The sequence below is a fragment of the Serratia sp. CoH_134_PS_4 genome (assembly GCF_058190535.1).
This window is the reverse complement of sequence record NZ_JBXWKI010000002.1, coordinates 1-57,671: the sequence shown is the minus strand read 5'-3', so window position 1 is coordinate 57,671 and position 57,671 is coordinate 1. Positions and strand designations below refer to the sequence as shown.

Genomic DNA, 57,671 nt, shown 5'->3' with positions numbered 1-57,671 from the left:
CGGATTCACCCACCAGTGCCAGCGTTTCTGCTTTTTCTATCTGCAATGAAATGCCATTGACCACCGGATTCAGTTGACCTCCCTGGCGGAAAGCGACGCTGAGATCCTGAATTGAAAGCAAAGGAGAGCTAGCCATATCAATGCGCCTTGCTGGGGTCAAAGGCGTCGCGAACCGCTTCGCCGATAAAAATGAGAAGAGACAGCAGTACTGCCAGCACCAGGAATGCGGTGATGCCGAGCCAGGGTGCCTGAAGATTGTTCTTTCCTTGCAGCAACAGCTCACCCAATGAAGGTGAGCCGATTGGCAGACCGAAACCAAGAAAATCGAGAGAGGTCAGGGTGGTGATTGAGCCGCACAGGATAAAGGGTAAAAAGGTCAACATGGCCACCATCGCATTGGGCAACATATGGCGATACATAATGACCCTGTCTTTTACCCCCATGGCACGCGCGGCGCGGATATAATCGTAGTTGCGGGTGCGCAGGAATTCGGCGCGTACCACACCCACCAGGCTCATCCAGCCAAATAAAATGGTAATACCGAGCAACCACCAGAAATTGGGCTGTACGATGCTCGACAGCAGGATGATCAAAAACAGCGTCGGCATGCCTGACCACACCTCAATAAAGCGTTGGCCCCACAGATCAACGCGGCCGCCGTAATAGCCTTGCATCGCGCCCACACAGACACCAATCACGCTGGAGAATAGCGTTAGCGCGAGCCCAAACAGCATTGATATACGAAAGCCATACAGTACGCGGGCCAGCACGTCACTGCCGTTACTGTCGGTGCCCAACAGGTTATGGCGTGAAGGGGCCGAGGGGAAGGGCACGTCAGTAGCGAAGTTGATGGTGTCGTAACTGAAGCGAATTGGCGGCCAAACGGCCCATCCGTGGTGGTCTATCTGTTGCTTTACGAACGGATCCTGGTAATCGGTAGTGGTATGCAGTTCTCCGCCGAAGGTGGTCTCGCTGTAGTCAAAGATGAACGGCAAATACACATGGCCTTCGTAACGGACGAGCAAGGGTCTGTCGTTGGCAAGCAGGTTGGCACCTAAGCTGAGAGTAAACAGCACCAAAAAAATCCACAGTGACCAATAGCCACGACGATTACTGCGAAAACGCGCCCAGCGGGCCTGATTTATCGGGCTTAGACGGTTCATTGGCGTGCCTCGAAATCAATGCGCGGATCGACCAGGGTATAGGTGATGTCGCTGAGGATATTCAAGAGCAGGCCAATCAGGGTGAAGATATACAACGTGCCGAACATGACGGGATAATCCCGTTGCAGGGTGGCGTCGTAACCCAGTAACCCCAGCCCATTGAGCGAGAACATCACCTCGATCAACAATGAACCGGTGAAGAACATGCTGACAAAGGTCGCCGGGAAGCCTGCGATAACCAGCAGCATCGCGTTTCGGAACACGTGTCGGTAAAGGATTTTCTTCTCGTCGAGCCCTTTGGCGCGTGCAGTCACCACGTACTGTTTGCGGATTTCATCGAGAAACGAATTCTTGGTGAGCATCGTGAGCGTGGCGAAACCGCCAATCACCGTCGCCAGCACCGGCAGTGTGATATGCCACAGGTAGTCGGTTATTTTGCCGTACCACGGCAGGGTATCGAAGTTGCTGGAAACCAGACCGCGAAGTGGGAACCAATCGAGGTAGCTGCCGCCGGCGAACAGCACGATCATCAGAATGGCGAACAGGAAAGCAGGAATAGCATAACCGATGATAATCAGGGTGCTACTCCAGGTATCAAAGGCGCTGCCGTTATTGACGGCTTTGCGGATACCCAGCGGTATCGACACCAAATAGATAATCAGCGTGCTCCACAACCCCAGCGTAATAGAGACAGGCAGGCTATGGCCAATCAGCTGCATTACTGACGCACCGCGAAACAGGCTGTCACCAAAGTCAAAGCGCATGTAGTTCCACAGCATGGTGAAATAGCGCTCGTGCAAGGGTTTGTCGAAGCCATAACGTTTGGTGATCTCGGCGATAACCTCCGGATCCAGGCCGCGCGAGCCGCGGTACTGGCTATCCGTCGCGCTGCCGACACCGATGCGTGCATGGCCCAGTTTTTCACCGGCGCCACCGCCGCCGAAACCGCTGCTTTGGCCCATTTCAATGGCAGCAATGGCCTGATCGACCGGCCCGCCAGGGGCGATTTGCACGATGAAAAAGTTAATGGTGATGATCGCCCACAGCGTGGGGATAATCAGCAACAGTCTGCGAATCAGATAAGCTGCCATCGCAGACTCCTTATTGCTGTTGGGCCGGTAAACGGGCCGCCTTGTTAACGTCAAACCACCAGTTGTCGAAACCGATCACGTAGGCAGGGCGAATTGGCGGCGTAGAGAACTTGTCCCAATAAGCATAACGGTCGTGATTGGAATACCACATCGGCAACATATATCTATTCCAGGTCAGTACCCGATCCAGCGCCCGGCCAAGTGGCAGCAGGGCTTTTTCATCGCCCTGATGTGCGGCGATCTGCCTGACCAGGCTGTCGACCGCCGGATCGGTGACACCCGAAGTGTTCCAACTGGAATCAATATATTTGGAGTCCCAAAGTGTCAGGAGGCTGGTACTGGGGAACGGCATTGCCATATAGACCGTTGGCATCATATCGAAATCGCCGTCGCGCATGCGTTTGGTAAATTGAGATATGTCGATCTCACGGATCTGCATATCAATGCCCAACCGTTTCAGGTTGTGCTGAAGCGGTAATACGTACTGGAAGTTGCTACCGCTCAGCAGCATCAACTCAAAGGTGAACGGTTTGCCGGTTTTGCTGTTCACCAATTGTTGGTTTTTCACTTCCCAACCGGCCAGCTTTAACAACTGAGTGGCCTTAAGCAGGTTTTGGCGATCGTTGCCGCTGCCGTCAGAGGTCGGCGGCTGGTAAATACTGGTGAACACTTCAGCCGGTACTTTGCCCTTCAGCGGGGCCAACAGCGCCAGTTCAGCCGCGTCTGGGTAACCACTGGCCGCGTATGGTGTGTTTTGGAAATAGCTGTTAGTCCGTTGATAGGCGTTGTAATACAGCGCCTTATTCATCCAATCAAAGTCGAAAGCCAACGTGAGTGCTTCCCGTACCCGAGGATCGGCGAACAGCGGGCGTCTCATATTGAAGGCCAGCCAGCGCGTGTTTTGCGCCGCCTGGTTGGTTTCATCTTGTTTGATGATGTAGTTACGGGCGAAATTGCCGCCCTGATACTGCGTGGCCCAGCTTTTTGGCGAACCTTCAATACGGAAGTCATAGGCACCGGCCTTGAAGGCTTCCAGCGCGACTTTGTCGTCGAGGTAGTAGTCGTAACGAATGCTGTCGAAGTTAAAGCGGCCGCGGTTGACCGGCAGATTGGCGGCCCAGTAATCGCGCACGCGTTGGTAGGTAATGTATTGGCCAAGCCGATAGCTGGCGATCTTATAGGGGCCGCTGCTGAGTGGTGGCGTGTTCAGCGGTTCATTCAGCTTATGATCTTTCCAAAAACTTTGCGGCAAAATGGGGAGGCTGAACAGCCCGAGCAGTTTGTCTTTATCCGGCTGAGGGAATTCTATACGCACTGTCAGACGTGAGATCGCCTTCACCGTAATGCCTTTATACAGCACGCGAAATTGCGGTACGCCTTCGGTCATAAACTTATTAAACGTGAAAGCCACGTCGGCGGCGGTAATGGGGCTGCCGTCGTGGAAACGGGCGCGGGCATTAATATCCAGCTCTACCCAGCGCATATCCGCAGGGAAGCGAGCAGATTCGGCAATCAGCGGATAGTAACTGCCGATTTCATCGTCTGAGGTGGTGAACAGCGTGTCATACAGCGCGTCGGTCCGTTCGCCGGGAACGCCGCGTGGGGCATAGCGGTTAAAATTATCGTAGGTCCCGATGGCTGCCAGCCGCACATCGCCTCCCTTCGGTGCCGCCGGGTTGACGTAGTCATAATGGCTGAAGTCAGTGGCGTATTTCGGCTCACCGAGCTGGGCGAAAGCATAGCTTTCATTGAGGGGTTCAGCCTGCAGGCCAAGGCTCAGTGCCGAGAGCACCAGGGCAGCAAAAACGCGTATGGACATCTTAACGGTAAGCTCCTGCTGTAAAGTCAGTTAAACCTGCGGCCGGCAGGCCATTTTTTGCCACGCAGCAGGGTAAATACATGAGAGAACTCACGGCTTGAGTGCCTGATAGTCAAATACGGGATGGGCATTGCAATACGCCATGAAGTTATCGATGCTCAAGGGTTTGCTGTAATAATACCCCTGCATAAAGTTAACGTCGTGCTCCTGCAGGAAGTGCACTTGTTCGGCTGTTTCAACCCCTTCCGCCACGGTTTGCATCTTCAATTTTTTGGCCAGTGAAATGACCGCGTCCAGAACGGGTGCCGTGACGGTATCCCGACCGATCGAGTTAACGAAGCCGCGGTCGATTTTCAGGTAATCCATGCTAAATCGCTCCAGATAAATCAGTGCACTGTGGCCGGTCCCAAAATCATCAATAGCGATTTCAATCCCCTGCTGGTGCAGCCAGTCGAACTCTGTCAACGCACTGTCTTCTTCCACCATACCGCGTTCGGTAATTTCAAAGACCAGCGTAAAATAGTTGCACGGTAATTGGGCCAGCAGTTCATACACATCGTGATGGAAAGAGGGCGCACTGAGATGTGAAGGGGAGATGTTCAACCCGAGTTTTGCCCCCTGCGGCAAAGCCGTTGCCAGTTTAGGGGCGTCTTCGGCAATCAGGCGGAACAGGTGGCGTGTCAGTGGCACTATCAGCCCTTCGCTTTCGGCATAGGGGATAAATAAATCTGGCGGTATACGCCCTTCGATGGGGTGTTGCCAGCGGATCAACGCTTCCAGGCCACCAATGGCGCCGGTTTTGGTATGAAAGACCGGTTGATACTCGATAAAGAACTCGTTGTACTTGATGCCACGCATCAGGGCGCGTTCCGGGCTTTGGCGCAACAACAGCATGTAGTAGCACAGCACGCCGATCATCACCGACAGGATCAGGCTACCCAGAAGGGTTAGCCGGATATCGTTGGGCGTCAGCTTTTGGTTATAAAACAGAATGGTCATCGGCGTGCCGGCGATGGATATACGGTCGGCCTGCTCGTTGGGCAGTTGGTTAACCGGCATCAGGTTTGGGCTAAAACTGGTGAGGGCGCGATCGCCGAGAATAATGGCAATGCCTGCCGCCCGATCGGCGGTGGGGCTGAACATTTGTTGGGGCATTAGCCCAATATCCAGCGTAGCCAGTATACCGGTATCTTCCTTGCCCGGTTGGCGTAACCACACCGCGACGGCGGGTTTTCCCGGCACTAATGGCGTACCCTGCTGTAGTTTGAGGTCCAACGGCTGTTGTTGGTTTATTTCCGGATAGATGCTTTTCAGCGCCAGCGTCATGTTGCCGGTAGCGGAAGAACAGTAGGCAATGCCGTTTTTTACCAGCATAAAAGTACGTACGCCGGAATGGAAAGCCGCTTGGTAGGTAATATCCGGTTGGCTGGTTGCACAGGATTGTTCGGTTAACGGCAACAATTGCTGCATGATTTCCGTTAACTCATTAAAGATTTTGAGAGTGAATTCTTGGGTGCGTTGTTCCACCACACGTTGATATTGCGTACGCTGGTGGCTAATCAAAGAAAGCGTAATAGCCATAAACAGGATAAAAAACACCAGGGCTACAATGCCGCTTTTAGCCAGGCTACGTCTTCTGTGCGAGACATGGCGTGCAAATGCCCTTTTCAAGCCCATAAACCTGCCCCCTGAGCGCGGCGTATCAAACTGTTTTTGTTATAAAGTGACTGCGTAATATATCCCAATGCTGGTCTTGCAGTCATTATTCATCGCACATCTCGCGAATGACAATCGGCCGATATGGCCCACTAACGCATTATTGGCGTTATCTCCATTTGACGATAATAGGTGAGTTTTTCATCTGAGGTGCAGTTTCCCGAAAATAATATCGCGAAATAAATAAGGGGAGGGCAGCAGAAAGCCAATCGAATCGATCGCTGATAGCACAATGATGTCTGGAGGGTATGCGGGGCAAAAAAAACGCTGCCCGAGGGCAGCGTTCTATCGCTCGTTTGGTATTCAGGACAATCAGGTTGGTACCGTCAACTGCGGGTAAGCACTCGGCGGCCTTCACGATAACGTTTATCCCAGTAGTTATCGCTGAGTTTTGAAATCATCACGCCGTTACTGGTCGAGGCATGAACGAATTGATCGTTACCTAAATAGATGCCGACATGGCGTCCGGTAGAGCCGGCGCGGAACAGCACCAGATCGCCAGGACGCAGTTTGGTACGCAAGATCTTCTTGCCAACGTCTTCCTGTTCATAGGTTGAACGCGGTAAATCCATACCAAACTGTTCACGGAAGGTGCGTTGTACAAACGCTGAGCAATCGATGCCGCGCTTGGTTTCACCACCTAAACGGTAGCGAACGCCTTTCCAGTCTGCATACTGGTCCATAATTTTTGACTTAACGTCAACGTTACGGACCATTGCTTCGAATTCATCCTGAGAGGCTTGCAGTAAAAGACCATCTTTGTCATTAACTGCACGCATCTCAGTTTGTGCGTTATTCAAGTTCGAAGTGTGAGTCGTGCTACACGCGGAGAGCATTACCGCTGCGGCAATTGCAGGTACTACCCGCAAAAAATATCTCAGAAACGGTTGAGATTTGACCATTGTTGTTGTTTTCCCTTGAAGTCCTTAACGACGAAAGTCGCTACCTGAAAAATGCCAAACGGAACGAGACTAGTCTGCTGCTGTTTACTCGACAATCGCTTACCGTTCAAAACGTGCTGGAACGCACATTTTTAATCGATTTGACGCTGAGTTGAGTTAAACCAGGCACAAACGCATCCGAGATTACCGTAACGAATTGGGGATTGCGAGCCTTTTTCCGCCCTTTTTTATATGAATTTGTGATGTAACATAATGTAAATCTTCATATAAAAAACGCTAATCGTTCGTTGTGCTGGTTTTGCGTCAATTCAGGCGGCGAAAGCGTTAACGCGATGATGTGCAAATAAGCAGAAAACGGTGAGGGAATCATCAGGAGGCCGGTCGGCCTCCTGCGGGGTATCACGATTTGTTATGGCTGCGATGGGCGGTGCTTGCCAGGCAGCATATCGTTCAGGCGCTGAATCAATACATCACTGAACGGAGTCATCAGACACCAGCTGGCACCAACCAACACGACAGACAGTGAACCAACGGCGATATCCGTAAACCAGTGGGCGCCAATCATCACGCGTGGTAATGAAAATACCAGGGTGATCAACAGCGCGACGATAAATGCCCGGCAATTAAAGTAGCGCAGCATGAAGCATGAAAAAATCATCAGCATCATACCGTGATCGCCAGGGAAACTGTCACTGGAAGCGTCTTTGGTAGGAATGCCGGTCAGTTCACTGACGCGGTTGATATTCTCAAAGCTCAGCGACGGGCTAGGGTGCTTGACCGGCAGCAAATGCCCAAGCTGGTTCAACACCACGGCAGTCAACAGCATAACAACGCCGGTGATCAATAAACGGCGACGGCCTGCGGCATTTTGCTGCAGGTAAAAAAACAGATACAGCAACCCCATTGCGAGCAGTGACATTACGTCAAATGCACGGTTATTGGTAATGGCCACCAAATGCAAAAAGTTGGAGTCAGTGGCTAAATGACGATTGAAAAAGAAGAAAATGGAAGAGTCCACAGTAAACCAAACACCGTGGTTAGCCGGCAGGAACCAGGACAGAAACAGCGCAATGCCCAGTAAATTGAAAAAGATGATGAAGGGTAAATTGCGGCGAGTCATGGCATAACCTGTTGTAAGTCTATAAATAAAAAGGGTGCTAACGGTAAAGATCTCAACTTAAACGAATAGTAAACAGCTTGGCTTGTAATGTGTTCCAGTCGGCGTTCTCGTTGTGAATGAGTTCAATTCGGCTGTCCAGTGGTGCCACTGGGCGTGTTTCGATACTGAGATCTTGTCCCTGACGGTTGATCAATAATGTGCCTTCAGCAATGCGTACCACACCTTTGGCGCGTTCAACGGGGGCCAGGCGTATCCACTCCATAATGCCAACGGTATCGAATACGGTGTCGGCATCAAAGATCCAGCCGCAGCTGGTAAATCCCTGCCCCTGATTGAGTGCTCTGCGCCAGCGTGACGTTTCCGGCAACCGCTGTGCGGCCAGGCCTTGCGTTTTGGCATGGCTATGATGATGTTGTGCATCCGGTAATTCTGTGCGATTTGTGCGAGGCTGGTCGAGCAAGGCAACATCTGCCTGTCCCTGTGCGATCGGATAAAGCGGGCGTTGCCGGGGATCCTGCGCCGCCCATTGTTGCAAGGCCAGCAGATCCTCGGGGTGATAAGTATCGCTTTTGCTCGCCAGAATAATGTCTGCGGCTGCCAGTTGATCGCGGAAGTTTTCATTTTCGCGGTAGCGCGGTTCACTGAGCTGACGTGCGTCCAACAGACAGAGGGTGGCTTGCAGTTCAATCCAGCCGGCATAACTGTCTTGTGTCAGCAATGACAGAATCTGTTTTGGATGACCGAGGCCGGTCGGTTCGATCAGTAACCGATCAGGTTTGCTTTGTTGCAGGAGCATGTTGAGTCCAACCTGCATTGGCAGCCCGTTAACGCAACACATGCAGCCCCCCGGGATCTCCTTCAACACTGCGCCGCTGTCTGCCAGCAATGCGCCGTCGATACCGATTTCACCGAATTCATTTACCAGCACGGCCCAGCGTTCGTGTTCCGGTTTGTTTGCCAATAAATGACGTATGGTGGTGGTTTTACCACTGCCGAGGAAACCGGTGATCAGGTTAGTTTTGGTCATGTATTATTCCTGATGTTAATAATTTCGACTGATCAATAAATAAGCCACCTGTTTGGCTTGAGTACAAGAGGCTGCCCAGCTTGCTTCAGGTCACAAATTTAGCAGGTTAGAATGCGATATTTAACTGGCCAAATCGACGATAATTTGTCGGAAAATTCTTAGCAAAAACCATGTATTAGCCATGGATACTGATTGTTAGTAGCTTGTTTTTTCTTTGTTAATTGCCCGATTACCCGCCAAATAATTACCCTGACCTTGCGATTATTCTTAAGAAGATCCTCTATGTTTAAATTGGCTTAACAAAAAAATGAGGTTGCCATGAATGTCTTTCGGTTATTTTTGATCGTAGGAATATTGTTTTCATGGACGGCAGCAAGTCATGCAGGAACCACTGGCGGGGTTATTCGTTTTGTAGGTTCTATTGTGGAAAGCCCCTGCGCGGTGAATGTCACCGATTCAACGGCCAATACGCAATGTTACCGCAATGGGCAGTACTATCAAGGTCAACAGGCCCTGTCAAAATTTGATGATACACGCAAAGAGCTTCCACTGAATTTAGGCACAACCGAAATGCGGTGGGTGGATCAACAGAAAAAACTTGCAGTAATGACGGTAGTTTATCGTTAAGTCGTTCGGCCATGCCGGATGAACCGTCCGGCATGGCCATTTTCTCTGTACGTTAAAAAAACGATTCCCAACCTTTATTGCACCATTGCACCATTGCACCATTGCACCATTGCCGGCCAGCGATATTACGCCAGCTGCGTCGACACCCAGTTTTTTACCGTTTCCCGTGCGCCACGATCGCGCAGTGACAGATAAGCGCGAGTCACCGCCGCGACAAAATCCTCATTACCTGGCAATTGTTCACCAAAAATACTTTTTAGCCCCAACAAGGCGATCACGCGTTGTTCATCGTCCGGCGTTGCGGCGACGACCTGCTGGAGCGTTGCCGACAGCGGATCGCGGATATCTATCGGTTGGCCGGCATCATCGACACCACCGACATAGCGCATCCAGGCTGCCACGCCTAACGCCAGACCTGCGTAGCTGCTGCCATGCTGCAGATGCCAGCGCACAGAGTCCAACATACGTTGCGGCAGTTTTTGCGTACCGTCCATGGCGATTTGCCAGGTACGATGCTGCAAGGCGGGGTTGCTGTAACGTTCAATTAACTGTGTCGCGTAGGCTGCCAGATCGATACCGCTGACGCTGAGGGTTGGCGCCTGTTCTGCCAGCATCAGGTGATGTGCGGCATGGCGATAAGCCTCATCGCCCATGCAGTCGTTTATATATTGATAGCCTCCCAGATAACCGAGATAGGCCAAAAAGGAGTGGCTGCCATTGAGCATGCGCAGCTTCATTTGTTCGAACGGCAATACGTCGTTCACCAACTGTGCGCCAGCCAGTTCCCACGCGGGGCGTCCCGCGACAAAATTGTCTTCCACCACCCATTGAATAAAAGGTTCACAGGCGATGGCACATTCATCGCGTACCCCGCCGAGTGCATCAGCCACTTCATTCAGCGTCTCTGGCGTAGCGGCTGGAACAATGCGGTCGACCATGGTGCTGGGGAAGCTGGCGTGTTGGGTAATCCAGTCGGCCAGAGCGCCGTCGCGCACTTGTGCTAATCCGACTATTGCATTGCGTAGTACATGGCCGTTTTCTGGAATATTGTCGCAAGAAAGCAGGGTAAAGGCGGGCAGACCACGTTCACGACGCAGGCGTAGCGCCTCTACCAAAATGCCAGGAACCGTTGTGGGCTGCTCGGGATGGGCGAGATCGGCGAGGATCGCTTGATGCTGAAGATCCAACTGCCCAGTGCCTGGTTCAATGCAGTAGCCTTTCTCGGTAATCGTCATCGAGACAATCGCCACCTGAGGCTCCGCCAGTTTTTCCAGGACGGCGCCTATGCCTTCTAGCTTGCGGTGAACGCTTTCATGCACAGCGCCGATGACGATAGCCTGATCGCCAGCCGCACCTTTCTCCAGCACGCTATACAGATGATCTTGCTGACGCAGCGTCTGGAATAATGTATCGCCGCCAAACAGACTGATCTCGCAGATCCCCCAATCGCCCCCCTGACGATTCAATACCCGATCGGTCAGCAGTGCCTGATGGGCGCGGTGAAAGGCACCAAACCCAATATGCACCATGCGGCTTTGTAATGCGCTGCGTGCGTAGTGCGGTTGCTGGACGGCATCGGGAAGCGGTGAGTTGGCGATCGTCTTCATGCAAAACTCCAAAGCTGAGTAAAAGATGCTGGCAGGTAACTTCTTAAAAGTTATCAGACCAGTTTTTTTTGCGCTAAGGGGCGTTTTTTTCACCCTTCCGCACGCGGGTTATCTGACGCAGTGTAAGGCTGCCAGCGTATCAATAACATGTCTCAGTCGAGAATAAGCCAGATTCGTGAAGTGGATCAACCAATCGTCGTTTCGCTTTTGACAGACAGATGTGAAAGAGTAAGGTGAAAGATAACCGATATCTATTTCAATTTGGTATAACAAGATTGTCGACACTGTGCGATCTTTATCCCTTCTGCAAGATTGGGCGATTTTTTATAAGGATAAATAATGGAACAAACATGGCGTTGGTATGGGCCGAACGATCCTGTCTCTCTTGATGATGTCCGTCAGGCTGGCGCTACTGGCGTCGTCACTGCATTGCACCATATTCCGAATGGCGAGGTGTGGCCGATCGAGGAGATCAAGGCACGTCAGGCACTGCTGGCGGAAAAGGGGTTGGTGTGGTCTGTGGTGGAAAGCATTCCGGTGCATGAAGAGATCAAAACCCACAGCGGCAATTACCCGCAACATATCGCCCATTATCAGCAATCGCTGCGTAACCTAGCGGCCTGCGGCATCGATACCGTTTGCTACAACTTTATGCCGATCCTCGACTGGACACGCACAGATCTGGAATATGTGTTGCCTGACGGCTCGAAAGCGCTGCGTTTCGATCAAATCGCCTTCGCGGCTTTTGAACTGCACATCCTGCAACGCTCAGGCGCAGAGCAGGATTATACGGCGGAAGAGCAGGCGCAGGCCGCCGAGCGCTTTGCCGCCATGAGCGCTGCGGAGATTGCCACATTAACTGGCAATATCATCGCCGGGCTGCCGGGGGCAGAAGAGGGCTATACGCTCGATCAGTTCCGCGCTCGGCTGGCGGAGTACGATGGGATCGACAAAGCGCAACTGCGCGAAAATATGGCGGTGTTTCTGCGTGCAATCGTTCCGGTGGCGGAAGAGGTCGGGGTCCGGCTGGCGGTGCATCCAGACGATCCGCCGCGGCCAATCCTTGGTCTACCGCGCATTGTCTCGACCATTGACGATATGCAGTGGTTCAAGCAGACCGTCGACAGCCTTTATAACGGCTTTACTATGTGTACTGGTTCCTATGGTGTGCGTGCGGACAATGATTTGGTGCGGATGATTAAGACTTTCGGCGATCGTATCCACTTCACTCACCTGCGCGCCACTTGTCGTGAGGAAAACCCGAAAAGCTTCCATGAAGGCGCGCATCTGCAAGGCGATGTCGACATGGTGGCGGTGATTGAGGCGATTCTGAGCGAAGAACAGCGGCGTCATAAGGCCGGCGATCGGCGGCCAATCCCGATGCGTCCCGATCATGGGCATCAGATGCTGGATGATTTAAAGAAAAAAACCAACCCGGGTTACTCGGCGATTGGCCGTTTGAAGGGGCTGGCGGAACTGCGCGGTGTCGAACTGGCGCTCAAACGCCGCTTCTTCCCTGAGTTGCCGTAACGGGGAAACGCTGCGCCGAAACCCGGAATAAGCGTTATCGGCGCGGCCAATTTTCGCCCGAGCACTGCCCGGACGGAAAGTGGCAAGCAATAGCTTATTCAGCCCGGCTCATGTAGCGACGCTCAGCAATATGAATGCGGATTTTGTCACCGGCGCTGAGGTACTCTGGCACCTGAATGGTCAGACCGGTCGCCATGGTGGCCGGTTTGTTTCGGGCACTGGCGGATGCGCCTTTGATGCCTGGAGCTGTCTCCACAATTTCCATATCCACGGTTTGTGGCAATTCCAACGCTAACACTTGACCGTCCAACGTCAGTACCTGCATGCCTGGCAGACCGGCTTCAGGAATAAACAGCAGCTCGTCTTCGATCTGGTCTTTCTTGAAGATATACGGGGTGTAATCCTCGTCATCCATGAAGACGTACTCTTCGCCATCGATATAAGAGAAGTTCACCTTACGGCGGGACAGGCTAATGGTATCCAGGATATCGTCGCCCTTGAAACGTTCTTCAACCTTCAACCCGGTACGGACATCCGAGAAGCGCATTTTGTATAAAGTGCTGGCACCTCGTGCACTTGGGCTTTGGACATCAATGTCTCTCACCAGCAGCAGTTTGCCGTTGTAATTGATCGCCATGCCGCGCTTAATTTCGTTAGCCTTTGCCATATAAAATAACCTGCAATGAAGAGTTTTTGGGAAGTTGCGACACGTTACTCGCGCTGTTGATTTCAGGCAAGTAGATCGAGCAAAAACAGTGAGAGAAAGGGGGATGGCGGGCGCCATCCCCTGTGGAGTTACTTGAATACCGGCAGCAGACCCAGCAATGCCAATATGTGCGCGACAGCGTTGATCAGCCCGAACAAAATGATGAACAGGATCATGCCATGACCGCCGGGTGCGCGATATTGCGCATCAGCAAAGCGGCGGCGGCTGGCGCGCGCCATCATTGCTGGCACGATGACCGCCCAAACGGTGGCAGCCAGCCCGGCGAAACCGATGGCGTACAGGAAGCCATTCGGGAACAACAGCGCGGCAATGGTCGGCGGCGCAAAGGTGACGAGCGCGGTTTTAGTGCGTCCAGCGGTGTCGTCGCTGAATTTGAAAAAGTCCGCCAGATAGTCAAACAGGCCCAGTGACACCCCGAGGAACGAACTGGCCAGCGCCATATAAGAGAAGGCACTCAGTAGCTGGCCGACGGTCTGGCTGCTGGACACGTTGCCCATTTGTTTGAGCAGGCTGCCGATGTTGCCGCCTTCGGCAATCACCTGTCGGAAGGCGTCACGAGCGATATTGCCCTGAATCACATACTGCCACAGGATATAGATCGCCAGTGCCAACAGCGTGCCGTACACCAAGCTGCGCACCACGGCACCGCTGTCTTTATGATAATACTTCACCAATCCCGGCACATTGCCGTGATAGCCGAACGAGGTCAGCAGATAAGGCAGCGCCGCCAGGGCATATGGCAAATAGCTGGCCTGGTCATCTCCACGGTTGAACAGCACCGCCGGTTGTACATGAGTGAACATATCGCCGACCGACATCACAAAGGTGATCACCATACCGCCGATCAAAATGGTGCTCAGGCGATCTACCGCACGCGTGGAAAGCCAAACAATAAAGGCCACTATGATGGCAAACACCAGTCCTGCCGTGGTTTGCCCGACGCCAATGATACCTTCCAGCGTGTGAGCGATGATTGAACCGCCGGCAGAAATATAGGCGTAGGTCAGGATATACAGGACAAAGGCAATGGAAAGGCCGTTAATAGCGTTCCAGCTTTTGCCCAGCAGGTCTTTAACAATGGTATTGAAGCTGGCGCCGCTTGGGTAATGCAGGGCGGCCTCAAGGATCATCAGGCCGGAAATCAGCATACAGGCCCAGGTATAAATCAGCAGCGCGACAGAGCCGCTAAACCACACGCCAGAAGTCACAATAGGGATGGAGAACATGCCGGCGCCGACGGCGGTGCCTGCAATGATCATCGCGCCGCCAAGGACTGAAGGGCGGGAAAGCTTCTGGATGGTGTCCGCGGACATTATTGATTGCTCCTGAATGGCTGAGTTGGCCGTGAGTTCTTTTGTACTAGCTTAATGGTACATGTGTGGCTGACGCATGTAAAGCCGTGAATGTGCTTGTTTCATGCATTAATCTGCCTTAATGGGGCTGTTTAGGGCGTATTTGGGGCCTGGATGAGGACGGTCAATTAACGGCTAAAAGAGGGGGATGTAAAGATTGATGGGCAAACCCGGATTATGCTGGCGGGCAATGCGCGCTACTGATATTGTCGCGCTTCAATTCCGCCAGCCCACCGGGAGACTCGCTGATGGACTGCCGTGCCGACTGTGGCGCCTGTTGTATTGCGCCTTCAATATCCAGCCCGATCCCCGGCATGCCCAACGGCAAGCCCGCGAATACCCGCTGCATTCATCTGAGTGAGCAGCTACGTTGTGGTTTGTTTCACTCGCCATTGCGGCCAAAAGTCTGTGGCAGCCTGCAGGCAAGCCGTGAAATGTGTCATGACCACCGCGATCAGGCGCTCATCTATTTGGCTAAGCTGGAAGCGGATACGGCACCTTGAATCCGCGTTATGCGTCTTTGAGCTTCCACAAACACAGTACTGCACCGATCACCATCGCCAGCGCGGAGTAAAATACCGCGTGGTAACTCCAGATTTCTGCCACTACACCGGCAATTGAACCGGCAAAGATCCAGCCCACTCGGGTCGTGTTGGTAAATAAGGTGGTGGCCGCACCGGCCTGTCCGGGCATCAGATCCTGAAAATAGAGCATGCCAATCCCTGCCAGCACGCCGATAAAGGCAGCATTAAGCAGTTGCAGGGCGATCAGCTGCCAGGTACCGGTGATAAACAACAGGCCAAGGTAAAACAGCAGGCCTGCCGCCACAGCACAACGCATCAGGAAGCGCTTGCCGAAGCGTTTCGCCACCATACCGGCGACCAGCATGGTGGGTATCTCCAGCCCGGCTGCGGTGCCCATTAATATCCCCGCCAATCTTTCCGGCAGTTGCAGTTCATGCACCATATACAGCGGCATATTGATCAGATACATGCTGTTGGCGGTCCACATAAAGGTGCAGGCCATAAACAACAGCAGCGTATCACGACGGTTCTGGCGCGGAGCTTCCAGCGTGGTGCTGGCGGGCACCGGCGTTTTGCGCATCGATGGCAGCATTGTCCACACCAGCGCGCCACACAGAATAAATGCAGCCGCGGCAGCCAGATACATCACCTTAAAACCGAATCCCAATGCCAATGCGAAGGCGATAGGGGGACCGATGACCCAGGCCAGGGAAACCTGTGCACGCAGGATCGAGCTGAACATCACGGCTTCGCGACCGGTACGGTCGGCATGCTCGCGTGCCAGGGCAAACATCTGGGGGTTTGCGGTGGAACCGAAGCTGGTCAGCATCACGCCGACGGCCAGCAAAAGAGAGTAATTACGACTCCAGGCAAACAGCACACAGCCCAGTGCACCCAACATGCAGCACAGAAAAATCAGTGTTTTGCGATCGCCTTTTTGATCCGAGCGTCGGGCAAGAAATTGACTGACCAGAATGCCGATGACGGCGCTGCCGGTAAAGAATAACCCGACCATGGAAGGGCGCACTTTCACTTCTGTCGCCAGAAATAGACTCAGCGTCGGGGTCTGCAGCGCACCGGCAATCCCAGTGAGGAAGGCCACCACTAAAAATGCCAGTGAAGTGAGGTCGGGGGAGCGTCGTGTTACCGCAGTTGAACCAGGCATAGAGGTCAGCAAATAGCCATAATTGAGGGAGTCGCGCGCATAATACGCCCGTTTAAATTAATCAGAAACCGGTTTCATTCTGCTTAATGGTAAAAAATTCTTACCCGCATAAGGCGAGAAAAAGGGCGATGTCACCATCGCCCGGGTATTCGGATATACCGCGTTATGCGCCGATTGGCACGTCGTGCGCGGTGTTTTTCAGCACCTCACCCTGGTACTTCTCTATCTGCAACTGAGCCATCTGCCCGCAGTTACCCTGGGCCAGGCTGGAGGAGCCAATGTCAAAGGTCAGGCAGTTGACGTTGCCGTTCTTACACAGCGACCCCGGTTGTGACGGATCCGCCGGATCGAACCAGGCCCCTTCGCTGATACGCACCACGCCAGGGCGTACGTCCTCACTGACCACGGCACCAACCAGGATCTGGCCACGATCGTTAAAGGCACGTACCAAGTCACCGTTAGCGATACCGCGTGATTGGGCATCCTGTGGATGGATCACAATCGCTTCACGATCTGCGACCGCATACTTTTTACGCAGCGGCGTATTGTCGAGCTGTGAGTGCAGGCGGTTGATCGGGTGTGCGGTGTTCAGAGACAGCGGATATTTAACCGCTTCCGGTCCGCGATACCACTCATGCGGTGGCATCCAGGTTGGGATGCCGGGGCAATCCTGGTATTTCATTTTGGCAATGGCGTCGGAGTAAATCTCGATTTTACCGGACGGCGTACCCAATGGATTGAGCAACGGGTTTTCGCGATAGTCGGCGAAACGCACCCATTGCGTGTTGGCTTCAGGCACCGGGAAGCGCACATAGTTATTGGATGCCCAGAACATGTCGAACGGTGGCAGGGCCACCCGGGCGGCGCGCGCCTGCGTTTTCATGTCATCGTACATGCCTTTTAACCACTGGGTTTCATCTTTGCCTTCGGTAAAGGCATCTTGCACTCCCAGTTTGGCCGCCATGGCTGCGAAGATATCAAAGTCGCTGCGCGACTCATGCTGTGGTTGTACACACTGATGCATTGGGAATACATACAGCTGCGAGTAATCCCCCCCCATTTCCAGATCGTTGCGTTCATAGCTGGTGGTGGCTGGCAGTACGATATCGGCGTGTTTGGCCGTGGCGGTCCAATAGGGTTCGTTCACCACGATGGTGTCCGGCCGTTGCCACGCCTTGACCAGATTATTGGTGTCCTGATGCTGGTGGAAGGTATTCCCCCCGGCCACATACACCATTTTCACCTCAGGGTAGGTGACCTGCGCGCCGTTGAAGTTAATGGTTTTGCCTGGATTACTCAGGCATTCGGCGATGCGTGCCACCGGGATCGGGGCCGGCGAGTTCTTCGGCGCGTTACCGGCAGAAATACCGGAAATGATGCCGCCTTTCGCCGTCGGGCTCCCGCCGGAAGAGTAATGATAACTGAAGCCAAAACCACCGCCCGGCAAGCCTATTTGGCCGAGCATCGCCGCGACGGTGACCAAGAGCCAGTGTTGTTGTTCGCCATGATGCTGGCGTTGAATACCCCAACCGCCCATGATCATGGTGCGATTTTTTGCCATTTCGCGGGCCAGTTGGCGTAACACATCGGCATCGACACCGCACACATCGGCAGCCCATTCGGCGGTTTTTGGCGTGCCATCGGTTTCGCCCAGCAGATAGGCCTGGAACTTGTCGAAGCCGGCAGTATAGGTTTTCAGGAAGTCAGGGTTATGCAGGTTTTCGGTCAACAGCGTGTGAGCGATGCCGATCAGCATAGCGCCGTCCGTATAAGGGCGCGGGGCGATCCACTGCGCATCGACGAATTTGGCGCTGTCGTTGTGCACCGGATCGATACTGATCACTCGGGTGCCTTTCTTCTTCAGTGCCTCAAAGCCCGTCTGCCCGTAGTGGTCCGGCACGTTCCAACTGTTTTTCAACGTGATCATCGGGTTACAGCCCCATAGAACCACCAGTTGGCTGTTTTCGATCACGTTAGGCCAGGCGGTCTGCTGTTCGTAAACCTCCATAGAGCCCACCACGTGTGACATGATCACCTGGGCTGCACCGGTGGAGTAGTCGCCGGCATAACCGAGGAAACCGCCGGTCAGGTTCATCAGGCGTTGCAGCAGTGTGCGGCTGTTATGCAGCATGCCGACGCTCTTCCAGCCATAAGACCCGGCATAGATTGATTGTGGGCCGTGGTCTTTCTGTAGACGGGTAATCTCTCCGCACACCAGTTCAATGGCTTTGTCCCAACTGACGCGCACCCATTCGTCGCGACCGCGCAACTCGGTATGGCTACCGGGGCCCCCTTCCAGCCAGCTTTTACGCACCATCGGGTATTTGATGCGGTTTTCAGCATGGACTTGATAAGGTGCCATGGTGATCAGTTCGTTCGGATAAGGATCGTCTTTAACCGGCTGCACGCCGACCATTTTGCCGTCCTGTACTATGGCTTCAAAAGCGCCCCAGTGTGCGCCCGTCAGAATGCCTTTTTGTGCCTGACGCAGTACCACAAACTGTGGTAGCGCCTGGCTAATAGCCTGCGCCAATGCGGATTTGGGCCACAAGCCTGCCAGCAAAGGTGCTGCGGCCAGCGCAGTGGCACCGGTCAGGAAGCGGCGGCGGCTCATTTTTAACGCTTGTTGTTGATATTTGCTCATTTCGCTTCTCCCTTAAAGCTTAGCTGGTGCGGCGGGTTGCATGTCACTGGCATGTTTCTGCACGTATTGTGTCAGAACGCGCAGTTGTTCCTGCGTCAGCGAGGTGCGTGGAGCCATACCTTTAATTACGCCGATCCACTGGTTGGCGTTGAAGCGATCGAGTGCGGTCAGGCCGTGGCAACCGGTACAGTTGGCAGACATCATATCCGCCGTGTAGCGCCAGATTTTTTGCTGATCGTCGATCAGTTGTTTACGCGGCAACCATACCTGGAGAGAAACTTGATGCCACACCAGGCCCGTTTCACTGTCGGTCATGGTGCTCCCGGTTTTCAGCAGTTTGCGTGCGTCTTCACCCAGCAGCACGCTGAGAATACGCTTGCCCTGTGCCGCGTAGAACACTTCGCTGACACCGTCTTGCTGCCAGCCGGTGACGTTGGCCAGCACTTTGTCACCTTCCTGTTTCACCACCTGAACCTCGGTGGATGGCATCAAGTTACCGGCGTTGTGGCTGTCGTCAGGCTTCAGGAAGAAGGGCTCAGTGGCAATGGTGTACAGCGTGGTCGCGGTGGGTGAGGTTTCAGCGGCCGCTTTTGCCAGTTCGGCGGCACCGGCCTGAGTTGCGCCACTCATATCCGGCAGGATATGTGCCACACCTTTGTGACAATCGATACAGGTTTCGCCCTGCTTGATGGCCACTGGATGCTGAATGCGTGCTTCAGGTCGCTGAGCAGTGATGTCCATAGCATCAAAGCTGTGGCACGAGCGGCAAGTGGCGGAGTCGTTTTCTTTCAGCGTTTTCCATACCGACTGAGCCATGGCCAGCTTATGCGCCTCATATTTTTCTGGTGTATTAATGGTACCCACCATCTCGCCATAAATATCTTTTACCGCGCGGATTTTGGTCCACAGATAATCGAGCGGCTCATGCGGAACGTGGCAGTCGGCACATTCGGCACGGATGCCTTTGGTATTCTGGAAGTGGACGCTGCCCTGATATTCAGCCAGCGGCTGTTGCATGGTGTGACAGGAAACGCAGAAGGCCGTGTCGCTGGTTTTGTGGAATACCGTCGCGGTGCCCGCTAATAATGCTGCCCCGAGGATAATTCCGAGGAGCAAAATCCACAGCCATCCCCAACGGTGCTTTTTTATCAAGCCAGTGAGTTTATTGGTCATATTGAACCCGCTTATAATTATGAAATACCAAGGAAAACCTTGCCAAAAAAGTGTCGGCCGAACGCCGACATGCTTGGGGAAGTATAGGTATTATTAGCAAAGACATCTAATACTATAGGGTTATTTTTAGAGGAAAAACGGCCATTCGAGGGATTTTACAGCGTTATATTCTAATTTATATAACGCATTTTTTATGTGGTTTTATCATGCCATGAGAAAGATCACGGACAGAGAGGAAAAACTCTGAATGAAAACGGCTATTCTGTTGGCAGATAAGCATGGCCCGTCAGCCACAGGTGAATGGCATTGCGGCTGGCTTCAAAATGCGGCTCCGGTAAGGCATTCGGAGAACACCAGCGCCATTCGGCACATTTATCCGGTTCTTTGCGTTCGGGTGTGCCGCCGGGATGCTGTGTCTGCAAGCACACGGATACCGTATGTTTTCCTTCGGCGCGCCAGGTTTGCAGATTATTGCTGATACCGATAAAACGAGGTGGGGCGATCATCAACCCGGTTTCTTCGGCGATTTCACGCTGTGCGCACTGTTCAAAGGTTTCACCCTCATCCAGGTGCCCACCGGGAATAGACCAGAAAGGTGCGTGCTGACCGCAGCGTTTTCCCAGTAGTATTTCCCCTTGCGCGTTTACGATGATCACACCGACTCCTGCAACTACAGACATGTATAGCTCCGTCAGCAAAATTTCAGCACAGTATGTCATTTTAGCGCCGCGACAGGTAACCCTTCGGGAAAAGTGTGCGTAAGGTCAAAAATCTATGACATCAAAATGGAGAAAACTTGCTTTCATCCAAGGCTGATTACACACTCCTTGAAACGTTTCAGCGTTATTGTCACGATGATTCGGTGCCGATAACGCTCCTTTTTCCCAATGAAGCTGAAACGATTCAATTCAGCAGGAGAGGAGCATCATGTTCCAGTTGTCACAGCAAGATATTCACCTGGGCGCAACCGCCGGTAGCAAGCAGGAAGCCATCCAGCAAGTGGCTTCAGCACTGACTGAGGCAGGCTGCGTCAGCGCCGCCTATGTGGACGGCATGTTGCAGCGCGAGCTGCAAACCTCCACTTACCTGGGTAATGGCATTGCCATCCCGCACGGTACCACCGATACCCGCGATCTGGTGTTGAACACCGGTGTACAGGTATTCCAGTTTCCGCAGGGCATCGAATGGGGAGAGGGCCAAACCGCATTTGTGGTGATCGGCATTGCTGCCCGTTCTGATGAGCACCTGGCGCTCCTGCGCCAACTGACCCATGTCCTTAGCGATGACAGCGTAGCCGAACAACTGGCGAAAACCACGTCAACGGAAGAGCTGCGCAGTTTGTTGATGGGTGAAAAGCTGACGGCGGAGTTCAAGTTTGACGCGTCTCTGATTGCGCTCGATGTGGCCGCCGACAGCCTGATGACGCTGCAGGCGTTGAATGCAGGCCGCCTGCAGAAGATCGGCGCGGTTAACGCGCAGTTTGTTAGCGACGTCATCACCCGCAAGCCGCTGAATCTGGGGCAGGGCATTTGGTTAAGCGACAGCACCGAAGGCAATTTGGCCAGTGCAGCGACCCTCAGCCGTCCGGCGCAAGCCTTTGACGAAGACGGCGAGAAGGTGGCGCTGTTGCTGACGCTGTCCGTGGCCGATCAGCAGCCGCTGGCCGTGTTGAATTATTTGAGCGATTTGCTGTTGGCAAACAAAGCTGAACGCTTGCTGAACGCTGATGCCGTCACCGTGCTGGCCTTGTTGACCAGTGAGGTAGAAGAAGAAAGCACTACGCTGAGCGCTGAGTACGTGATCCGTAACGAACACGGTTTACATGCACGCCCGGGTACAGCGCTGGTCAACGTGATCAAGCAGTTCAGCAGTGAAATTACCGTCACTAATCTCGATGGCAGTGGCAAACCGGCCAATGGTCGCAGCCTGATGAAGGTTGTGGCGTTGGGCGTCAAGAAAGGACATCACCTGCGCTTTACCGCCAAAGGTGAAGATGCTGAAGCGGCGCTGAAGGCGATCGGAGAAGCGATTAACGAAGGACTGGGCGAGGGCGCAGCATGAGCAGAAGAGTAGCAACAATTACCCTAAATCCGGCTTACGATCTGGTGGGTTTCTGCCCAGAGATTGAGCGCGGTGAAGTTAACCTGGTCAAAACCGCAGGTCTTCACGCCGCCGGGAAGGGGATCAATGTTGCCAAGGTGCTGAAGGACCTGGGTATTGATGTCACTGTGGGCGGTTTCCTGGGGAAAGATAACCAGGACGGTTTCCAATTACTGTTCAGCGATTTGGGCATTGCCAATCGTTTCCAGGTGGTTCCGGGGCGCACTCGCATTAACGTCAAACTGACGGAAAAAGACGGTGAAGTGACGGATTTCAACTTCTCTGGTTTTGAAGTGACGGGGCAGGATTGGGAACGTTTCGTGACCGACTCCCTGAGCTGGCTGGGCCAGTTTGACATGGTGGCGGTGAGTGGCAGCTTACCGGCCGGGGTTGATCCCGATGCCTTTACCGACTGGATGGTCCGCCTGCGTGCACAGTGCCCGTGCATTATCTTCGATAGCAGCCGTGAAGCACTGGTGGCTGGATTGAAAGCGGCACCCTGGTTGGTGAAGCCAAACCGTCGTGAACTGGAAATCTGGGCCGGTCGGCCCTTGCCGCAATTGGCCGATGTGGTTGAGGCCGCACATGCATTGCGCGATCAAGGCATTGCCCACGTAGTGATTTCTCTCGGTGCCGAAGGTGCGCTGTGGGTTAACGCTTCCGGCGCCTGGATTGCCAAGCCACCCGCTTGCGAAGTCGTCAGCACCGTGGGGGCAGGTGATTCTATGGTTGGCGGCCTGATTTATGGCCTGCTGATGCGTGAGTCCAGTGAGCATACTTTGCGCTTGGCCACCGCTGTGGCTGCGCTGGCAGTCAGCCAGAGCAACGTCGGCGTGACCGATCGTCCACAGTTGGCCGCAATGATGGCGCGTGTCGATCTGAAACCTTTTAATCAATAGCTGGAGGCAGAATGAAAACACTGCTGATGATAGACAGTTCGCTGGGACAGGCACGTGGTCACCTGGCGAAACGTATGCTCGGTGCTGCGGCGGCGAAAGCCGGTCTGACACGGGTTGAATCGCTGGCCGAGGCTGAGCTGGTGGTGGTGGCAGGGCAAACTGCACCTGCTGATGCCGCACTGAACGGCAAACGGGTTTATGTGGGTGATGTTGAACACGCTGTCCGTGAGCCGGACGCCTTTCTGGCGCAGGCCATCGCCGACGCGAAAGCCTACCAGGCACCTGTCGCCGCGCCGCTTGAGCCTGTAAAAGGGGCGGGGCCAAAACGTATCGTGGCAATTACCGCGTGTCCAACGGGGGTCGCCCACACCTTTATGGCTGCTGAAGCCATTGAGAGTGAAGCTAAAAAACGCGGTTGGTGGGTAAAGGTAGAAACCCGCGGATCCGTGGGTGCCGGTAATGCCATTACGCCAGAAGAAGTCGCTGCGGCCGATCTGGTCATTGTTGCGGCAGACATCGAGGTGGATCTGGACAAGTTTGCCGGTAAGCCGATGTACCGCACGTCTACCGGTCTGGCACTGAAGAAAACGGCGCAAGAGCTGGATAAGGCCGTCGCCGACGCGGAGATTTTCCAACCGCAGAAAAGCGGGGCACCAGCCGCTGCGGGCAAGAAGAAAGAGAGTGCCGGGCCATATCGCCACCTGTTGACGGGCGTGTCCTACATGCTGCCAATGGTGGTAGCCGGTGGTCTGTGTATTGCGCTGTCGTTTGTGTTCGGTATCAAGGCGTTTGAAGTCAAAGGTACGTTGGCCGCAGCGTTGATGCAGATTGGCGGCGGTTCAGCCTTTGCGTTGATGGTGCCGGTACTGGCCGGTTTCATTGCTTTCTCTATTGCTGACCGTCCGGGTCTGACGCCGGGTCTTATTGGCGGTATGCTGGCAGTAAGCACGGGTGCCGGTTTCCTCGGCGGTATTATTGCCGGTTTCATGGCGGGCTATGTTGCCAAATTTATCAGCACCAAACTGCGTCTACCGCAGAGTATGGAGGCGCTGAAACCGATATTGATCATTCCGTTGGTTGCCAGCCTGATCGTCGGTTTGATCATGATTTTCGTCGTCGGTACGCCGGTCGCGAAAATCATGGAAGGTCTGACTCACTGGTTACAGTCATTGGGTACCGCTAACGCGGTGCTGCTGGGCGCGATCCTCGGCGCGATGATGTGTACCGACATGGGCGGTCCGGTCAACAAAGCGGCCTACGCGTTCGGCGTGGCACTGCTGAGCTCCTCAGTGTATGCCCCAATGGCAGCCATTATGGCGGCGGGCATGGTCCCCCCGCTGGCGATGGGCCTGGCGACACTGTTGGCGCGTCGCAAGTTCGAGAAGTCTGAGCAGGAAGGCGGTAAAGCGGCGCTGGTACTGGGCCTGTGCTTTATCTCCGAAGGCGCAATTCCGTTTGCGGCCCGTGATCCAATGCGTGTGTTGCCATGCTGCATCGCCGGTGGCGCACTGACCGGGGCCTTGTCCATGGCGTTCGGCGCCAAGTTGATGGCACCGCACGGCGGGCTGTTTGTCCTGCTGATCCCAGGTGCTATCACACCGGTACTGTTGTATCTGGTGGCGATTATCGCCGGTACGCTGTTGGCGGGGGTATCGTACGCGGTGTTGAAACGGGCTGACGTTCCGGCGGCGACGGTCGCTTAACGTTGATGCAGGCAATAAAAAACCGGAGCCCAGGCTCCGGTTTTTTTATGTGGCATCACTGCTGCGCTTTCAGCCAGGCGATCTCTTCCGCCCAGATATCCGGGTTCACCGTTTCCAGAATCAACGGGATATTGTCGAAACGTGGGTCACGCATGATATAGCTGAACACCGTTTTACCGATGTTGCCTTCACCCAGACTGTGGTGGCGGTCAACACGGCTGCCGAACTCGCTCTTGGCGTCATTCAGGTGCATGCCGCGCAGATACTGGTACCCGACGATGTCGCCGAGCGCTTTAAACGTCTGTTCGCAGGTCTCTTCGGTACGCAGATCGTACCCAGCAGCAAAGGCATGGCAGGTATCAATACAGACACCGACGCGGCTTTTGTCTTCCACGCCGTCGATGATCGCCGCTAAATGTTCAAACTTGAAACCCAGATTACTGCCCTGACCGGCGGTATTTTCGATTACCGCCGTCACGCCGGTTGTTTTATCCAACACCAGGTTGATGGATTCGGCGATACGCGCCAGACATTTGTCTTCATCAATCTGTAGCAGGTGGCTACCTGGGTGGAAGTTCAACAGCGTCAGCCCCAGTTGCTCACAGCGCTGCATTTCATCAAGGAAGGCCTCGCGGGATTTTTCCAAGGCTTCGGTTACCGGGTGGCCGAGGTTAATCAGATAACTGTCGTGCGGCAGGATTTGTCCTGGACCGTAACCGTATTGCGCGCAGGCACTTTTAAACTTATCGATCACGTCTGCAGGCAGTGGAGCGGCTTTCCATTGACGTTGGTTTTTCGTGAACAGGGCGAATGCGGTCGCCTCTAATTCGTGCGCGCGGATAACCGCCTGATCCACGCCGCCTGACGCGCTGACATGTGCACCGACAAACTTCATTTTCATTCTCCTGTGTAATCGGCGTCATTATGGCATTGATAGCGGTAGGATTGAATGGCGGGAAAAGCGATGGCCCGCAATGGCGGGCCATTGAGAAGAGAATCAGAGGAAATGTTGCACCAGCAGGTTTATTGCGCCGCCGCCGACCATCAGCCAGACGAACAGCAGGGTAGCCAGCAGGATCGGTTTGACCCCAGCCTGGCGCACCGCACTGATGTGGGTGGTCAGGCCCAGTGCCGCCATCGCCATCGCCAGCATCCAGGTGTCGACGGTAATCAGGTGTTTAACCAGCGTCGCTGGGATCAGGTTGAACGAGTTCAGCCCGGCGACGGCGATAAACAGTACCGCGAACCAAGGAATGGTGATGGCAGATTTTTCCGCTTTGTGCCCGGTGCTGCCCGTACTGCGACTACGGCTGATATACCCAGAGAGCAGGACCAGGAAGGGGGCCAGCATCATCACGCGGATCATTTTTGAGATCACTGCGGCATTTTCAGCATCCGGTCCGATAGCATGCCCAGCGGCAACGACCTGCGCCACTTCGTGGATGGTCGAACCGGTGAAGATACCGAAAGTTTCCTGGTTAAAGGAGAACCACTGGAAATGCTCATTCAGGTTGTACATCCATGGGTAGATGAAGATTGCCAGTGTGCCGAACACCACCACGGTGCTCACGGCCACCGCCACTTTGTTTGAGTCTGCCTTCAGTACCGGCTCTGTGGCCATGACGGCGGCTGCACCGCAGATACTGCTGCCGGCCCCGATCAACATGGCGGTTTGGCTGTCAATGCCGAAGACCTTTTTACCCAACCAGCAGGCGAGCAGAAATGTGGTGCTCAGGGTCAGCGCATCGATGATGATGCCGGTGGTACCGACGTCGGCTATCTGCTGGAAGGTAAGACGAAAACCGTAAAGGATAATGCCGAGCCGCAGCAAACGTTGTTTGGCCAACTGAACGCCGCCATGGCAGCTCGGTTGTAACCAGGGATACACCGTATTGCCCACCACAATGCCAAGTAAAATCGCCAGTGTCAGCGCACCCAGTCCCAATCCGGCCACCCACGGAATATCACCGACCCAGACCGCCAACGCGGTGATGGCACCCGTCAACAGGAGTCCTGGCACTAAGTGAGGTAAACCGAACAGAGGAAATTGCCGCGATGGAAAAGTATGTGTGGTATTGGTCGCCATAAGTCAGCCCTTTTAATCAAATTCTTGAGCACAGACTACGTTCTTGCCCCATAAAAGAGAAATTGATTATATGTTTATAACTTATCTATATAAGTGGTTAATCGGTATCGGCGGCTTTCATACTGATTTCTGCAAACGTGGTAATATTACTCGTATTCACCCTGAGCGCTATTGCCGGTCAGTAGCGCAGATTTTGCATTAATTTCAGTGACTTTATTCGATGTCACCTTTGATGAATACCGAGACGCTATGCATATTACCTTACGTCAATTAGAAGTCTTTACCGAAGTGCTTAAAAGCGGTTCGACCACGCAGGCTTCCGTAGTTCTGGCGTTATCACAGTCGGCGGTCAGTGCAGCGCTGGCCGATCTGGAAGGGCAGTTGGGCGTACAGTTGTTCGATCGTGTCGGCAAGCGTCTGGTCATTAATGAACATGGCCGACTGCTGTACCCGAAGGCGCTGGCGCTACTGGAACAAGCGGGAGAAATTGAACAGTTGTTCCGTCATGATGCCGGTGCGCTGCGTATCGGTGCCAGCAGCACCATCGGCAACTATATGCTGCCAGAGATGATCGCCCATTATCGGCATGATTTCCCTTCGACTCCGCTGGAGCTCAACGTTGGCAACAGCCAGGACGTGATCGGTGCAGTCGCTGACTTCCGGGTTGATCTGGGGCTGATCGAGGGGCCTTGTCATATGCCGGAATTGGTCACTCAGCCGTGGCTGGAAGACGAGCTGGTGGTGTTCGCTGCGCCGGATAGCCCGTTGGCGGGGCAACCACTGACCTTGACGATGCTGGCTGAAGCCCCCTGGATCCTGCGCGAGGGCGGTTCGGGTACGCGTGAAGTACTGCATCACCTGCTGCTGGCGCATTTACCCCACTTTCAGTTAGTGATGGAGCTGGGCAACTCGGAAGCGATAAAGCATGCGGTTCGCCACGGTATGGGGATCAGTTGCCTGTCGCGCCGGGTGATTTGCGAGCAGTTGGCAAGCGGTGTGCTGGTGGAGCTACAGGTGCCGTTGCCTCCGCTGATGCGCACGTTGTATTTGATTCACCATCGCCAAAAGCATATCTCCAGTGCTCTACAGCGTTTTCTGAGTTATTGCGCGTTTCAGCCTTGATAACGTCTCCATAAGGTGAAACAAAGCATAAAAAGCTGCTCCCTGTCACATTAATGACAGTAAGTAAGGCCATCCCGACAGTTGCTAATAATTAGCCCTGAATTATGAAGCTATCTTATATCAGTGCAATGTTACTAGTTCGCTGGCGGGTATTTGTTACAATCCGCCCTCATTTTTTTTGACCAGCAGATAGGGTAAGAATGGCTCAGCAGGATATAAAAACATCGGGGCAACAAGCACCCGGATTGCGCCGCGAGCTGAAGGCGCGGCACTTAACCATGATTGCTATTGGTGGTTCTATCGGCACGGGTCTGTTTGTCGCCTCTGGTGCGACGGTTTCTCAGGCTGGCCCTGGTGGTGCACTGCTGTCTTATGCGCTGATTGGGTTGATGGTCTACTTCTTGATGACCAGCCTGGGTGAACTTGCGGCCTTTATGCCGGTATCGGGTTCTTTCTCCACCTACGGCGCGAAATACGTTGAAGAAGGCTTTGGTTTCGCACTGGGCTGGAACTACTGGTACAACTGGGCCGTGACCATCGCCGTTGACCTGGTGGCCTCGCAGTTGGTGATGACCTACTGGTTCCCAGATACCCCAGGCTGGATCTGGAGCGCACTGTTCCTCGGCCTGATGTTCTTGTTGAACTACATTTCAGTCAAAGGCTTCGGTGAAGCAGAATACTGGTTCTCGCTGATCAAAGTGACCACCGTCATTATCTTCATTGGTATTGGCGTGCTGATGATTTTCGGCATCCTTAAAGGCGGCGAACACGCAGGCTGGCAGAACTGGACCATTGGTGACGCGCCGTTTGCCGGCGGTTTCTCGGCAATGATTGGCGTGGCGATGATCGTCGGCTTCTCGTTCCAGGGGACCGAGCTTATCGGTATCGCTGCCGGTGAATCGGAAAACCCAGGTAAAAACATCCCGCGCGCGGTGCGTCAGGTGTTCTGGCGTATCCTGTTGTTCTATATCTTTGCCATTCTGATTATCAGCCTGATCATTCCTTATACCGATCCGAGCCTGCTGCGTAACGATGTAAAAGACATCAGCGTCAGTCCATTTACGCTGGTCTTCCAGCACGCCGGTTTGCTGTCGGCTGCGGCGGTGATGAATGCGGTTATTCTGACTGCGGTACTGTCCGCCGGTAACTCTGGGATGTACGCATCCACCCGTATGCTGTTTACCTTGGCATCGGAAGGTAAAGCGCCGCGTATTTTTGCCAAACTGTCGAAGGGTGGGGTGCCGCGCAACGCGTTGTACGCCACTACCGTGGTCGCGGGCCTGTGTTTCTTGAGCTCAATGTTCGGTAATCAGTCAGTTTATCTGTGGCTGCTGAATACCTCGGGCATGACCGGCTTTATCGCCTGGTTGGGGATTGCCATCAGTCATTACCGTTTCCGTCGTGGCTACATGATTCAGGGGCGTGATCTGAACGACCTGCCATACCGTTCCGGTTTCTTCCCGCTGGGGCCGATTTTTGCCTTCGTCCTGTGTTTGATCATTACGCTGGGGCAGAACTACCAGGCATTCCTGCAAGACCGAATTGACTGGTACGGTGTGACAGCCACCTATATCGGTATTCCACTGTTCCTGATTATCTGGTTCGGTTATAAGCTGACGCGCGGCACCCGTGTCGTGAAGTACAGCGAAATGGAATTCCCGAAAATGGACGTGAAGTAACCTCGGGTTATGCCCCGGGATTTCAGGCTGCGGTCGAAAAGTTCGGCTGCAGCTTGAAAGACAACGCGCATATCACGTGGCGGGATACCGCCGCGTTATTCCTTCCCATTGATTGTCAGCGCGTGTTGCGCTGCGGCCATCAGATTCTCAACCTTCTGATAATCCTGCGTTAACGCCAGCACGCCGGTGTTCAGTTGCAGCGACACCTCACCAAAAGCCCCAAAATCGTAGGGCGCCTGCAGTGGCGGGACAATACGCGCCAGAAACTCCCCTTCAGAACCGTAAGGTAGGCCGTGTACCAGGATCAGGAATTGGCCTCCGGTATAGCGACAAACAAAATCGCTGGGACGAACCAGCATTTTCAAGCGCTCGCCAATGGTGCGTAATACGTCGTCGCCGATGAGAACGCCGTGGCTCTGATAGAGTGCGGCCAGCGGGGTAAATTCGATAATAAACAGGTGGGAAAGCGGGTGCATCGTTGCTGAAGGTCGACAAACCTCCTGCATGACGGCTTCACCGCCTGCGCGGTTGAGGAAGCCGGTTAAACGATCCTGGTGGGCCGCTTTGTGTTTTTCGGCTGTCAGGGTGACATGTTGAGCGACCTGGCGATGGTAAAACGCGATCAGACCATGGGCTAACAGGAGCCAAAGCGGGATGATGTCTGCCAGTAAAAACAGATTCTGTACGCGCGATAGCGGCGCGACCGCGAGATAGGGCAGCGTCAGCAGCATGATTTCCAGCAAGGCAAAGCGTGGTGCGGCGGCATGGCGCTGCATCAGCCAGAAAGCCAGCCCGGTAATCAACAGGCCGGCGAACAGGATAAGCACCATGCGGCCTGACAACATGACCAACAGCGCGGTTGCGCCTACCAATGCGCACCACAACAGCACTGTTACAAGCATGGCATTGGGCCAGCGTGGCGGATTGACGCGCGTCAGCCACCAACGGCCGCCGGTCAGCAGTAAGAGTGAGGCCAAGAGCGCGGCACCGAGTGCACTATGGGTCAACCAGATGTACCCCAGCAGCAGCACCACCACACCGGCGGCATTGAGCCAGGGTGTTGCGGGAGAAGGCAGCAACGTAAGCCGCATTTGGCGTTGAAATTGGGCATCATCCGTATGCTGTGGGCTTTGTACCAGCCAGTGCAGTAGAGCGGGCCTTTTAGGCGTTAACGTGGGGAGTCGACTTCTCATTGCAGCCTCATTAATCAGGACCTCGCCAATAAGCCTTAAAGAGCGAGCTTGGCGCGATTGGCACGCCGTTTGGCGGTCAGGCTTCGGATTCTATGTGGTTTCGTTGCGATTTGTCACAGCCAGGCGGGGTGGGGCCTCACTTTCGGAATTGTTAACCCTGCGTGCTTTCACGAGGTTATCGGGGTGATTGGGTGAATAGCGTTATAAAATAAAGTGTTACATCTTTATATGACAGCTAATAGCTATTGATATGATTGATAAGTATTATCGTTTGCTTTATTGTTATCGGCTGCTTATCAGGTTCAAGCGGCCGTTTGCAGCCGCGATGGTCATTGTCGTAACAGGTATCCGAAATAATGAGCGTATCCACCGATCCTATCCCTGGGACCAAGGGGCAACCCAGCGTCAATGTGATGGGGCGTTATCACCATATTCTCCGTCACCGTTTATTGATGATGGGGGTGTTGGCACTGGCGATTTTGGGTTCGCTGCTGCTGGACTTTACCATGGGGCCTTCGGGGCTTTCACTGTCCTCCTTGTGGCAAACGCTGATTGACCCTGCGGCGGCAGATGCCGGTACGCGGGTGATCGTCTGGGATATCCGTTTGCCTTATGCATTGATGGCCGTGGTGGTCGGGTTTGCGCTTGGCTTGGCTGGCGCAGAAATGCAAACCATCTTGAACAATCCGCTTGCCAGCCCGTTTACCCTTGGCGTTTCGTCCGCTGCGGCGTTCGGTGCGGCTCTGGCTATCGTGTTGGGCATTGGCGTACCGGGCATACCGGACCAATGGTTTATCTCCGCCAACGCGTTTATTTTTGCCCTGTTTGCGGCACTGATGCTCGATGGCATTACGCGCTGGACACGGGTTGCGACGTCTGGCGTGGTGCTGTTTGGCATTGCGTTGGTGTTCACCTTTAATGCACTGGTTTCCATGATGCAATTTATTGCCAGCGAAGATACGTTGCAGGGGCTGGTGTTCTGGACCATGGGCAGCCTGGCGCGTGCTTCATGGGACAAGTTGGGTATTCTGCTTGGTGTATTTGCCGTGTTGTTGCCGTTATCGATGATGAGCTCGTGGAAGTTGACCGCACTGCGTTTGGGTGAGGATCGGGCGGTAAGTTTCGGTATCGACGTGCGCCGGCTGCGCCTGACCACGTTGTTGCGTATCAGTATTCTTTCTGCATTAGCGGTTGCCTTTGTTGGCCCGATTGGCTTTATCGGCCTGGTGGCACCGCATATCGCGCGCATGATTTTCGGTGAAGATCACCGTTTCTATCTGCCGGCCAGTGCGCTGATTGGCGCGCTGGTGCTGTCGATGGCCTCTGTGGCGTCTAAAAATCTGATCCCGGGCATTATCATTCCGGTCGGTATCGTCACCTCGCTGGTGGGCGTGCCGTTCTTCCTGAGTATTATTCTGCGTCACCGGGGTAATGTATGAATCAGGGATTGCGTATTGAGCACTTCTCCGCTGGTTACCCGAAGCGTCAGGTGATCACCGATCTGGCGGTTCCCATGCTGCCTCGTGGCCAAATTACCGTGCTGCTGGGGCCAAACGGCAGCGGAAAATCGACGCTGCTGCGTTCACTGGCCGGGTTGAACCCAGCACAGGGGCAACTGTGGCTGGACGACATCGATCTGATGCAGATCCCTTTTGCCCGCCGGGCAGAAAAGGTCGTGTATTTGCCGCAATCACTGCCCGCTGGGGTGCATTTACACGTGCTGGAGTCAATCATCGTGGCGCAACGTGCCTCGGGTGGCCGCAGCAACGCCGGCAGTGAGGCGGAAGTCATGGCGCTGCTTGAGCAGCTTGGCATTGCCCATTTGGCATTGAGTTATCTCGATCAGCTTTCGGGCGGTCAGAAGCAGTTGGTTGGATTGGCACAGTCGTTGATCCGTCAGCCGTCCTTGTTGCTGCTGGATGAGCCGCTGAGCGCACTCGATCTTAACTACCAGTTCCACGTGATGGATTTGGTACGTAAAGAAACCCGTAAACGCAATATCATCACGGTGGTGGTGGTGCATGACATCAACATAGCCTTGCGCCATGGTGATCATGTATTGATGTTACAAGACGGCGAATTGATTGCTGACGGTGCGCCAGAAGAGGTGATCACGCCACAGAGTTTGGCGCGTGTCTATGGTGTTCGCGGGCGCATTGAGCGTTGTTCGCAGGGGACACCCCAGGTGTTGATCGACGGATTGGTGAGCCAGCCCGCGATATAAGCCCAAAAGGCCCGGCATCGCCGGAATACCGATCGGTTAAGATGTTCTTTAGCGAGTTCACCGTTCTTTTCGGTCGATAAACGCGCGAAGCACCATGAGGCTCATGCGCCTCGACCGAGCAAGGGGCCGTAAGCGCGGCCCCTTGCAACCCGCGCTCTTGCCCACTCAGACGGTTGGCTGCGCCAACGGCTCTCACTTCATCACACCGCATCACGGCCGGCTACGACAGGCGTCCCTGCCTGTCTCGCCTGAAACCGCCGTCCATGGCGGTTTCGCCTATGCGTTGTTCTTGCGTTCGACGTCTTCAGGGCGCTCAACCCCGTGCTCATCTCATCATGTTCACTGTCTTTCATCGCGCAACGTCACTCTGAGGGCATAGGTTGCCCAGTGGTTGTCAATGCGGGGGTTGACCTTGGTGCGCATCACCGGCTGCCGAGCAAGACGGCGTTGTCAGGGGCAACCGGCCAGGGAAGGCCGGTTGAGGCGAGACTAACAGGGACGTTTGTCGTAGCCGACCCGCCCGACAACGCAGGTGCAGCGAGGGGACCCGAAGGGCTGACGGTGTTAAGCGAAGGCGCGGGTGGAGGGGCCGCGCCTTCGGCCCCTCCAATTGCCATTCATTGTGGCTACAGAGAAAGATAAGATATTTATGGCAATTCTACTTACACTGAACCTACAGAGACCGAATAAAAAATGCCAGTCAGGCTTAACTGACCCGTATTAGGGTATCACCGCGCCTGTTTATTTACTTCTTATTCAGCGCGTCAGCGACGCGTTCGACGATATGTTGGCTCGTGATAATGCCACCTGACAGATACACCTCAGCCGCCGGTAAATACACCACCTGGCCTTTCTTGACCGCAAGGGTGTTTTTCAGTGCCGTGCCGGTGAGTATCTTCTGTGGCGCAACGGCGTTCGGACGGCCGGTTGCCGCGTCACGGTCGATGATAAATAACCAGTCTGGATTCAACTTAGCGACCTGCTCGGGTGTCAGTTTGTTGCCACGCACATCGGGATTTTCGCTTTGTAATGCTGATTTGAACCCAAGGGCATCATAGGTGAAGCTGAAGCGGCTTTTAGGCGCATAAGCGCTGATTTTCCCGCCGGAGAACAGTACCACCAGACCACGCCCGGCTTTGGCTACCTGCGGCTTGATTGCTGCTATTTCGGCGTCCAGTTTGTCGACGGCGGCTTGCGCTTGCTGCTGTTTATCGAACAGTTCACCCAATTGCAGTGTGCGTTGCTTCAGGCTACCCAGTTGATCTTGTGGATCAACCGCCATATTTAACGTCGGCGCGATGCCACTGAGTTCGGCATACGCCTTGGAAGAGCGACCGGCAATCAGGATCAGGTCCGGTTTGGCCGCACGTAGCGTAGCCATGTCTGGTTCAAACAGCGTACCGGCGTTGAGGTATTTGGCATCTTGGTACTGCTTTAGGCTGTCCGGCAGCATGGTGCGGTTGCCCGGCAGTGCCAGTGGTTCGACACCCAGCAGCTGCAGTGTTTCCAGCGACGCATAGTCCAGAACGACCACGCGCTGAGGGTGCTTTTTCACGTCGGTGGTACCGTTAAGGTGTTGAAAACTGACCGTCGCCGGGGCATCGGGGGCTGCGGTGCGGGTTTTGTTGGTACAGCCTGCCAACGCCATGCAGGCCAGCAAGGCGATAACCAGAGGGGAACGACGTAAAGTCATTGTGGCTTCCTTGGGTAGAGGTGACAAAAAGGGCGCGCAGTGTGAGTGCGCGCCCTGTGTGGCATTAGAAGTTGTAGGTCATGCCGACGGTGTAACGGCGGCCATCGAGCGTGGTGCCGTAGTTATCATAATCGACAGTCTTGTCGAGGATGTTGTATACCCCACCGGTGACCATCAGGTTTTTATTCGCCTGGTAGCTGAGGCCGGCGTCAACAAAGGTGTAAGACGGTGTGCTTTTAGCCATCGACGAACGGCTCATATAGTCTGAAGTCTTGCTGCGGAAGTTAACGCGGGACCACAGGCTGACGTCGTGAGTGGCCTGCCAGTCCAATACGCTGTTAATCATATGCTTCGGCATCTGGTTTAGCGGTTTGCCCTGGAAATCCCCACTCTTCTGTTCAGAGGTTGTGTAGGTATAGTTGGTGGTCAACTGCCAGTCTTTGGTGATTTCCCACCCGAAAGTGGTTTCCACACCGCGCATATTGGCTTTATCGACGTTAGTACGGTCGCTGATAAAGTAATACGGCGTGTTGCCGATCATACACTGTGCGTCGCCATCACCGCTGTCGCAGCGACGGACTTCGGTGATTTTATCTTTGAAGTCGGTGTTAAACAGGGTGACGCTGGCGTTCAGGCCCTGCAGGTTATCCCACATGATACCGATTTCTTCGCTCAGGCTCTTTTCTGGCTTCAGATCCGGGTTACCGATAATGATTGATGTGCGGCCACCGCCGGTGATTTGCCCCCAACCGGCGGAGGATTGACGCAAATCCGGTGAGCGATAGCCGGCGGAAACGCCGCCTTTCAAGGTAAACTGTTCAGTCAGGTGCCAGACGCCGTACATGCGTGGCGTCCAGTGATTGCCGTAGTTCTGGTCCTGATCCATACGGATACCGCTGGTCAGGCTGAAGTCGTTGGTCATCGCCCATTCGTCTTCGGCAAACAGCGCCCAGCTCCAGCGCGTCAGTTTGTTCAACTTATCTGCCGCTTCCATCTGGTTGCCACCGTCACTCAATTTTTCGTAACGGTACTGACCGCCGATGTTCAACATGTGAGCGCCCAGTTCGAACTGGTTTTGGGTGTTGAAGATGGTGTTATACATCTTCATATTACGGCCTGGGTTATTGGTTTCTTCGCGTTGAATGTAGCTGGTGGTATTGCCGAAGTCATAATAGCCGTTGTGGGTTACAGCGTAGTTGGTTCGGGTGTAAAGGCTGTCACTGGCGCGGTTAGGCGTACATTTTTTATTGCGGCAGTTTTCGGTCGCCATGGATTTACCAGGCGTACTGTTACGATCTTGCAAAGAGCGGCCAATTTCAAAATCAAAATCGTTCTGTTCGTTTGGCGTCAGGCTGAATACCGCGGTACCGCTGCGCATGCGCTGTTCATTGAAGCCATTGACGATTTTATCCTCGGCGCGGCGTGACAGCAGACCATTGACCCGCAGCCCCAGCAGACCGTCAATCAGCGGGCCGGAGGCGTAGGCATTGGTCTGGAACAAATCGCCGGAATTGCTGTTTTCCTGGAAGGTGGAATCGCCGTGCAGTGAACCTTTCCAGCCCTGAGTATTGGAGGTTTTGCGGGTGATCACGTTGATCACGCCACCCATCGCATCAGAGCCATACAGTGAAGACATAGGTCCGCGTACCACTTCAATGCGTTCAATGGCTTCCATTGGCGGTAGCCAGCCCTGTTCGATGCCAGCGTTATCGCTGTTGGGACGGGTGCCACGGGTGTCAACACGTTTGCCGTCGACCAGGATCAGGGTGTACTTGGGGGCCATGCCGCGGATACTGATATCGCTGCTGCTGGCGCCGCCGACCACCACCACGCCCGGCACGTCTTTCAACGCGTCGGTAATATCACGGTAGGCTTTGTCTTCAATTTGTTGACGTGGGATCACAGAAATAGACGCGGGGGAGTCCTGGATTTTCTGTTGGAAACCGGAAGCGGTCACCACCATGGTGTCCTGAGCGTCTTGTTGCGCAGCGAAAGCGCTGGCGCTGGTGATTGTGGCAATAATCAGTGCAGTGAGCTGGTTATAACGTGGCTTTTCCATGAGGCAAACCTTTCCTGGTCTGATGTAAAGCGACAAAGTGTCGTTTTAACGGTTTGAATAATAAGTAGAAACGTGCCCCGTCGTTGCGAGGATCGTCGTTCCGTCAGTATTTCGTCAGGCCATTGTAAGGATTTTATACAGAATGTAAACGCAAATGATAATTCGTATCATTTGTATGTTTGCGGGAGGAGGGAAACATTAACCGTATGAATTAAAGGGAAAACCGGCGCAGCAAGGTATGCGCCGGTGGAGCCATCAGCGTTTCTGGATATAGGTAATCGCTAACGCCAGGGCCAATACCAGACCTTTGATAATGTCCATGGCATAGTAGGGCACGGAAAGCATCACCAGGCCGTTTTGCAACACGCCGAGGATCACTGCCCCTACCAATGTGCCGAGCGCGTTGGGTTTGCCGGAGCCTGCCAGCGAGAAACCAATATAGGCAGCGGCGACCGCATCCATCAGATAACCGCCGCCGGCGTTCACCTGTGAAGATCCGATACGTGACGCCAATAATATGCCGCCAAGTGAGGCCAGCAGGGCTGAAATGACGTAGGCAGCAACCCTGTAACGCACGGTGCGAATGCCAGAAAGACGCGCGGCCTCCGGGTTACCACCGATGGCGTACATGCGACGGCCATGCTTGGTCAGCGACAGGAAAAGCTGTACCACGATGGTCACCGCCAGCATGATCAACACGATCACCGGTACCTGGCCCAGGGAGGAGAAAATGTCCGGGATCAGGCCTTCAGCCATATCACCGTTCGGCAGCAGCATGTTTTGGGTGATTGACCCGCCGTAGCTGTAGGTCATGGCCACGCCCTGGATCACGAACAGGCTGGCTAGCGTCGCCAGCATGTCGGGAATTTTCAATACGACGATCAGGAAGGCGTTGAACAGGCCAACCAGCGTACAAATCAGTAGTGTCAGCACAATCGCACTGGTCGTGCCGAAGCCGTACCAGACGAACAGTGAAACCACCAGGGCATTCGCGAGTGAAGCGGTGGAGCCGACGGAAAGGTCGAAGCCACCCACCGAAAGCGAGATGGACACGCCGATAGCGATCACCGTAACGATGGCGATCGAGCGCAGAATGTTGATGATGTTGTTCGGATCGAGGAAGTTGTCCGATGCCAGCCCAAACAGGGCGATCAACGCAACAACGGTGAGTAACATCCCCCATTTGTAGAGAAACTCAAACAGCTGATGGCGCCAGGGTTGCGCATTCTGCAGGGATAATTCTTTACTCACGCTGGGGTTCCTCCGGTGGAATACAGTAATAAGGTTTCTTCATCAATATCGGCGGCATTCAGTTCCGCCACGACTCGCCCATCCCATAGCACGCAGATGCGATCGCATAGGCCGACCAGCTCCGAGAATTCGCCGGAGGCATAGATAATGCCTTTCCCCTCGCGTGCCAGGCTGTCGATCAGGGTGAAAAGCTCTTGTTTGGCCTTGATATCCACGCCCTTGGTCGGCTCATCAAATATCAGCACGCTGGCATCACCGCGTAGCCATTTGCCAATGGCCACTTTTTGTTGGTTGCCGCCGGACAGCCTTGCCAGCCGTTGTTGAGGGCCAGAAGCACGAATGTTCAGGCGTTGCATGATATCCCGCGCCCAGCGCAGTTCCTGACGGCGACTGAACAGACTCCAGCGTGAGAAGCTGTCGTCGGCGCTGACGCTCAGGTTCATCGGGATAGCCTCATCGATAAAAATGCCTTCTTTACGCCGCTCTTCCGGCACCAGTGCCAGCCCTTGTTCAACGCTGAGGTGCGGAGCGCGCGGAGCCCAGGGTTTGCCCAGCAGTTCTCCGCGCTCAAGGCGGGATGGGGAGGCCCCAAACAGTGCTTTGCACAGCTCCGTTTTACCTGCGCCGGCTAACCCAGCGATACCGAGGATTTCCCCTTGATGCAGTTGCAGCGTGATGTCGCGCAGTTTATGGCGATCGTGCAGGTTTTCTACCTGCAATAACGGGCGAGATCCGTGCGGTGGGCGACGTGGCGGGAAGATATCGTCCAACCGGTGACCGAGCATTTTCTCAACAATCTGCTCGCCACTCAGGCCTTGCATGGCATCGTCACTGACATGGCGGCCATCACGCAGCACCGTTAAGCGATCGCAGATTTCACTCAGTTCGTGAATGCGGTGTGAAATAAAGACGATGCCGATGCCCTCCGACTGGAGGCGGCGCACAACGCGGAACAGGCGTTCGCTCTCGGCGCGATCGAGCGGGGCGGTGGGTTCATCCAGCACCAGGAAACGGCAGCGGTGTGACAGTGCGCGTGCCAGCAGCACTTGCTGTTTTTCCGCCAGCGTACAGTCGGCCAAACGCTGGCGCAGGTTGATGTTCACATCCAACTGGGCCAGTAACTGCGCTGCCTGCCGGTACAGCTGTGGCCAATTGAGCAGATGGCCCGGTTCATTAAGCCAATCGAGCATGATGTTTTCCGCCACTGACAGCGTGGGGATCAGTGCCACATCCACTTCTTGCTGCACCACGTGGATCCCATATTGGCGTGCCTGCAGTGGCGAATGAATATCCACTTTTTGGCCGTCGATAAAGATCTCTCCGCGGTAATGATCATGTGCACCGGACAGGATCGCCATCAGTGTGGATTTCCCCGCACCATTAGCCCCGACCAACGCATGGGTAGAACCGCCCAGTAAGGTAAAGTCGACGTTTTGCAGCGCGTTGAATCCGGCAAAGGCGATCGAGATATTGCGCATCTCGAGGCGTGAGGGCGTAGTGGTTGGCATAGTGATTAAAGACGTTTAGGTGTTTAGATGGCTAAAGATAGTCTTTTGTAACACAGATTTCGCTTCTCGCAACAAACTAAATGGCATAACTGAGACGAAAATGATTTTTCGTCGAGAGGGGGGCCCGTTCAGCGCAAGAGACATCACTGAACGGGACGCGATACAAACGAGATCACGGGCAACGCAACGCCCTTACCCGGCTTTTATCAGAACGTCGTCGGCGTATGTGCGCTGACGATACGACAGACGCGTGCAGAGGTATTGCTGAAACTGTGGGGAATACCGGTGTTGATGGCATAACTCTGCCCAGCGGTCAGGCAGTGGGTTTGGCCATTAATGGTGAGCATGATTTCACCTTCCAGCAGCGTGCCGATCTCCTCACCCTGATGCTTTATCTTCTCACCGGTGGTGGTGCCCGGCTGATAGGTTTCCAGCATCATCGCCAAATTGCGCGTTGGGTTGCCGTTGTGCACCAGCTTCATTGACACGCCTTGGCTACCTATCTCGATCAAATCTTCGGCGTCGATCACCACTTTGGGTTCATTAGCGGCTTCAGGTTCAGCAAAGAACGCGGACAACGACAAACCATAGACCTTCAGCAGTTTTTGCAGTGTGCTGATAGCCGGGCTGACTTTGTCCTGTTCGATGGTGCTGATTGCGCTGTGGGTTAACCCGGACAGTTCGGCGACTCGGCGCTGCGACAAACCCAATTGCAGACGGATCTGTGACAGGCGCTTACCTGGCGCCAAGCTGACTTCGCTCATAGCGGTACTTCCTTCTGGTAGGAACGACAGGCAGAAATGAATATCGGAGTCAGGTGCCTGTCTGAGTGATATCGGCATAGCATGATATCGGTAGTTGCGACGGAATTGGAAAATATATTGCCCATGATCCCCCCTGTTTCGGCGGACGAAATTCTGCACATAAAAAGGCAGTTAACGCCTTTTCGGTCAATATTTTATCAATTTAGCAGTCGGTGGCGAATAATCAAACAGCATTGTAACATTTGCAAACCATTTGTGTTAAAGCTATGTTTCATATTATGGATGTTATTTTGAGCGCCGGTTCTGGCGCAGTCTACAGAGAAATCAGACCATGTGTTGAACCTATCGGCAGGCGGGCGCCACAGCGTCCTCAGAGCATAATGGCGGGTGATGTATGCAAACCAATATCGCAGCAGTTGAAAATTTTGCACAGCACAATGAAGAGAGGCGAAGTAGCGCGTTCCAACGTGAAGTTGCTCACTATTTGGAACGCCACCCCTCAACGCAGTATATCGATATCCTACTCACTGATCTGAATGGTTCCTTCCGCGGTAAACGCATTCCCGTCTCCGGACTGAAAAAATTGGAAAAAGGCAGTTACTTCCCCGCCTCGGTATTCGCTATGGATATTTTGGGCAATGTGGTGGAAGAGGCTGGCCTGGGCCAGGAGTTGGGGGAGCCGGACCGTGTCTGCATGCCGGTGCTTGGTTCGTTGACGCCGTCAGCGGCGGACCCGGATAATATCGGTCAGGTATTGCTGACCATGCTGGATGAAGATGGTACTCCCTTTGACGTTGAACCCCGCAATGTTCTGAACCGAGTGTGGCAGGCGTTGCGCCAGCGAGGCATGTTCCCGGTGGTAGCGGTAGAGTTGGAGTTCTATCTCATTGATCGACAGCGAGATTCTGAAGGCTACCTACAACCTCCTTGCGCACCTGGTACCCAGGAGCGCAACGTGCAAAGCCAGGTATACTCGCTGGATAACCTGAATCATTTTGCTGAAGTGCTGAACGACATCGATAGCCTGGCTCAGATGCAGGGGCTACCGGCGGACGGCGCGGTGGCAGAGGCGTCGCCTGGCCAGTTCGAGGTCAACCTAAAGCATACCGATAACGTGCTGCTGGCTTGTGATCATGCGCTCGGGCTAAAACGCCTGGTACGGATGGTGGCGGAAAATCACCATCTGCACGCGACCTTTATGGCCAAACCTTATGAAGAATACGCCGGTAGCGGCATGCATGTGCATATCAGCATGCTCGACGGTAACGGTAACAACCTGTTCGCCCAAGCAGACGGCGAAGACTCTGCGTTACTGCACCGTGCGCTGGCGGGTATGATCACCTTAATGCCAGCTTCAATGGCACTGTTAGCCCCCAATGTTAATGCTTTCCGTCGTTTCCAGCCGGGCATGTATGTCCCCACACAAGCCTCCTGGGGGCACAACAATCGCACCGTTGCGCTGCGTATTCCCTGCGGTGAGCCCGAGAACCATCGGGTGGAATACCGTGTCGCAGGCGCGGATGCCAATCCCTATCTGGTGGTTGCGGCGATCCTCTCCGGGATTTTGTATGGGTTGGACAATGCGCTGCCGTTGCCTGAACCCGTGACCGGTAATGGGCTCGAGCAAGAAGGGTTACCGTTCCCCATCCGTCAAAGCGATGCGCTATACGAATTTGAGCATCAGCAAGCGCTGACGCAGTACCTGGGAGAACGTTTTGCGCATGTTTATCATGCCTGCAAGATGGATGAATTGATGCAGTTTGAGCGCTTAGTGACGGAAACAGAGATCGACTGGATGTTGAAAAATGCCTGAGGGGGCGTAAACTAAGCGGCAATAACGGAGTAAGCGACGGTGAGGATTGCGGATTAATTCAACCGTAAGGGCGGTTTTCCGAACAATCGAGAAAAGAATTTACTTAAGATGCCTTCCTGATCTTGTCATCAGGAGGGTTTCTGGTGCAAAATATCTCTAATGCAGATAGCCGACGTTTTAACGCGTCGGTTATTTTTTTTGCATTTGTGTTTTACAAACTGTGCGTTTCATACACCAAGCGAGGCCGGACACCGATCCGGATAGATAAATAGTTTCGTGCGCGATCAAACAAAACTTTATGGTCGTGACTCATGAGGATAAGAAAGATGGGGCAATTTTTCACTTTAGCACCGGTGCCCGCCGGTTTCCGCTGTGGTCGCAGCGATTATGGAGCAGCCAAGGCAGCCTTGACTCGTTATCCAGCTTCCAATCCCCTTCTTTTTGAATTCAGTCGCACGTTGCGAAGTTTCCCCGCAACCTTAAGTCTTGGCGTGTCTACGCTCCGCAAGGCAGAAGGTAAGGGGGGGCTGCGCAATGTCCGATAACATCTCCAGCACCATTCCGGCGCCACGCGCACAGCTGCGTAAAACCCTGACTTTAGTCCCGGTAGTGATGATGGGGCTGGCTTACCTGCAGCCAATGACCATCTTCGATACCTTTGGCATCGTATCCGGCCTGACCGATGGTCACGTCGCCACTGCGTACGCCTTTGCTCTGCTGGCGGTGCTGTTTACCGCATTGAGCTACGGCAAACTGGTACGAAAATTCCCGTCCGCCGGTTCTGCCTATACCTACGCCCAGAAGGCCATTAGCCCGCACGTTGGCTTTATGGTGGGCTGGTCATCGCTGCTGGACTACCTGTTCATGCCGATGATCAACATCCTGTTGGCCAAAATTTACCTGGAAGCTATCTTCCCGGGCGTGCCTTCGTGGATCTTCGTGGCGGCGCTGGTCGCGCTGATGACGCTCTTTAACCTGCGCGGCATTAAGCTGGTGGCAAACCTGAACTCCATTATCGTGGTGGTACAGGTGGCTATCATGATCGTGTTCCTGTTCCTGGTGGTTAACGGCCTTTCGCATGGCGAAGGGGCTGGTACGCTGGTTAGCAGCCGCCCATTCTGGTCTGAGAATGCGCATGTAGTGCCGATGATTACCGGTGCGACTATTTTGTGCTTCTCGTTCCTCGGTTTTGACGGCATCAGCTCGCTGTCCGAAGAAACCAAAGATGCAGAGAACGTAATCCCGAAAGCGATCTTCCTGACGGCGCTGATCGGCGGCATCATCTTTATCGTGGTGTCCTACTTCGTGCAGTTGTACTTCCCGGACATCTCGCGCTTTAAAGATCCTGATGCGTCCCAACCGGAAATCATGCTGTACGTCGCCGGTAAGTTCTTCCAGTCGGTGATCCTGGTGTTCTCTTGCGTGACCGTACTGGCTTCAGGTATGGCGTCGCACGCCGGTGTTTCGCGTCTGATGTACGTGATGGGCCGTGACGGTGTATTCCCAGAGCGTTTCTTTGGTTATGTACACCCGAAATGGCGTACCCCGGCATTGAACGTACTGCTGGTCGGCGTGATTGCCTTGTCTGCGGTGTCGTTCGATCTGGTTACGGCGACGGCATTGATTAACTTCGGTGCGCTGGTGGCGTTCACCTTTGTGAACCTGTCGGTAATCTCGCAGTTCTATATTCGCGACAAGATGAACCGTACCGTTAAAGATACCTTCAACTATCTGATTCTGCCGGTATTGGGGGCGTTAACTGTTGGCGCACTGTGGATCAACCTGGAAGCCAGTTCGATGACGCTGGGCCTGGTTTGGGCCGCGATTGGTCTGATTTATCTGGCCTTCGTCACCCGCAGCTTCCGTCTGCCGGTTCCACAGGCTAGCGAAGACGTTGCATAAGCCTTAACAGGTCGGGGCCGAACAGGTTCGGCCCGCGATTTAATGCTTTGATGATGTCATTGGGCGCGGCATACAGCGCCTCTGCCATTAAGTCGTAGGGCGCTTTTAGCGCCCTACGTTTTTCTGTTAGCCTACCAATTCTTTACCGTACTCAAACAGCGCTTTCAGCAGCGCGGTCTTTTCTTTATCGCCTTCGTACAAGTTATACAACGACTCGAGTTGCAGTACGTAACTCTGTACTCGTTCAGCGCTCAGAACTTCCTGACGATGCTGTAACCAGCGGCGTTGCTCGCTGTCATCCAGCGTGTTGGGGTAGTTGCGGGCCCGGAAACGGAACAGCAGTTCCTTCATGCGGTCATCGTTGAAGGTCAGATCCAGCGCCGGCAAGTTTTGCGGTTTGGTTTGCTGGATAATCTTCATTGCTGCTTTATCAGCATCGCTGAAGAAACCGTCGTACAGCCGGGCGTCGACGTCATCAGAGCCTTTAAAAGGTTCGGCTTCAGCGAATAACGCCACCACTTTTTCGCGCACCTGCGGGTGCTGGCGCAGCAGCTGCAGATTTTGCAGGCAGGCTTGGCGATCGATCCCCAAGCGTTCCGCGTTTTCCGGCAATAGGGTCTTGGCGGGTGCCAGTACCGGGCATTTGTTGATATGGACCAGCTTGATTGGCACCGGTGATTGGTCAGGAGCCAGTTCGTCTCTGCGGGTATACAGCCGTTCGCGCAATTCGTCGGCGCTCAGCGTGAGCAGTGGCGTCATATCACCGGCTAAATCACACATGATGACCGCATTTTTGTTATCAGGGTGCCAGGCCAGCGGCGATACCCAGCTGGTATTGCCACGTGCAGCGCCGAACATACCGGAAACGTGCACCAACGGCGTCATTTCTGCGATATCGATCAGGGCATTGAGCTTATGCTTGTTGCGGTGTTGCAGCAGGAAGTCAAACAGCCGGGGTTGCGCTTGTTTGACCAACTTGGCCATGGCGATGGTCGCGTAAACATCCGACATGGCGTCATGAGCGTGTTCGTGTTCGACGCCGTTGGCGCGAGTCAGGTGTTCCAAACGGAAACTCGGGAACCCATCTTCGTTTTCCGGCCAGACGATACCGTCCGGGCGCAGCGCATAGCAGGCACGCATCACGTCGAGCAGATCCCAGCGGGAATTGCCGTTTTGCCAGCTGTAAGCGTAGGGATCGTAAAAGCTGCGGTAGAAGATATTACGGCTCACTTCATCATCGAAGCGGATATTGTTGTAACCCAGAATGCAGGTGCCAGGCACACTGAATGCCTGATGGATCTGGCGTGCGAACTCGGCTTCGTTGACACCTTTAGCCAGTGCCAATTGCGGCGTGATACCGGTGATCATCACCGCTTCAGGATCGGGCAAGTAGTCGTCGGCCGGGGTGCAATAGATGACCAGTGGCTCTTCGATGATATTGAAATCCATATCGGTACGCACACCGGCAAACTGCGCCGGGCGGTCCATGGATGGGCTTTTACCGAAGGTCTCGTAGTCGTGAATATAGAATGTGGCCGGTGCCTTGCTGCTCAAAATCGCATCTCTCACGTGGCGTTGGGAATATCTTCCTATTGTAACGGCGAGACGTACGAGTCGTTAGCGTTAATCACTGGAATGCGCGGTATTACGCACTGCGGTAGTAGCTTAGGCGCAGATGAAAGTAGGAACGTAAATAATCAGGCACCTGTTTTTCGGCATGGGCAGCATTGGTGGCAATGCCATAACGTTCGTTATAAATGACGCTGAGCGCGAGCAAGTCGGCTTCAATTTTCTCACGTTCTGCTTGAGGCAAGCGATCCAGCTTTCGACCCATATTATTCTCCCTATGAACCAAGGGGCATCATAAGATCGTTAGGCGTGCTTGTCCCTACCCATTCAGGGGGGCATATCAGGATGTTGGCGTTCGCGCCTGGAGGCTATGGTTCGCTGTTGCAGTGCCATGATAATGCTGAGAGTATCGCGTTGTGAAATCCTGCTGACTTTGCAGGCTTGTGCGCTCGTAGGCTTCATGGACCGAGAAAATACCGCCGATCACCGCCAGCCAGAAGACACTGCACAGGACCAGGATGCCCAACCAAACTTTTTGGTTATAGCTCATAAATACTCCTGATGAAAAAATGTAATAATACTCACCAGTAAATTAAATCAGAGCCTGTATCAATGGCCCGTCAACGGCCGCATTTATTATGGTTTCTTTTTTATTAATGTGTTACCAAATGCCTCACTGATGTTTCAAAATATTCCTTAAGATAATATTAAGAAAAGATAAACAGCTGCCACTGAGTTCCATTTAATATTTGTTTAATTATCTCCGCATACAATCAGCATCATTCAATGCCAATGTGGGTGCATATTATGAAAACTCTGCTGTTGACCGGCGCTACTGGCTTTCTCGGTGGTGCAGTGCTCGAAAAATTACTGAATGAAAATCAGGAAATTAACTATCTTCTGTTAGTGCGAGCTGAAAATGCGCAGCAGGGGCTGGAACGTATTCGGATTAATATGGAGAAGTTTAATATTGAATCCGATTTATTCTCCAAAATCACGATAGAAAATATATTGTTGGGTGATTTAAGTGAGCCTGCTAATTTTTTAGCGGACACACGTATTAACAATGTAACGCACGTTATCAATTGTGCCGCGGTTGCTTCATTCGGCAATAACCCGCTTATTTGGAAGGTTAATGTTGAAGGCACACTGGCCTTTGCCGAAAGAATGGCGCAGGTACCGGGATTGAAACGTTTTCTGCATGTGGGTACCGCAATGTCGTGTGCCCCGGAACCGGGCTCGCTGGTGGCAGAAAGTGGTGAGTTTGAAGAAACGGCTGAGCATCTGGTGGAATACACCCGCTCTAAATCCACGATTGAACAGTTAATGCGTCAACACTGCCCGCAATTGCCGCTGGTGATTGCACGTCCTTCTATCGTTGTTGGGCACACGCGTTTAGGGTGCCAGCCATCCAGCAGTATTTTCTGGGTGTTCAGCATGGCGCTAATGTTGCGTAAATTCATGTGTTCACTGCAGGACAATATCGACGTTATCCCGGTCGATTACTGCGCTGATGCGATGGTGATGTTGCTGAATAGCGAAACGCTGGATAATGACGTTTATCATATTTCTGCCGGTGAAGAGAGCAGCGTCAGCTTCGCGGATATTGATCGCGCCATTGCTGCCGCGTTGGAAAAACCGCCGCTTGGCGACCATTACGCGCAGGTCAGTTACGAAGCCCTGCTGAAAATGCGCAAGCAACTGAAAGATATCTTCGGGCCGTGCAACGAAAGACTGATGCTGAAGGCGATGCGTTTGTATGGATCTTTCGCCATGCTTAACGTGCGTTTCAGCAACGACAAAATTCTCAAGCTGGGCATGCCTAAACCGCCGCGCTTTACCGACTACATCGCCCGTTGCGTGCAGTCTACCCGCGGTTTGTCTATCCAGCAGCAGATGGTCGTGGATTTCAAATAACAGGAGGGTGCCGCCAAGCGGCACCCGATTGTGTCCCGGCCATTACCAGGACGAAGACGACCAGAAAACGCGGCCCAACACCACCAGTTGGTCTTTACGCTGCGGATAACTCAGGTGTTCGTCCTGGTATTCTTCCCGGTTCAGGGAGCGAATAGTGACACCGCCGTCAGGCTGTTCTATCAACACTTTTACCCGCAGCAAATTACCGTGGCGAATCGCGTAGGTTTTGCCTTCGCGGATGCGTGTGTCATCGGTATTGATACCCACCACGTCGCCGTCTTGCAGGCGTGGTTCCATGCTGGAGCCGGAAATGCGGATGATACGTGCCGCATTGACCGCCACCCCCATCTTGTGCAGATAGTAGCGACGAAAAATCAGTGAAAACTCTTCACGATCAACAATTTCATAACAGCCATCGCCGGCAGAAAAATTAATGTCCAGCAGGGGAATTTCCACAAACTCTTCCTTGTCCTGTTCGGTATCTTCCCACACTACCGGTTTCAGGCGGGCAGGTTGGAAATCCGATTCTGCCGCCACGTTATCGAACGGGCGCACCAGCTGTTTTTCATGGAAAACGTCGAACCAGCCTTTGGGCAGATCCAGCTTGGCCTCAATCCGCCTGGCGAGGTTATCGCCAAGGTTGCGAGAGGATTTTTCACCGGTAATTTGGCTGAGCGTTGGCGAGGAGGATTCAACCAGCACGGCAAAATCGTTCTGGTTGATGCCCTGTCGGGCGTAGCTGGCCATCAGCTCGCGCAAATTATTGCGTCTTATTTCTTTGGTTTCCATCCCTGGATGATCGCATTCTTTAGCAAAAAGGTAAATATCGTTTTTGCTAAATTTATCTTGCTTTAAATTTAGCAATTAGCTAAAAATTAAGGGGTGGACAAGATCCACGAAGGCATTGTAGGGTCACTGCATGCAGCGACCGCGTGACGCGGGACGAATATCTTTGTTCCCTACGGTGAAAGAGGCACGCGAGTTTAACTAACAAGGAATCTACGATGTTCAGTATTGATTACAATAGCTACCGTTCGGTAGCCAGCTTTGGCCACCGGGTACGCTTTTTGGTGCTGCATTACACGGCGCAGAATTTTGCCGATTCCGTGCAGTCACTGACAGGTAAATCGGTCAGCGCCCATTACCTGGTGCCGGATCCGGAAGATCAAACCTATCAGGCGGCCGGTTTCAGCGGTGTACGCATTTTTAACTTGGTGGATGAAGATGAACGAGCCTGGCATGCCGGTGCAAGCCAATGGGGTAATCGTTCTAATCTCAACGATACGGCGATTGGCATTGAGATCGTCAATCTGGCGAGTGGCGATGGTGAAGACATTACTTTCCCACCGTTTAATCCGCAGCAAATTGCGGCGGTGACTCAATTGGCGCAAAACATCCTGCAGCGCTATCCGGACATCACCCCCGTTAACGTGGTGGCGCATTCCGATATCGCGCCGGGCCGAAAGAGCGATCCAGGCCCGCAGTTCCCGTGGCATCAGCTGTATCAGGCCGGGGTGGGCGCCTGGTATGACGACGCGGTGAAACAGCGACATCAGCATGCATATCAATGTCATGGTCTGCCTGCACAGTCTGATGTGTTGGCACTGTTCGCCAAATATGGTTACGACACCTCGGCAGCGGGTGACGCTGAAGGTTATCGCCAACTGGTACGTGCCTTCCAGCTGCATTTCCGTCAACGGCAGTATGATGGGGTGATGGATGTAGAAACCGCCGCCATTTTGCAGGCGTTGGTGGATAAATATGCCGCTTAAGGATTGACTGCGGGTGAGGGACGCCTTATCCGCCTTTTCTCCGCTGCTCTTCCTCCGCTAAACTAATGGACTTTCTCGCCATTCATAACGGGATGCATTGTGCGCCTCGACAGAAAAATATCGTCGTTTGAACGTTTGACTTATCGTCATTACCGCATTGTGCACGGCGTGCGCATTGGGCTGGCGTTTATCCTGACCTTCTTGCTGATTCGCTTGCTAGACGTCCCTGAAGGGACCTGGCCGCTCATTACCTTGGTGGTGGTGATGGGGCCGATTTCGTTCTGGGGAAATGTGTTGCAACGCGCGTTGCAGCGTATCGCCGGTACGGTGTTTGGCGCGGCCTCGGGCCTGATTGCCCTGTATCTTGAGCTCTACTCGCTACCGCTGATGTTAGCGTGGTGCGGAGTAGTGATGTTCTTCTGCGGTTATCTGACGCTCGGTAAGCGTCCCTATATGGCACTGTTGGTGGGGATTACACTGGCGGTGGTGTGTGGCGCGGGGGCAGGTGACATGCATACTGCGCTGTGGCGTAGTGGGGACGTTATTTTTGGCTCGTTGCTGGCGCTGTTGTTCACCAGCATTTATCCACAGCGTGCCTACATTCTGTGGCGTATGCAGATGGCGGATTGCTTGCAAAGCGCGAGTAAAATCTACGGCGCTTATCTGTCGCCGAACATGATCGAACGGCCGCGACTGGAACCCCAGTTGAAAGATCTCTTGAATCAGGTCGTTAAATTGCGCGGCCTGATTGTTCCCAGCAGTAAAGAAACCCATATCCCTCTGGCGGTATTTGAAGCGGTACAAACGCTGAGCCGCAATCTGGTCTGTACTCTGGAACTGCTGGCCGACGCGTATTGGGCCTCGCGTGAAACCCATTTTATTATGCTGAATGCGAAAACGCTGCGCAGCGCACAATTGCTGACGCTGCGGTCGCTTGAATCATTGGCAGACATGATGCATAACGGCCCGCAAACGCAACAATCCGTAATGGCAGGGCAACTGAGCGAAATCGCCGCCGAACTGAAAACCCTGATGCAGGAGGCGAGCGTCAGTCAACACGGCGAGGCACCTATTTACGGTTATGTTTGGCTGAGCATGGAACTGACGCAGCAGTTGGAAGAACTGGGCGACCTGCTCAAGGTCTGTACTGCTACCGGGCGCGAATAGGGGGTCAGATCATGAAGCGGGCGCTTCTGGTTTTTGTCCAGGCAGCAAAGTGAGTAAGATAGGGCGATGAGTGTTGTGCCTGACCGCCACAAACCTGTATCTTGGTATCATTGTGGCCGTAAGCAAATGAATCTGTGTATTACTAAAGCAAGGGTATGAAGATGGATAATGCAAATAAGCCGAGTTTCCAGGACGTTCTGGAGTTTGTGCGTATGTTCCGCCGTAAAAATAAGCTGCAACGCGAAATTATCGACAACGAAAAGAAAGTTCGTGATAACCAAAAGCGTGTGCTGCTGCTCGACAACCTGAGTGAGTACATCAAACCAGGTATGAGCATTGAAGATGTTCAGGGCATCATTAGCAACATGCGCAGCGACTATGAAGATCGCGTTGATGACTACATCATCAAAAATGCCGATCTGTCTAAAGAACGCCGTGAGCTGTCCAAAAAGCTGAAGGCTATGGGCGAAGTGAAGTAACCCTTTTTATCGGGCCAGGCATTTGCCTGGCCCTTTTATTTTTTGTTTCCCGCCAATCGTCGTTATTGCGCTGTACCGTATACGTCAAAATCAAAGTATTTATCGTTCACTTTCTTGTAGGTGCCGTTGGCAATGATCGCTTTGAGCGCGGCATTGAACGCATTGAGCAACGCGGTATCTTCTTTACGCAACCCAATGCCGTCGCCGATACCGAAATACTTGCTGTCATTAAGCTCGGCACCGGTAAAGGCAAAATCCTTTCCGGCAGGCGTATGGAAAAACTCACTGGCGCTGACGCCGGCTAACAGCGACGCATCCAGGCGCCCGTTGACCAAATCTTCATTGGCCTCCTGTTGGCTCTGGTAGGACACCACGTTAACCCCGGCTGGCCGCCACAGAGCGTTGGCATAAGTTTCCTGGCTGGAGCCCTGTTGCACGCCAATGGATTTACCTTTTAGCGAAGCCGCGGTAGGTTGCAGATCGCTCCCTTTACGGGCCACTAACCGTGCTGGGGCATTGGACACTTTATCCGAGAAGGCAATTTGTGCCTGGCGCTGTGGCGTAATGGTCATTGACGAGGCGATGGCATCGAACTTTTTCGCCTGTAATCCGGGGATCATCCCATCCCAACTGCTTTCGACCCAAACGCATTTGGCCTGCATTTGCTCGCACATTGCCTGTGCAATGTCGACACCGAATCCGGTCAGAGCACCCTGCGGCGTCTTGTATTCCAACGGCGGATAGGTTGGGTCGACGCCCAGCTTAATGACTTTGCCGCTGAACTCCCCACCAATGGCCGCGAAACTCAACGCCAGCGGCAGCAATAAAATCAGGCTACTTTTTGTTTTCATTTCATTTTCCTCAGTGTTGTGGCGTTCAAAAGGGCATTAAGCCAAAAAGCGTTCAACCAACTTGACCCAGTACGTCGCGCCGATCGGCAAGCACGCGTCGTTGAAATCGTAACTGGCGTTATGCAGTGAATTGCCGGGCGTACTTTCACCGTTGCCAATCGAGATGTAGCTGCCGGGGCATTGCTCCAGCATAAAGGCGAAGTCTTCGCTGGCGGTAAATGGCCGCAGCGAGGGGATCAACTGCTGTTCACCCGCCCAGTCCAGTGCCACTTCACGCGCCAGATCGGTTTCCGCTGCGTGGTTCACCAGCACAGGGTAACCCTGCTGATAGTCAATCTCCGCACGGGCACCAAAGCTGGCAGCTTGCGCTTCAACCAGCGCGATAATGCGGTTTTCTAGGCGTTGACGTACCCCGGCATTCAGGGCGCGCACGCTCAGCGTCATGGTGGCGGTAGCGGGGATCACATTGCTGGCAAGCCCTGCCTGGATCGCGCCTACGGTGATAATCGCCGTTTCCTGTGGGTCTATATTTCGGGACACGATGGTTTGCAGGCTCATCACAATGGCAGCGCAGACCACAACCGGATCGACCGTGTGTTGTGGGACTGCACCATGGCCACCGTGGCCGTGCAGGATGATATTGACCGTATCGGCCGAGCACATGAAAGGACCACTGGCAAAACCGAGTAGACCCGCCGGAAAGCCGGGTACGTTATGCATGGCAAACACCGCGTCGCAAGGGAAGCGCTCAAACAGGCCATCTTCCATCATCACTCTGGCTCCGCCACCGCCTTCTTCTGCCGGTTGAAAAATCAGGTGCAGAGTACCGGTAAAGTCAGAATGCTGTGCCAGATAGCGCGCTGCCGTCAACAACATCGTTGTGTGGCCATCATGACCGCAGGCGTGCATCACGCCGCTGTGGGTGCTGGTATAGGGCAATCCGCTGGTTTCCTCAATGGGCAGCGCGTCCATATCGGCACGCAAACCGAGAGTTTTCCCTGTGCCACGTTGAAGGGTGGCGACAACCCCGGTTTGTCCTATGTTGCGTGTGACTTGATAGCCCCATTCGGTCAGCAATTTTGCGACCAAATCACTCGTAGCGAACTCGTTGAATCCCAATTCAGGGTGCGCATGAATATGGTGGCGGATAGCGACCATTTCATGCTGAACGGCGGCAATTTCAGGTAAAATAAGCAAATTTTCCATTGTGGCATCCCGATTGAATGTTCAATCCCCGACGCGAAGGGACGCCGGAAACCAGGTTATTCCGAGACTAGCAAACAACCTTTTGGGCGGGGAGCCGTCGTTCAGTTATGCTGACAACAACAGGTTGTCATGGAGGCGTAATGAAACTGCATCAGTTACAGGCTTTGGTTGCCAGTGCCGACGGTGGCAGCATTCGCGCCGCAGCGCGGCAATTGGGCCTTTCACAGGCCGCAGTGACACGGGCCTTACGCGAGTTGGAACAGCAACAGGCGCTGCCTTTGCTGATCCGCACGCCCGCCGGGTTGGGTTTCACGCCCTATGGGAAGACGCTGTTGGCGCATGCCCGCTTGGTGTTGAACCAACTGGAACAGGCCAGCAATGAGATGGCGGGCCTGCGCGGGCTGGCGCAAGAGCAGGTTAAAGTGGCGATCACGCCATGGCTGATGTTGACGGTGTTGCCAACGGCAGTAGTGGCCTTTCGTAAAAAGATGCCGAAGGTGAAACTGGAGCTGTTTGAAAGCCTGATGGCCAACGCGCAATCTCAACTGCGAGAGGGCACGATGGATTTTGCCATCACGCCGCTGCCGGCATCGATGGCACCGCAGGAGTTTCATTGCGAGCCGCTGCTGGATTATGAAACGGCGGTGATGGTGCGGCATGGGCATCCGTTAAGCCAAAGTACCTCGATCCACCAGTTGCTGGATCAGGACTGGGTGCTGAACTATACCCCAGACAATTATGGCGATCTCATCCATCATCTGTTCAGCCGACACGGTGCCCAGCTCGATCCTAACCGCATCATTCATGCGCATTCACTTGGCATGTTGCAGGCAATGGTAGAGTCGGCGGATATGTGTACCTGGAGCCCGGCTCCGTTGCTTGGGTTACCGCAATTTGCCGGACGCCTGCAACCGCTGGCGCTACGGGAGGGTTGCGATCTGGCGCGGTTGAACATCGTTACCCGGCGCAATAGCATTCTCAGCACCGCTGCCCATGCCCTGATTGATAACCTGGTGCGCGCCCTGCGTCAGCACGCCCGCTCCGCACGGCAGGAAGACCGGCTGATTTATGATCGGGTACGGCTGTTGATCTAGCAGGGTCAGCACGTTGGGATTGATGCGGTAGGGCCGATCGTTAACGGACACTTTTAGTGTTGGGTTCTTTTGAAAACGTCGTTTGTACCACGGGTTTATAACCAATAAACCTACTCCGTTTGCTGTGACGCAGACGCCTGCTCATTCTCGCATGCCCGAAATGCCCGGGGAGTATGGCCGCTCCATTTTTTAAATGCCTTGCTGAAAGCCACGTCAGATTCATATCCATACTGCCCGGCCAGTTGACTAAGGCGGATCTGTGAATGCCGTAGCTGCTCTGCAGCCAGATACATTCGCCATTCTGTCAGATAGTGCATGGGGGTCTGGCCTATCAGCATCTTAAATCTTTCAGCAAAGCGTGAGCGAGACATGCCAATCGCATGGCCGAGCCGCTCGATACTCCAGGGTTCACCGGGGCTCTGGTGCATCAGCGCGAGGGATTTTGCTATCTGTGGATCGGTCAAGCCATTGAGCCACCCCGCGTTGAAGTGGTGACGCTGGGAAAGAGCGTGGCGGATTGCCTGCACAAATAAAATATCGGCCAGACGAACGGCAATCGTGCTCATACCGGGGAGCTCTGAATCTAATTCTTCGCTCAACAGCGTCAATGAAGGAGGGAGCCAGGGATTGTCCTCCGCGCTGAGATGAAGATAATCCGGCAGCGTAGTAACCAGCGGGTTACGCAGGGATTCGCCAAAGTTAAATATGCCGGTCACCAGTTTTGTTTGGCCTTCTCCGGGCTGGCCGACTGCAATACGGGTTGCATGGAAACGGGCATTTGAACCAGCACGGGTATGCCCGTGGCTTGCCAGCAATTGCGTAAACTCTACCGTCCTGGCATCTGGTTTGCTCAATAGGTCATGTCGATGCCCTGCGGGGATCATCACCATGTCTCCTTCCCTGAGGTGAATAAGTTGTTGTTCCCCAGGCAAACGCAACCAGGCGTCCCCCGACAATAGCAGGTGAAATGGAGCGCCATGCGGATGCGGCGCTTTGGCTACCCCCCAATGACCATTAAGCGTCAACTGGCAGAATATTGAGCTCTTGAGCTTTAACTGTTCCAACAGGTAATCGAGTGTATTCATGGTGTTAATTCCTGGACGATATGTCTGATATTTTGGATTTTTAGTGATAAATAATCCAGTCATTGTTTCTATAATCTGACTCGCACAGTTTCACGGGCACCAGCTATTCACTCAAAATACAGCGAGATTCAACATGATGAAATTAAGCGGGAATACCATTCTGGTCACGGGGGGTGGCAGCGGCATAGGGCGAGGTCTGGCTGAAGCGCTCTTTCGATCTGATAATTCAGTGATTATCGCCGGGCGACGCGAGTCAGCGCTAAAACGGGTGTGCGAGGCAAACCCGGGTATGCAATACCAGGTAATGGATATCAGTGAGGTGGACAACCTGGCTGAGGTGACTCAACATTTGGTGACCCGTTTCCCTGAACTGAATGTTCTTATTAATAATGCCGGTGTGCAGTTTGCCGAGGATCTCACCCACCCGGAACCGTTAACGATGCTGTCATCAATCGCCACGAACATGACGGGGCCGATGATACTGACCAGCACACTATTGCCCCATCTACTGACACAGTCAGAAAGTGCTGTCATAAACGTCACGTCTGATTTGGCATTTATGCCCTATACACGGGTGCCGTCATACTGTGCCGCCAAGGCCGGGCTTCATTCTTGGACTGAATCTTTACGCTTCCAGTTGCGTGAATCTCGTATTCACGTCATTGAAATTACTCCGCCGATGGTACAAACCGATCTACACGGCAGTAAAGACAGCCAGATAGCAATGCCTCTGGATGACTTCATCGAGGAGGTCATGGTTTTGCTTCAGTCCGACAGTCAGTCAAAAGAAATCAACGTTGAACGCAGCAAATTGTTCCGCTTCGCTGAACGAAACGGGAAATACGATGAGATTTTTCTGGCGTTGAATAGTCACCAGTAAAGCTCTGCGCCTAAGCACATTCCGTGCAGCGATACCGCGCGGAATTTATCTGACGCAAAGCATACGGCACCCGCACCCCCGATTTATCGTGGTGATCGGCGTGGTGACGGAAGCGGACGTACAAACCTCCGTGAAAATATCGTAGTATCCTAAGCCATGGAAGGCTTGGCTTCTGTCAGCTATTGCAACGTCGACCCTTGCTTCAATATCTTCTTATACGCTTTCAGACACCGCGGGTAACTCATTTTGAATATCAATAAGTATGGTCAACCTGTAGGTTTCCCGCTGCCGGACTGGCAGCCTCTTGCCTTTCCTCCACGGACTCAGCTAAGTGGCCGTCACTGTAACCTTTTACCTCTGGAAACCCGTCATGGCGAGGCACTGTTTCAGGCATATTCGCTGACCGAAGATGACAGGGACTGGACCTGGCTTGGCGCCGAAAAGCCCGCGAGTCTGGAAGAAATGATGTTATGGATTACCGGCAAAGTTAACGATTTCAGCCTGGTTTCATGGGTCGTGGCAGATATAAAAAACAACCGCCCGGTGGGTGTGGTCTGCTACAGCAACGTTGATCCCGTAAACGGAGCGATTGAGATCGGACATGTTACCTGGTCGCCGTTGATGCAAAAAACCAGCATGGGAACGGAGGCTCTCTTTCTGCTGATGAAAAATGCCTTTACCTTGGGCTACCGGCGGATTGCATGGCGTTGCGACTCACTCAATCAGGCATCAAGGAACGCAGCCGAAAGAGTCGGGTTTACGTTTGAAGGGCGTTTTCGTCAGGCCATGACACGTAAGCAGCGCAATCGTGACACTGACTGGCTTTCCGTCATTGACACAGATTGGCCGAATATTGAAAGAGCGCTTGAGGGCTGGCTGTCGCTGGAAAATTTCAACCAGAACGGCGCACAAAAGCGCAGGCTGGAAACCTTCTTTCTGGATAGCCGATAACAGTGAGGAGCCGGATCGGCATACCTGGTCTGGACAAATCTGGCTGCTCAAAAACGTTGTGTTCGCCTGCATATGCGTCAGGAGGTCTCTTTTACAACGTTTATCGCGTTTATAACGGAAGAGGGTGAAAAGAAAGACGAGGATACCTTTGTCTACGCACTTCTCAAAAAAAGAGTGGGAGTCAAAGGTGTCGCTGTATGCCTGCCGCTTGCTCGCCGCTGGCCTCGATTATCGTTATCGGTGATGTGGGCCAAAAGAAAGTGAACATGCATGAGTAACCCTGCGGCTTAATGAAATTCAAAAGATTTTTGTCCGCTATCTTTCATCGTTCAGAATGGGGTTTCAGAAATGGACAGAGAAAAACTCAAAAAAGACTGGGTGAAAATCGCGCCGCCTTCTGCCAAAGTTGAACGCATCGAAGCATATTTTAGCGGCCACGGGGCTTTGTTGAATAAATCAGATTTCGGGTAAGTCTCCCCCGTAGCGGGTTGTGTTTTCAGGCAATACGCACGCTTTC

The 57,671-nt window shown here is 53.7% G+C and carries 50 protein-coding genes (1 of these 50 running past the window's edge); 20 read left to right on the top strand and 30 right to left on the bottom strand.

What is annotated here, in order from left to right; genetic code table 11:
- The 8 genes from yejF to AC2FCQ_RS05555 all read right to left on the bottom strand — a co-directional run.
- Positions 1-136: the 5' end (the start) of a microcin C ABC transporter ATP-binding protein YejF gene (gene yejF / locus AC2FCQ_RS05590; protein WP_490308435.1), read on the bottom strand. It extends 1,457 nt beyond the left edge of the window; the window shows 136 of its 1,593 coding nt (coding positions 1-136); its start codon is at positions 134-136; the stop codon falls past the left edge of the window.
- Between the two features lies 1 nt (position 137).
- Positions 138-1,163 (bottom strand): ABC transporter permease, encoded by a 1,026-nt coding sequence (locus tag AC2FCQ_RS05585; RefSeq protein WP_490308434.1) that lies wholly within the window; start codon positions 1,161-1,163, stop codon positions 138-140.
- On the bottom strand, positions 1,160-2,254 hold the full coding sequence (locus AC2FCQ_RS05580) for a microcin C ABC transporter permease YejB (RefSeq protein ID WP_209636090.1): 1,095 nt from the start codon (positions 2,252-2,254) through the stop codon (positions 1,160-1,162). The genes AC2FCQ_RS05585 and AC2FCQ_RS05580 overlap by 4 nt, the downstream gene beginning before the upstream one ends.
- A gap of 10 nt (positions 2,255-2,264) precedes the next feature.
- Positions 2,265-4,073, bottom strand: coding sequence for an extracellular solute-binding protein (locus tag AC2FCQ_RS05575; RefSeq protein ID WP_209636089.1), 1,809 nt, complete (start codon positions 4,071-4,073; stop codon positions 2,265-2,267).
- A gap of 90 nt (positions 4,074-4,163) precedes the next feature.
- Positions 4,164-5,750 carry a cyclic di-GMP phosphodiesterase gene (locus tag AC2FCQ_RS05570; RefSeq protein ID WP_490308433.1) on the bottom strand — a complete coding sequence of 529 codons (1,587 nt, stop codon included), beginning with the start codon at positions 5,748-5,750 and terminating at the stop codon, positions 4,164-4,166.
- Positions 5,751-6,115: 365 nt separating this feature from the next.
- The gene (gene mepS, locus AC2FCQ_RS05565) at positions 6,116-6,691 is read right to left on the bottom strand and encodes a bifunctional murein DD-endopeptidase/murein LD-carboxypeptidase (protein WP_037426774.1); all 576 of its coding nucleotides are present in this window, start codon (positions 6,689-6,691) and stop codon (positions 6,116-6,118) included.
- Positions 6,692-7,100: 409 nt separating this feature from the next.
- Positions 7,101-7,811 carry a phosphatase PAP2 family protein gene (locus tag AC2FCQ_RS05560; RefSeq protein WP_209636087.1) on the bottom strand — a complete coding sequence of 237 codons (711 nt, stop codon included), beginning with the start codon at positions 7,809-7,811 and terminating at the stop codon, positions 7,101-7,103.
- A gap of 52 nt (positions 7,812-7,863) precedes the next feature.
- Entirely contained in the window at positions 7,864-8,838 is a 975-nt protein-coding gene (locus AC2FCQ_RS05555; protein ID WP_490308432.1) for a CobW family GTP-binding protein, read from the bottom strand.
- 318 nt (positions 8,839-9,156) lie between these two features.
- On the opposite strand from AC2FCQ_RS05555, the gene AC2FCQ_RS05550 reads away from it, so the two are divergent.
- A complete protein-coding gene (locus tag AC2FCQ_RS05550; protein WP_209636085.1) occupies positions 9,157-9,465 on the top strand; it encodes a type 1 fimbrial protein in 309 nt (102 codons plus the stop codon).
- A gap of 125 nt (positions 9,466-9,590) precedes the next feature.
- Here AC2FCQ_RS05550 and AC2FCQ_RS05545 read toward each other — a convergent pair whose 3' ends face one another.
- Complete coding sequence (locus tag AC2FCQ_RS05545) at positions 9,591-11,072, bottom strand: mannitol dehydrogenase family protein (RefSeq protein ID WP_490308431.1); 1,482 nt, start codon at positions 11,070-11,072, stop codon at positions 9,591-9,593.
- Between the two features lie 339 nt (positions 11,073-11,411).
- Here AC2FCQ_RS05545 and uxuA point away from each other — a divergent pair, with 339 nt between their 5' ends.
- Positions 11,412-12,602 (top strand): mannonate dehydratase, encoded by a 1,191-nt coding sequence (gene uxuA, locus AC2FCQ_RS05540; protein WP_265556567.1) that lies wholly within the window; start codon positions 11,412-11,414, stop codon positions 12,600-12,602.
- Between the two features lie 94 nt (positions 12,603-12,696).
- Here the strand turns inward: uxuA and yeiP are convergent, their stop codons facing one another.
- Both yeiP and mtr read right to left on the bottom strand, forming a co-directional pair.
- Entirely contained in the window at positions 12,697-13,269 is a 573-nt protein-coding gene (gene yeiP / locus AC2FCQ_RS05535; protein ID WP_209636080.1) for an elongation factor P-like protein YeiP, read from the bottom strand.
- Between the two features lie 128 nt (positions 13,270-13,397).
- Positions 13,398-14,642, bottom strand: coding sequence for a tryptophan permease (mtr, locus tag AC2FCQ_RS05530; RefSeq protein ID WP_265556566.1), 1,245 nt, complete (start codon positions 14,640-14,642; stop codon positions 13,398-13,400).
- Positions 14,643-14,929: 287 nt separating this feature from the next.
- Between mtr and AC2FCQ_RS05525 the strand changes: the two genes are divergently transcribed.
- Positions 14,930-15,184: a YkgJ family cysteine cluster protein gene (locus AC2FCQ_RS05525; RefSeq protein ID WP_012145951.1), complete on the top strand. Its 255-nt coding sequence runs from the start codon at positions 14,930-14,932 to the stop codon at positions 15,182-15,184.
- A gap of 7 nt (positions 15,185-15,191) precedes the next feature.
- Here the strand turns inward: AC2FCQ_RS05525 and AC2FCQ_RS05520 are convergent, their stop codons facing one another.
- From AC2FCQ_RS05520 to AC2FCQ_RS05505, 4 genes are all read right to left on the bottom strand, one after another.
- Entirely contained in the window at positions 15,192-16,370 is a 1,179-nt protein-coding gene (locus tag AC2FCQ_RS05520; RefSeq protein WP_490308429.1) for a sugar efflux transporter, read from the bottom strand.
- A 163-nt stretch (positions 16,371-16,533) separates the two neighbouring features.
- Entirely contained in the window at positions 16,534-19,014 is a 2,481-nt protein-coding gene (gene torA / locus AC2FCQ_RS05515; RefSeq protein WP_490308428.1) for a trimethylamine-N-oxide reductase TorA, read from the bottom strand.
- A 12-nt stretch (positions 19,015-19,026) separates the two neighbouring features.
- Positions 19,027-20,187, bottom strand: a complete 1,161-nt coding sequence (locus tag AC2FCQ_RS05510) for a NapC/NirT family cytochrome c (RefSeq protein ID WP_490308427.1) — start codon at positions 20,185-20,187, stop codon at positions 19,027-19,029.
- Between the two features lie 257 nt (positions 20,188-20,444).
- Positions 20,445-20,867, bottom strand: a complete 423-nt coding sequence (locus tag AC2FCQ_RS05505) for a nucleotide triphosphate diphosphatase NUDT15 (protein ID WP_490308426.1) — start codon at positions 20,865-20,867, stop codon at positions 20,445-20,447.
- 247 nt (positions 20,868-21,114) lie between these two features.
- On the opposite strand from AC2FCQ_RS05505, the gene fruB reads away from it, so the two are divergent.
- From fruB to fruA, 3 genes are read left to right on the top strand one after another with little or no spacing between them, the layout of a single operon-like run.
- On the top strand, positions 21,115-22,248 hold the full coding sequence (gene fruB / locus AC2FCQ_RS05500; protein ID WP_490308424.1) for a fused PTS fructose transporter subunit IIA/HPr protein: 1,134 nt from the start codon (positions 21,115-21,117) through the stop codon (positions 22,246-22,248).
- Positions 22,245-23,186: a 1-phosphofructokinase gene (fruK, locus tag AC2FCQ_RS05495; RefSeq protein ID WP_099063729.1), complete on the top strand. Its 942-nt coding sequence runs from the start codon at positions 22,245-22,247 to the stop codon at positions 23,184-23,186. The genes fruB and fruK overlap by 4 nt, the downstream gene beginning before the upstream one ends.
- An 11-nt stretch (positions 23,187-23,197) precedes the next feature.
- Positions 23,198-24,889, top strand: a complete 1,692-nt coding sequence (gene fruA, locus AC2FCQ_RS05490) for a PTS fructose transporter subunit IIBC (protein ID WP_209636064.1) — start codon at positions 23,198-23,200, stop codon at positions 24,887-24,889.
- A gap of 55 nt (positions 24,890-24,944) precedes the next feature.
- Here the strand turns inward: fruA and nfo are convergent, their stop codons facing one another.
- A complete protein-coding gene (gene nfo / locus AC2FCQ_RS05485; RefSeq protein WP_209636062.1) occupies positions 24,945-25,784 on the bottom strand; it encodes a deoxyribonuclease IV in 840 nt (279 codons plus the stop codon).
- Between the two features lie 102 nt (positions 25,785-25,886).
- Positions 25,887-26,975 carry a YeiH family putative sulfate export transporter gene (locus AC2FCQ_RS05480; protein ID WP_490308422.1) on the bottom strand — a complete coding sequence of 363 codons (1,089 nt, stop codon included), beginning with the start codon at positions 26,973-26,975 and terminating at the stop codon, positions 25,887-25,889.
- Between the two features lie 249 nt (positions 26,976-27,224).
- On the opposite strand from AC2FCQ_RS05480, the gene yieE reads away from it, so the two are divergent.
- Both yieE and AC2FCQ_RS05470 read left to right on the top strand, forming a co-directional pair.
- Positions 27,225-28,097: a DNA-binding transcriptional regulator YeiE gene (yieE, locus tag AC2FCQ_RS05475; protein WP_209636058.1), complete on the top strand. Its 873-nt coding sequence runs from the start codon at positions 27,225-27,227 to the stop codon at positions 28,095-28,097.
- Positions 28,098-28,297: 200 nt separating this feature from the next.
- Positions 28,298-29,776, top strand: coding sequence for an amino acid permease (locus AC2FCQ_RS05470; RefSeq protein WP_037425538.1), 1,479 nt, complete (start codon positions 28,298-28,300; stop codon positions 29,774-29,776).
- A 95-nt stretch (positions 29,777-29,871) separates the two neighbouring features.
- Here AC2FCQ_RS05470 and AC2FCQ_RS05465 read toward each other — a convergent pair whose 3' ends face one another.
- Positions 29,872-30,969, bottom strand: a complete 1,098-nt coding sequence (locus AC2FCQ_RS05465) for a GGDEF domain-containing protein (protein WP_265556564.1) — start codon at positions 30,967-30,969, stop codon at positions 29,872-29,874.
- A gap of 356 nt (positions 30,970-31,325) precedes the next feature.
- On the opposite strand from AC2FCQ_RS05465, the gene AC2FCQ_RS05460 reads away from it, so the two are divergent.
- The gene (locus AC2FCQ_RS05460; RefSeq protein WP_209636052.1) at positions 31,326-32,408 is read left to right on the top strand and encodes a FecCD family ABC transporter permease; all 1,083 of its coding nucleotides are present in this window, start codon (positions 31,326-31,328) and stop codon (positions 32,406-32,408) included.
- Positions 32,405-33,193 (top strand): ABC transporter ATP-binding protein, encoded by a 789-nt coding sequence (locus AC2FCQ_RS05455; protein ID WP_209636050.1) that lies wholly within the window; start codon positions 32,405-32,407, stop codon positions 33,191-33,193. The genes AC2FCQ_RS05460 and AC2FCQ_RS05455 overlap by 4 nt, the downstream gene beginning before the upstream one ends.
- Before the next feature lie 745 nt (positions 33,194-33,938).
- Here AC2FCQ_RS05455 and AC2FCQ_RS05450 read toward each other — a convergent pair.
- The 5 genes from AC2FCQ_RS05450 to puuR form a co-directional block, all read right to left on the bottom strand.
- Entirely contained in the window at positions 33,939-34,886 is a 948-nt protein-coding gene (locus AC2FCQ_RS05450; RefSeq protein WP_265556563.1) for a siderophore ABC transporter substrate-binding protein, read from the bottom strand.
- Positions 34,887-34,950: 64 nt separating this feature from the next.
- Positions 34,951-36,945, bottom strand: a complete 1,995-nt coding sequence (locus AC2FCQ_RS05445) for a ligand-gated channel protein (RefSeq protein WP_265556562.1) — start codon at positions 36,943-36,945, stop codon at positions 34,951-34,953.
- Between the two features lie 255 nt (positions 36,946-37,200).
- A complete protein-coding gene (locus AC2FCQ_RS05440) occupies positions 37,201-38,196 on the bottom strand; it encodes an ABC transporter permease (protein WP_490308421.1) in 996 nt (331 codons plus the stop codon).
- On the bottom strand, positions 38,193-39,704 hold the full coding sequence (locus tag AC2FCQ_RS05435; RefSeq protein ID WP_265556561.1) for a sugar ABC transporter ATP-binding protein: 1,512 nt from the start codon (positions 39,702-39,704) through the stop codon (positions 38,193-38,195). The genes AC2FCQ_RS05440 and AC2FCQ_RS05435 overlap by 4 nt, the downstream gene beginning before the upstream one ends.
- Before the next feature lie 206 nt (positions 39,705-39,910).
- Complete coding sequence (gene puuR, locus AC2FCQ_RS05430) at positions 39,911-40,468, bottom strand: HTH-type transcriptional regulator PuuR (RefSeq protein ID WP_265556560.1); 558 nt, start codon at positions 40,466-40,468, stop codon at positions 39,911-39,913.
- Between the two features lie 394 nt (positions 40,469-40,862).
- Between puuR and AC2FCQ_RS05425 the strand changes: the two genes are divergently transcribed.
- Positions 40,863-42,281 carry a glutamine synthetase family protein gene (locus tag AC2FCQ_RS05425; RefSeq protein WP_209636038.1) on the top strand — a complete coding sequence of 473 codons (1,419 nt, stop codon included), beginning with the start codon at positions 40,863-40,865 and terminating at the stop codon, positions 42,279-42,281.
- A 534-nt stretch (positions 42,282-42,815) separates the two neighbouring features.
- Complete coding sequence (locus AC2FCQ_RS05420; protein WP_209636036.1) at positions 42,816-44,183, top strand: APC family permease; 1,368 nt, start codon at positions 42,816-42,818, stop codon at positions 44,181-44,183.
- Between the two features lie 126 nt (positions 44,184-44,309).
- Here the strand turns inward: AC2FCQ_RS05420 and sbcB are convergent, their stop codons facing one another.
- The 3 genes from sbcB to AC2FCQ_RS05405 form a co-directional block, all read right to left on the bottom strand.
- Positions 44,310-45,737 (bottom strand): exodeoxyribonuclease I, encoded by a 1,428-nt coding sequence (gene sbcB, locus AC2FCQ_RS05415; RefSeq protein ID WP_209636034.1) that lies wholly within the window; start codon positions 45,735-45,737, stop codon positions 44,310-44,312.
- Between the two features lie 91 nt (positions 45,738-45,828).
- Complete coding sequence (locus AC2FCQ_RS05410) at positions 45,829-46,017, bottom strand: DNA polymerase III subunit theta (protein ID WP_209636032.1); 189 nt, start codon at positions 46,015-46,017, stop codon at positions 45,829-45,831.
- 75 nt (positions 46,018-46,092) lie between these two features.
- Positions 46,093-46,302 (bottom strand): hypothetical protein, encoded by a 210-nt coding sequence (locus AC2FCQ_RS05405; RefSeq protein ID WP_209636030.1) that lies wholly within the window; start codon positions 46,300-46,302, stop codon positions 46,093-46,095.
- Between the two features lie 257 nt (positions 46,303-46,559).
- On the opposite strand from AC2FCQ_RS05405, the gene AC2FCQ_RS05400 reads away from it, so the two are divergent.
- Positions 46,560-47,669, top strand: a complete 1,110-nt coding sequence (locus tag AC2FCQ_RS05400; protein ID WP_130381403.1) for an SDR family oxidoreductase — start codon at positions 46,560-46,562, stop codon at positions 47,667-47,669.
- Positions 47,670-47,711: 42 nt separating this feature from the next.
- On the opposite strand, the gene AC2FCQ_RS05395 is transcribed toward AC2FCQ_RS05400, so the two are convergent.
- Positions 47,712-48,458, bottom strand: a complete 747-nt coding sequence (locus tag AC2FCQ_RS05395; protein WP_209636028.1) for a LexA family transcriptional regulator — start codon at positions 48,456-48,458, stop codon at positions 47,712-47,714.
- A 215-nt stretch (positions 48,459-48,673) separates the two neighbouring features.
- Here AC2FCQ_RS05395 and AC2FCQ_RS05390 point away from each other — a divergent pair, with 215 nt between their 5' ends.
- From AC2FCQ_RS05390 to tmaR, 3 genes are all read left to right on the top strand, one after another.
- Entirely contained in the window at positions 48,674-49,441 is a 768-nt protein-coding gene (locus AC2FCQ_RS05390; RefSeq protein WP_490308420.1) for an N-acetylmuramoyl-L-alanine amidase, read from the top strand.
- 99 nt (positions 49,442-49,540) lie between these two features.
- Positions 49,541-50,608, top strand: coding sequence for an FUSC family protein (locus tag AC2FCQ_RS05385; RefSeq protein WP_265556557.1), 1,068 nt, complete (start codon positions 49,541-49,543; stop codon positions 50,606-50,608).
- A gap of 161 nt (positions 50,609-50,769) precedes the next feature.
- Positions 50,770-51,087 carry a PTS system regulator TmaR gene (gene tmaR, locus AC2FCQ_RS05380; protein WP_209636023.1) on the top strand — a complete coding sequence of 106 codons (318 nt, stop codon included), beginning with the start codon at positions 50,770-50,772 and terminating at the stop codon, positions 51,085-51,087.
- Between the two features lie 62 nt (positions 51,088-51,149).
- Here tmaR and AC2FCQ_RS05375 read toward each other — a convergent pair whose 3' ends face one another.
- Complete coding sequence (locus AC2FCQ_RS05375; protein ID WP_490308418.1) at positions 51,150-51,938, bottom strand: ABC transporter substrate-binding protein; 789 nt, start codon at positions 51,936-51,938, stop codon at positions 51,150-51,152.
- Positions 51,939-51,974: 36 nt separating this feature from the next.
- Positions 51,975-53,144: a M20 aminoacylase family protein gene (locus tag AC2FCQ_RS05370; protein WP_490308416.1), complete on the bottom strand. Its 1,170-nt coding sequence runs from the start codon at positions 53,142-53,144 to the stop codon at positions 51,975-51,977.
- A 140-nt stretch (positions 53,145-53,284) separates the two neighbouring features.
- Between AC2FCQ_RS05370 and AC2FCQ_RS05365 the strand changes: the two genes are divergently transcribed.
- A complete protein-coding gene (locus tag AC2FCQ_RS05365; protein ID WP_265556554.1) occupies positions 53,285-54,238 on the top strand; it encodes a LysR family transcriptional regulator in 954 nt (317 codons plus the stop codon).
- Between the two features lie 110 nt (positions 54,239-54,348).
- Here the strand turns inward: AC2FCQ_RS05365 and AC2FCQ_RS05360 are convergent, their stop codons facing one another.
- On the bottom strand, positions 54,349-55,323 hold the full coding sequence (locus tag AC2FCQ_RS05360) for an AraC family transcriptional regulator (RefSeq protein ID WP_490308415.1): 975 nt from the start codon (positions 55,321-55,323) through the stop codon (positions 54,349-54,351).
- Between the two features lie 133 nt (positions 55,324-55,456).
- Here AC2FCQ_RS05360 and AC2FCQ_RS05355 point away from each other — a divergent pair, with 133 nt between their 5' ends.
- The 3 genes from AC2FCQ_RS05355 to AC2FCQ_RS05345 all read left to right on the top strand — a co-directional run bounded on the left by AC2FCQ_RS05355 (position 55,457) and on the right by AC2FCQ_RS05345 (position 57,625).
- Positions 55,457-56,203 carry an SDR family oxidoreductase gene (locus AC2FCQ_RS05355; RefSeq protein ID WP_490308414.1) on the top strand — a complete coding sequence of 249 codons (747 nt, stop codon included), beginning with the start codon at positions 55,457-55,459 and terminating at the stop codon, positions 56,201-56,203.
- Between the two features lie 246 nt (positions 56,204-56,449).
- Complete coding sequence (locus AC2FCQ_RS05350; protein WP_209636012.1) at positions 56,450-57,154, top strand: GNAT family N-acetyltransferase; 705 nt, start codon at positions 56,450-56,452, stop codon at positions 57,152-57,154.
- A gap of 348 nt (positions 57,155-57,502) precedes the next feature.
- Positions 57,503-57,625, top strand: coding sequence for a hypothetical protein (locus AC2FCQ_RS05345; RefSeq protein ID WP_490316615.1), 123 nt, complete (start codon positions 57,503-57,505; stop codon positions 57,623-57,625).
- Positions 57,626-57,671 lie beyond the last annotated feature (46 nt).

Excerpts from the sequence above, each read along its gene's own strand:
- AC2FCQ_RS05585 (WP_490308434.1), bottom strand. The coding sequence starts at position 1,163 with ATGAACCGTCTAAGCCCGATAAATCAGGCCCGCTGGGCGCGTTTTCGC.
- AC2FCQ_RS05580 (WP_209636090.1), bottom strand. The coding sequence starts at position 2,254 with ATGGCAGCTTATCTGATTCGCAGACTGTTGCTGATTATCCCCACGCTG.
- AC2FCQ_RS05575 (WP_209636089.1), bottom strand. The coding sequence starts at position 4,073 with ATGTCCATACGCGTTTTTGCTGCCCTGGTGCTCTCGGCACTGAGCCTT.
- AC2FCQ_RS05570 (WP_490308433.1), bottom strand. The coding sequence starts at position 5,750 with ATGGGCTTGAAAAGGGCATTTGCACGCCATGTCTCGCACAGAAGACGT.
- mepS (WP_037426774.1), bottom strand. The coding sequence starts at position 6,691 with ATGGTCAAATCTCAACCGTTTCTGAGATATTTTTTGCGGGTAGTACCT.
- AC2FCQ_RS05560 (WP_209636087.1), bottom strand. The coding sequence starts at position 7,811 with ATGACTCGCCGCAATTTACCCTTCATCATCTTTTTCAATTTACTGGGC.
- AC2FCQ_RS05555 (WP_490308432.1), bottom strand. The coding sequence starts at position 8,838 with ATGACCAAAACTAACCTGATCACCGGTTTCCTCGGCAGTGGTAAAACC.
- AC2FCQ_RS05550 (WP_209636085.1), top strand. The coding sequence starts at position 9,157 with ATGAATGTCTTTCGGTTATTTTTGATCGTAGGAATATTGTTTTCATGG.
- AC2FCQ_RS05545 (WP_490308431.1), bottom strand. The coding sequence starts at position 11,072 with ATGAAGACGATCGCCAACTCACCGCTTCCCGATGCCGTCCAGCAACCG.
- uxuA (WP_265556567.1), top strand. The coding sequence starts at position 11,412 with ATGGAACAAACATGGCGTTGGTATGGGCCGAACGATCCTGTCTCTCTT.
- yeiP (WP_209636080.1), bottom strand. The coding sequence starts at position 13,269 with ATGGCAAAGGCTAACGAAATTAAGCGCGGCATGGCGATCAATTACAAC.
- mtr (WP_265556566.1), bottom strand. The coding sequence starts at position 14,642 with ATGTCCGCGGACACCATCCAGAAGCTTTCCCGCCCTTCAGTCCTTGGC.
- AC2FCQ_RS05525 (WP_012145951.1), top strand. The coding sequence starts at position 14,930 with ATGGACTGCCGTGCCGACTGTGGCGCCTGTTGTATTGCGCCTTCAATA.
- AC2FCQ_RS05520 (WP_490308429.1), bottom strand. The coding sequence starts at position 16,370 with ATGCCTGGTTCAACTGCGGTAACACGACGCTCCCCCGACCTCACTTCA.
- torA (WP_490308428.1), bottom strand. The coding sequence starts at position 19,014 with ATGAGCAAATATCAACAACAAGCGTTAAAAATGAGCCGCCGCCGCTTC.
- AC2FCQ_RS05510 (WP_490308427.1), bottom strand. The coding sequence starts at position 20,187 with ATGACCAATAAACTCACTGGCTTGATAAAAAAGCACCGTTGGGGATGG.
- AC2FCQ_RS05505 (WP_490308426.1), bottom strand. The coding sequence starts at position 20,867 with ATGTCTGTAGTTGCAGGAGTCGGTGTGATCATCGTAAACGCGCAAGGG.
- fruB (WP_490308424.1), top strand. The coding sequence starts at position 21,115 with ATGTTCCAGTTGTCACAGCAAGATATTCACCTGGGCGCAACCGCCGGT.
- fruK (WP_099063729.1), top strand. The coding sequence starts at position 22,245 with ATGAGCAGAAGAGTAGCAACAATTACCCTAAATCCGGCTTACGATCTG.
- fruA (WP_209636064.1), top strand. The coding sequence starts at position 23,198 with ATGAAAACACTGCTGATGATAGACAGTTCGCTGGGACAGGCACGTGGT.
- nfo (WP_209636062.1), bottom strand. The coding sequence starts at position 25,784 with ATGAAGTTTGTCGGTGCACATGTCAGCGCGTCAGGCGGCGTGGATCAG.
- AC2FCQ_RS05480 (WP_490308422.1), bottom strand. The coding sequence starts at position 26,975 with ATGGCGACCAATACCACACATACTTTTCCATCGCGGCAATTTCCTCTG.
- yieE (WP_209636058.1), top strand. The coding sequence starts at position 27,225 with ATGCATATTACCTTACGTCAATTAGAAGTCTTTACCGAAGTGCTTAAA.
- AC2FCQ_RS05470 (WP_037425538.1), top strand. The coding sequence starts at position 28,298 with ATGGCTCAGCAGGATATAAAAACATCGGGGCAACAAGCACCCGGATTG.
- AC2FCQ_RS05465 (WP_265556564.1), bottom strand. The coding sequence starts at position 30,969 with ATGAGAAGTCGACTCCCCACGTTAACGCCTAAAAGGCCCGCTCTACTG.
- AC2FCQ_RS05460 (WP_209636052.1), top strand. The coding sequence starts at position 31,326 with ATGAGCGTATCCACCGATCCTATCCCTGGGACCAAGGGGCAACCCAGC.
- AC2FCQ_RS05455 (WP_209636050.1), top strand. The coding sequence starts at position 32,405 with ATGAATCAGGGATTGCGTATTGAGCACTTCTCCGCTGGTTACCCGAAG.
- AC2FCQ_RS05450 (WP_265556563.1), bottom strand. The coding sequence starts at position 34,886 with ATGACTTTACGTCGTTCCCCTCTGGTTATCGCCTTGCTGGCCTGCATG.
- AC2FCQ_RS05445 (WP_265556562.1), bottom strand. The coding sequence starts at position 36,945 with ATGGAAAAGCCACGTTATAACCAGCTCACTGCACTGATTATTGCCACA.
- AC2FCQ_RS05435 (WP_265556561.1), bottom strand. The coding sequence starts at position 39,704 with ATGCCAACCACTACGCCCTCACGCCTCGAGATGCGCAATATCTCGATC.
- puuR (WP_265556560.1), bottom strand. The coding sequence starts at position 40,468 with ATGAGCGAAGTCAGCTTGGCGCCAGGTAAGCGCCTGTCACAGATCCGT.
- AC2FCQ_RS05425 (WP_209636038.1), top strand. The coding sequence starts at position 40,863 with ATGCAAACCAATATCGCAGCAGTTGAAAATTTTGCACAGCACAATGAA.
- AC2FCQ_RS05420 (WP_209636036.1), top strand. The coding sequence starts at position 42,816 with ATGTCCGATAACATCTCCAGCACCATTCCGGCGCCACGCGCACAGCTG.
- AC2FCQ_RS05410 (WP_209636032.1), bottom strand. The coding sequence starts at position 46,017 with ATGGGTCGAAAGCTGGATCGCTTGCCTCAAGCAGAACGTGAGAAAATT.
- AC2FCQ_RS05405 (WP_209636030.1), bottom strand. The coding sequence starts at position 46,302 with ATGAGCTATAACCAAAAAGTTTGGTTGGGCATCCTGGTCCTGTGCAGT.
- AC2FCQ_RS05400 (WP_130381403.1), top strand. The coding sequence starts at position 46,560 with ATGAAAACTCTGCTGTTGACCGGCGCTACTGGCTTTCTCGGTGGTGCA.
- AC2FCQ_RS05395 (WP_209636028.1), bottom strand. The coding sequence starts at position 48,458 with ATGGAAACCAAAGAAATAAGACGCAATAATTTGCGCGAGCTGATGGCC.
- AC2FCQ_RS05390 (WP_490308420.1), top strand. The coding sequence starts at position 48,674 with ATGTTCAGTATTGATTACAATAGCTACCGTTCGGTAGCCAGCTTTGGC.
- tmaR (WP_209636023.1), top strand. The coding sequence starts at position 50,770 with ATGGATAATGCAAATAAGCCGAGTTTCCAGGACGTTCTGGAGTTTGTG.
- AC2FCQ_RS05375 (WP_490308418.1), bottom strand. The coding sequence starts at position 51,938 with ATGAAAACAAAAAGTAGCCTGATTTTATTGCTGCCGCTGGCGTTGAGT.
- AC2FCQ_RS05370 (WP_490308416.1), bottom strand. The coding sequence starts at position 53,144 with ATGGAAAATTTGCTTATTTTACCTGAAATTGCCGCCGTTCAGCATGAA.
- AC2FCQ_RS05365 (WP_265556554.1), top strand. The coding sequence starts at position 53,285 with ATGAAACTGCATCAGTTACAGGCTTTGGTTGCCAGTGCCGACGGTGGC.
- AC2FCQ_RS05360 (WP_490308415.1), bottom strand. The coding sequence starts at position 55,323 with ATGAATACACTCGATTACCTGTTGGAACAGTTAAAGCTCAAGAGCTCA.
- AC2FCQ_RS05355 (WP_490308414.1), top strand. The coding sequence starts at position 55,457 with ATGATGAAATTAAGCGGGAATACCATTCTGGTCACGGGGGGTGGCAGC.
- AC2FCQ_RS05345 (WP_490316615.1), top strand. The coding sequence starts at position 57,503 with ATGGACAGAGAAAAACTCAAAAAAGACTGGGTGAAAATCGCGCCGCCT.